At 65.4% G+C, this 57671-nt stretch carries 51 protein-coding genes and 1 tRNA gene (1 of these 52 running past the window's edge); 22 read left to right on the top strand and 30 right to left on the bottom strand.

The features are described 5' to 3' along the window. Positions 1 to 956: the 5' portion of a sigma-54 dependent transcriptional regulator gene (locus U1E69_RS03805; RefSeq protein ID WP_322242984.1), read on the bottom strand. It extends 388 nt beyond the left edge of the window; 956 of the gene's 1344 nt are visible here — the first part of the coding sequence; its start codon is at positions 954 to 956; the stop codon falls past the left edge of the window. Then, positions 953 to 2743 carry a sensor histidine kinase gene (locus U1E69_RS03800; protein ID WP_322242982.1) on the bottom strand — a complete coding sequence of 597 codons (1791 nt, stop codon included), beginning with the start codon at positions 2741 to 2743 and terminating at the stop codon, positions 953 to 955. The genes U1E69_RS03805 and U1E69_RS03800 overlap by 4 nt, the downstream gene beginning before the upstream one ends. Before the next feature lie 206 nt (positions 2744 to 2949). On the opposite strand from U1E69_RS03800, the gene U1E69_RS03795 reads away from it, so the two are divergent. Continuing rightward, positions 2950 to 3948 carry a LacI family DNA-binding transcriptional regulator gene (locus U1E69_RS03795; protein ID WP_322242981.1) on the top strand — a complete coding sequence of 333 codons (999 nt, stop codon included), beginning with the start codon at positions 2950 to 2952 and terminating at the stop codon, positions 3946 to 3948. On the opposite strand, the gene U1E69_RS03790 is transcribed toward U1E69_RS03795, so the two are convergent. The 3 genes from U1E69_RS03790 to U1E69_RS03780 are packed head-to-tail and all read right to left on the bottom strand — an operon-like array spanning position 3945 to position 7099. Next, on the bottom strand, positions 3945 to 5078 hold the full coding sequence (locus U1E69_RS03790) for a Gfo/Idh/MocA family oxidoreductase (protein ID WP_322242980.1): 1134 nt from the start codon (positions 5076 to 5078) through the stop codon (positions 3945 to 3947). The two genes, U1E69_RS03795 and U1E69_RS03790, sit on opposite strands and share 4 nt — an antisense overlap. A 7-nt stretch (positions 5079 to 5085) precedes the next feature. Next, on the bottom strand, positions 5086 to 5976 hold the full coding sequence (locus tag U1E69_RS03785; protein ID WP_322242979.1) for a TIM barrel protein: 891 nt from the start codon (positions 5974 to 5976) through the stop codon (positions 5086 to 5088). Between the two features lie 7 nt (positions 5977 to 5983). After that, a complete protein-coding gene (locus U1E69_RS03780; RefSeq protein WP_322242978.1) occupies positions 5984 to 7099 on the bottom strand; it encodes a Gfo/Idh/MocA family oxidoreductase in 1116 nt (371 codons plus the stop codon). A 109-nt stretch (positions 7100 to 7208) separates the two neighbouring features. On the opposite strand from U1E69_RS03780, the gene iolD reads away from it, so the two are divergent. The 7 genes from iolD to U1E69_RS03745 all read left to right on the top strand — a co-directional run bounded on the left by iolD (position 7209) and on the right by U1E69_RS03745 (position 15157). After that, the gene (gene iolD, locus U1E69_RS03775; RefSeq protein WP_322242977.1) at positions 7209 to 9092 is read left to right on the top strand and encodes a 3D-(3,5/4)-trihydroxycyclohexane-1,2-dione acylhydrolase (decyclizing); all 1884 of its coding nucleotides are present in this window, start codon (positions 7209 to 7211) and stop codon (positions 9090 to 9092) included. Next, complete coding sequence (iolC, locus tag U1E69_RS03770; RefSeq protein ID WP_322242976.1) at positions 9092 to 10069, top strand: 5-dehydro-2-deoxygluconokinase; 978 nt, start codon at positions 9092 to 9094, stop codon at positions 10067 to 10069. Before iolD ends, iolC begins: the two co-directional genes overlap by 1 nt. Before the next feature lie 10 nt (positions 10070 to 10079). Beyond that, positions 10080 to 10919 (top strand): 5-deoxy-glucuronate isomerase, encoded by an 840-nt coding sequence (locus U1E69_RS03765; RefSeq protein WP_322242975.1) that lies wholly within the window; start codon positions 10080 to 10082, stop codon positions 10917 to 10919. Continuing rightward, complete coding sequence (locus U1E69_RS03760) at positions 10916 to 11761, top strand: class II fructose-bisphosphate aldolase (protein ID WP_322242974.1); 846 nt, start codon at positions 10916 to 10918, stop codon at positions 11759 to 11761. The genes U1E69_RS03765 and U1E69_RS03760 overlap by 4 nt, the downstream gene beginning before the upstream one ends. Before the next feature lie 125 nt (positions 11762 to 11886). Then, entirely contained in the window at positions 11887 to 12858 is a 972-nt protein-coding gene (locus U1E69_RS03755; protein ID WP_322242973.1) for an aldo/keto reductase, read from the top strand. A gap of 51 nt (positions 12859 to 12909) precedes the next feature. After that, the gene (locus U1E69_RS03750) at positions 12910 to 13737 is read left to right on the top strand and encodes an SDR family NAD(P)-dependent oxidoreductase (RefSeq protein ID WP_322242972.1); all 828 of its coding nucleotides are present in this window, start codon (positions 12910 to 12912) and stop codon (positions 13735 to 13737) included. A 304-nt stretch (positions 13738 to 14041) separates the two neighbouring features. Next, positions 14042 to 15157 (top strand): PHB depolymerase family esterase, encoded by a 1116-nt coding sequence (locus tag U1E69_RS03745; protein WP_322242970.1) that lies wholly within the window; start codon positions 14042 to 14044, stop codon positions 15155 to 15157. A gap of 497 nt (positions 15158 to 15654) precedes the next feature. Here U1E69_RS03745 and U1E69_RS03740 read toward each other — a convergent pair whose 3' ends face one another. From U1E69_RS03740 to U1E69_RS03695, 10 genes are all read right to left on the bottom strand, one after another. Next, on the bottom strand, positions 15655 to 16023 hold the full coding sequence (locus U1E69_RS03740) for a hypothetical protein (protein ID WP_322242967.1): 369 nt from the start codon (positions 16021 to 16023) through the stop codon (positions 15655 to 15657). Positions 16024 to 16028: 5 nt separating this feature from the next. Next, positions 16029 to 16415: a response regulator gene (locus U1E69_RS03735; protein ID WP_322242966.1), complete on the bottom strand. Its 387-nt coding sequence runs from the start codon at positions 16413 to 16415 to the stop codon at positions 16029 to 16031. 47 nt (positions 16416 to 16462) lie between these two features. Then, complete coding sequence (locus U1E69_RS03730) at positions 16463 to 17287, bottom strand: protein-glutamate O-methyltransferase CheR (protein WP_322242965.1); 825 nt, start codon at positions 17285 to 17287, stop codon at positions 16463 to 16465. A gap of 41 nt (positions 17288 to 17328) precedes the next feature. Next, positions 17329 to 17805 carry a chemotaxis protein CheW gene (locus tag U1E69_RS03725; RefSeq protein ID WP_322242963.1) on the bottom strand — a complete coding sequence of 159 codons (477 nt, stop codon included), beginning with the start codon at positions 17803 to 17805 and terminating at the stop codon, positions 17329 to 17331. 1 nt (position 17806) lies between these two features. After that, complete coding sequence (locus U1E69_RS03720; RefSeq protein WP_322242962.1) at positions 17807 to 19954, bottom strand: chemotaxis protein CheA; 2148 nt, start codon at positions 19952 to 19954, stop codon at positions 17807 to 17809. Between the two features lie 7 nt (positions 19955 to 19961). Then, a complete protein-coding gene (locus U1E69_RS03715; protein ID WP_322242960.1) occupies positions 19962 to 20327 on the bottom strand; it encodes a response regulator in 366 nt (121 codons plus the stop codon). Beyond that, entirely contained in the window at positions 20321 to 20680 is a 360-nt protein-coding gene (locus U1E69_RS03710) for a hypothetical protein (RefSeq protein WP_322242958.1), read from the bottom strand. The genes U1E69_RS03715 and U1E69_RS03710 overlap by 7 nt, the downstream gene beginning before the upstream one ends. Further along, positions 20664 to 21200 (bottom strand): chemotaxis protein CheD, encoded by a 537-nt coding sequence (locus U1E69_RS03705; RefSeq protein ID WP_322242956.1) that lies wholly within the window; start codon positions 21198 to 21200, stop codon positions 20664 to 20666. The genes U1E69_RS03710 and U1E69_RS03705 overlap by 17 nt, the downstream gene beginning before the upstream one ends. 85 nt (positions 21201 to 21285) lie before the next feature. Next, positions 21286 to 23865, bottom strand: coding sequence for a methyl-accepting chemotaxis protein (locus U1E69_RS03700; protein WP_322242955.1), 2580 nt, complete (start codon positions 23863 to 23865; stop codon positions 21286 to 21288). A gap of 40 nt (positions 23866 to 23905) precedes the next feature. Then, positions 23906 to 24394: a hypothetical protein gene (locus U1E69_RS03695; protein WP_322242954.1), complete on the bottom strand. Its 489-nt coding sequence runs from the start codon at positions 24392 to 24394 to the stop codon at positions 23906 to 23908. A gap of 440 nt (positions 24395 to 24834) precedes the next feature. On the opposite strand from U1E69_RS03695, the gene U1E69_RS03690 reads away from it, so the two are divergent. Together U1E69_RS03690 and U1E69_RS03685 are read left to right on the top strand one after the other, a co-directional pair. Next, positions 24835 to 26673 carry a glycosyltransferase gene (locus U1E69_RS03690; protein ID WP_322242953.1) on the top strand — a complete coding sequence of 613 codons (1839 nt, stop codon included), beginning with the start codon at positions 24835 to 24837 and terminating at the stop codon, positions 26671 to 26673. Then, positions 26660 to 27052 (top strand): hypothetical protein, encoded by a 393-nt coding sequence (locus U1E69_RS03685; protein WP_322242952.1) that lies wholly within the window; start codon positions 26660 to 26662, stop codon positions 27050 to 27052. The genes U1E69_RS03690 and U1E69_RS03685 overlap by 14 nt, the downstream gene beginning before the upstream one ends. On the opposite strand, the gene U1E69_RS03680 is transcribed toward U1E69_RS03685, so the two are convergent. Both U1E69_RS03680 and U1E69_RS03675 read right to left on the bottom strand, forming a co-directional pair. Next, a complete protein-coding gene (locus U1E69_RS03680) occupies positions 27049 to 27474 on the bottom strand; it encodes an ATP-binding protein (RefSeq protein WP_322242951.1) in 426 nt (141 codons plus the stop codon). The two genes, U1E69_RS03685 and U1E69_RS03680, sit on opposite strands and share 4 nt — an antisense overlap. Positions 27475 to 27487: 13 nt before the next feature. Next, complete coding sequence (locus U1E69_RS03675; RefSeq protein ID WP_322242950.1) at positions 27488 to 27823, bottom strand: STAS domain-containing protein; 336 nt, start codon at positions 27821 to 27823, stop codon at positions 27488 to 27490. A 389-nt stretch (positions 27824 to 28212) separates the two neighbouring features. On the opposite strand from U1E69_RS03675, the gene U1E69_RS03670 reads away from it, so the two are divergent. Next, entirely contained in the window at positions 28213 to 31674 is a 3462-nt protein-coding gene (locus tag U1E69_RS03670) for a class I SAM-dependent DNA methyltransferase (protein ID WP_322242949.1), read from the top strand. A 155-nt stretch (positions 31675 to 31829) separates the two neighbouring features. On the opposite strand, the gene U1E69_RS03665 is transcribed toward U1E69_RS03670, so the two are convergent. The 10 genes from U1E69_RS03665 to U1E69_RS03620 form a co-directional block, all read right to left on the bottom strand. Continuing rightward, positions 31830 to 31919 (bottom strand) — tRNA-Ser (locus tag U1E69_RS03665). An 80-nt stretch (positions 31920 to 31999) separates the two neighbouring features. Further along, complete coding sequence (locus tag U1E69_RS03660) at positions 32000 to 32713, bottom strand: alanyl-tRNA editing protein (protein WP_322242948.1); 714 nt, start codon at positions 32711 to 32713, stop codon at positions 32000 to 32002. Then, on the bottom strand, positions 32710 to 35145 hold the full coding sequence (locus U1E69_RS03655; RefSeq protein WP_322242947.1) for a DUF3772 domain-containing protein: 2436 nt from the start codon (positions 35143 to 35145) through the stop codon (positions 32710 to 32712). The genes U1E69_RS03660 and U1E69_RS03655 overlap by 4 nt, the downstream gene beginning before the upstream one ends. Continuing rightward, positions 35142 to 36176, bottom strand: a complete 1035-nt coding sequence (locus U1E69_RS03650) for a cysteine synthase A (protein WP_322242946.1) — start codon at positions 36174 to 36176, stop codon at positions 35142 to 35144. The genes U1E69_RS03655 and U1E69_RS03650 overlap by 4 nt, the downstream gene beginning before the upstream one ends. Before the next feature lie 166 nt (positions 36177 to 36342). Further along, positions 36343 to 37359, bottom strand: coding sequence for a GlxA family transcriptional regulator (locus tag U1E69_RS03645; protein WP_322242945.1), 1017 nt, complete (start codon positions 37357 to 37359; stop codon positions 36343 to 36345). Between the two features lie 247 nt (positions 37360 to 37606). Further along, positions 37607 to 38689: an ABC transporter ATP-binding protein gene (locus U1E69_RS03640; RefSeq protein ID WP_322242943.1), complete on the bottom strand. Its 1083-nt coding sequence runs from the start codon at positions 38687 to 38689 to the stop codon at positions 37607 to 37609. A gap of 4 nt (positions 38690 to 38693) precedes the next feature. Further along, entirely contained in the window at positions 38694 to 39512 is an 819-nt protein-coding gene (locus U1E69_RS03635) for an ABC transporter permease (protein ID WP_322242941.1), read from the bottom strand. A 36-nt stretch (positions 39513 to 39548) separates the two neighbouring features. After that, a complete protein-coding gene (locus U1E69_RS03630; protein WP_322242940.1) occupies positions 39549 to 40394 on the bottom strand; it encodes an ABC transporter permease in 846 nt (281 codons plus the stop codon). Positions 40395 to 40461: 67 nt separating this feature from the next. Next, positions 40462 to 41586 carry a spermidine/putrescine ABC transporter substrate-binding protein gene (locus tag U1E69_RS03625; protein WP_322242939.1) on the bottom strand — a complete coding sequence of 375 codons (1125 nt, stop codon included), beginning with the start codon at positions 41584 to 41586 and terminating at the stop codon, positions 40462 to 40464. Between the two features lie 127 nt (positions 41587 to 41713). Beyond that, positions 41714 to 42607, bottom strand: a complete 894-nt coding sequence (locus U1E69_RS03620; RefSeq protein ID WP_322242937.1) for a LysR substrate-binding domain-containing protein — start codon at positions 42605 to 42607, stop codon at positions 41714 to 41716. A gap of 95 nt (positions 42608 to 42702) precedes the next feature. On the opposite strand from U1E69_RS03620, the gene U1E69_RS03615 reads away from it, so the two are divergent. Then, entirely contained in the window at positions 42703 to 43479 is a 777-nt protein-coding gene (locus tag U1E69_RS03615) for a creatininase (protein WP_322242936.1), read from the top strand. 112 nt (positions 43480 to 43591) lie between these two features. On the opposite strand, the gene U1E69_RS03610 is transcribed toward U1E69_RS03615, so the two are convergent. Both U1E69_RS03610 and U1E69_RS03605 read right to left on the bottom strand, forming a co-directional pair. Next, on the bottom strand, positions 43592 to 44806 hold the full coding sequence (locus U1E69_RS03610) for a M24 family metallopeptidase (RefSeq protein WP_322242934.1): 1215 nt from the start codon (positions 44804 to 44806) through the stop codon (positions 43592 to 43594). 124 nt (positions 44807 to 44930) lie between these two features. Continuing rightward, a complete protein-coding gene (locus tag U1E69_RS03605; protein ID WP_322242933.1) occupies positions 44931 to 45827 on the bottom strand; it encodes a LysR family transcriptional regulator in 897 nt (298 codons plus the stop codon). Between the two features lie 119 nt (positions 45828 to 45946). Between U1E69_RS03605 and U1E69_RS03600 the strand changes: the two genes are divergently transcribed. From U1E69_RS03600 to U1E69_RS03555, 10 genes are all read left to right on the top strand, one after another. Continuing rightward, the gene (locus U1E69_RS03600) at positions 45947 to 46354 is read left to right on the top strand and encodes a DoxX family protein (protein ID WP_322242931.1); all 408 of its coding nucleotides are present in this window, start codon (positions 45947 to 45949) and stop codon (positions 46352 to 46354) included. 55 nt (positions 46355 to 46409) lie between these two features. Beyond that, complete coding sequence (gene ygiD / locus U1E69_RS03595) at positions 46410 to 47237, top strand: 4,5-DOPA dioxygenase extradiol (RefSeq protein ID WP_322242929.1); 828 nt, start codon at positions 46410 to 46412, stop codon at positions 47235 to 47237. 1 nt (position 47238) lies between these two features. Continuing rightward, positions 47239 to 48204, top strand: a complete 966-nt coding sequence (locus U1E69_RS03590) for a glutathione S-transferase family protein (protein ID WP_322242928.1) — start codon at positions 47239 to 47241, stop codon at positions 48202 to 48204. Beyond that, entirely contained in the window at positions 48201 to 48755 is a 555-nt protein-coding gene (locus tag U1E69_RS03585; RefSeq protein WP_322242926.1) for a hypothetical protein, read from the top strand. The genes U1E69_RS03590 and U1E69_RS03585 overlap by 4 nt, the downstream gene beginning before the upstream one ends. Positions 48756 to 48981: 226 nt before the next feature. After that, positions 48982 to 50232 (top strand): sugar ABC transporter substrate-binding protein, encoded by a 1251-nt coding sequence (locus U1E69_RS03580; RefSeq protein WP_322242925.1) that lies wholly within the window; start codon positions 48982 to 48984, stop codon positions 50230 to 50232. 51 nt (positions 50233 to 50283) lie between these two features. Continuing rightward, positions 50284 to 51153: a sugar ABC transporter permease gene (locus U1E69_RS03575; protein ID WP_322242924.1), complete on the top strand. Its 870-nt coding sequence runs from the start codon at positions 50284 to 50286 to the stop codon at positions 51151 to 51153. Beyond that, positions 51150 to 52019 (top strand): carbohydrate ABC transporter permease, encoded by an 870-nt coding sequence (locus tag U1E69_RS03570; protein WP_322242922.1) that lies wholly within the window; start codon positions 51150 to 51152, stop codon positions 52017 to 52019. The genes U1E69_RS03575 and U1E69_RS03570 overlap by 4 nt, the downstream gene beginning before the upstream one ends. Then, entirely contained in the window at positions 52016 to 53023 is a 1008-nt protein-coding gene (locus U1E69_RS03565; protein ID WP_322242921.1) for a LacI family DNA-binding transcriptional regulator, read from the top strand. Before U1E69_RS03570 ends, U1E69_RS03565 begins: the two co-directional genes overlap by 4 nt. A gap of 10 nt (positions 53024 to 53033) precedes the next feature. After that, on the top strand, positions 53034 to 54920 hold the full coding sequence (locus U1E69_RS03560) for a glycoside hydrolase family 127 protein (protein WP_322242920.1): 1887 nt from the start codon (positions 53034 to 53036) through the stop codon (positions 54918 to 54920). A 3-nt stretch (positions 54921 to 54923) separates the two neighbouring features. Further along, a complete protein-coding gene (locus tag U1E69_RS03555) occupies positions 54924 to 55925 on the top strand; it encodes an ABC transporter ATP-binding protein (protein ID WP_322242919.1) in 1002 nt (333 codons plus the stop codon). 26 nt (positions 55926 to 55951) lie between these two features. On the opposite strand, the gene U1E69_RS03550 is transcribed toward U1E69_RS03555, so the two are convergent. Beyond that, positions 55952 to 57671: ABC transporter permease (locus U1E69_RS03550; protein ID WP_322242918.1), on the bottom strand; the 1720-nt coding region annotated here is incomplete at its 5' end.

Genomic DNA, 57671 nt, shown 5'->3' with positions numbered 1-57671 from the left:
CGCCGGTCCGACAGCGGGGCCACGCGCAGGGTCGCGACGGCAAGGCGGTACAAGAGATCTTCGCGGAACGTGCCCGCGGCAACCGCCGCCGCAAGGTCAGCCTTGGAGGTCGCCAGGAAGCGGACGTCCAGCGGGATGGGGTCGTTCGAGCCTAGCCGCGTGATCACCCGGTCCTGCAACACCCGCAGCAGACGGGCCTGCAAATCAAGCGGCATCGAACCGATCTCGTCCAGAAGGATCGTGCCACCGCGCGCGTGTTCGAACCGGCCGAAGCGGGCACGAAGCGCGCCCGGAAAGGCGCCGGCCTCGTGGCCGAAGAGTTCGGATTCGATCAGTTGGGCGGGTAATGCGGCGCAGTTGATCGCGATCAGCGGACGGCCCGCGCGGGGCGACAGGTCATGCATGGCCTGGGCCACGACCTCTTTGCCCACGCCCGTCGGCCCGGTGATCAGGGCATCGGCCTCGGCTGGGCCAAGGCTGCGGATGAAGCGGCGCAGGTCAATGACGGCGGGGCTGCGGCCGGGAAGCCGCGCCTCCAGATCGTCACGCTGGCCCGCGACGGCGCGCAGGCGGCGGTTCTCGATCACCAGCGCGCGGCGGTCCAGGGCGCGGCGCAAGGTGGCGGCAAGGCGCTGAGTCGAGAAGGGCTTTTCGATGAAGTCATAGGCCCCGCGCCGCATCGCCTCGACAGCAAGGCTGACCTCGGCATGGCCGGTGATCAGGATGACGGGCAGGTCGCGGTCCGACAGGGTCAGGCGTTCCAGAAGCGTCATCCCGTCCATGCCGGGCATCCGGATGTCCGAGATCACCGCGCCGGTGAAACCGGGGCCGATCAGGGGCAGGGCAGCCTCGGCGCTGGGGAAGGACTGGACGGTGAAATCGGCCAGCTCCAGCGCCTGTTCGGTCGACCGGCGCATCGCCTCGTCATCGTCGATAAGAAGGACCGTCTGTTTCATTCGGCGGCCAAGGCCCTGTGGCTGGCGCGGCGCAGGACCAGGGTGAAGACCGCGCCGCCTTCGGGGTGATTGGCGACGCGCAGATCGCCCTCGAAGTCCTTCATGATGTTGTAGCTGATCGACAGACCCAGACCCAGGCCAGAGCCGACCTGTTTCGTCGTGAAGAACGGGTCGAAAATCCGGTCGGCGATGGCCGGGGCGACGCCCGGCCCGTGGTCGCGGATGGCCAGGGTCACTTCGTCCCCGTCGGCCCGGCCCGTCACCTGAATCCGGCGGTCCGCAAGGCCCTCCACCGCGTCGGCGGCGTTCGAGAGCACGTTGACGATCACCTGCTGCAGACGCACCGGGCCGCCCTGAACGAAGGGAAGATCGGCGGGCAGGTCCAGCACCAGCTCGGCCCCCGCAGCAGTCAGGCGGGTCCGGGCTATGGCAAGCGCGTCCTGAAGCACTGCGGCAAGGTCCACGGTCTTCAGCGGTTCGTTCGGCTTCCGCGCCACGTTGCGCAGATGGCGGGCGATGGCGGCCATGCGGTCAATAAGGCCAAGGATCAGGCCGATGTTTTCGCGCGCACGGGGAAGGTCGCCCCGTTCGATGAGAAGGCCCGCGCTGTCTGCATAGTTCCGGGCGGCGGCGAGGGGCTGGTTGATCTCGTGGCTAAGGGCCGCCGACATCCGCCCCAGGGCCGCCAGCTTGCCCGCCTGCACCAGGTCGGCCTGCATCCGGTGCAGGTCGTCATTCGCACGGGTCAGGTCGGCGGTCCGCTCGGCCACCTGGCGTTCAAGGTCGGCCTGCGCCGCGGCCTGAATCGCCAGCCGTTCAGCCAGCCGCGCGCGGCGCTGCACCAGAGTCCAGGCCAGCAGAAGACCCACCAGCAGCAGAAGGGCAAAGGCGAGGACCGCCAGCCGCGCCTGCGCCCGGATCGGGGCGGTGTCCAACAGGACCCGGACCGTCCAGCCCGCCCGCGGCATCGGCGTGGCGGCCAGGATGTATTCGTGCGGCAGCCCAGCCCCATCAGCCAACCGCATCAGCGCCACGCCGCCACTGGTCGTCTCGGCGACCTGCAACGCGCCCAGGTCGGCATCGGCATAGCGCCGCGTCGCTGCCAGACGCTCCACCCGGTCGGGGGTCAGCGGCAGGAAGCCCCGGTACAGCCAGCCGGGGTCGGTGGACATGAAGACGACGCCCTCGGGGTCGGTCACCAGGATGCGGTAGTCGCGGGCGCGCCAGCCGGCCTCGATCTCGTCGACGCCGATCTTCAGCGCAAGGACGCCCTGCACCCGCCCGGACCCGTCGCGCACCGGCGAGGCGAAGTAGTAGCCGCGCACGCCCGAGGTGGTGCCAAGCGCGAAGTACCGGCCCGAGCCGCCGTCGCGGGCGGCGGTGAAATAGGGGCGATACGAGAAGTTCTGGCCGATAAAGCTGTCCGCCCGCGCGTGGTTCGAGGCGGCGAGGGTGTCCCCGGCCAGGTCGATCATATAAAGGTCCGAGGCTTCGATCAGCGCGTTCGTCTCGGCCAGCCAGCGGTTCATCGCCTGGATGCGCGGCGGGTCGTTGGGACTGGCAAGCAGCGCACGGACATCGTCGTCCTGCGCCAGAAGTGCGGGCAGCGCCTCGAACCGGCGAAGGTGGCTGTCCAGCGCATTCACGGTCTGCCGCAAGGTCGTCTCGGCGCGGACCTGTCCGTCGCCCAGGGCAGTGCGGCTGGCCATCCGCTCGACACCCAGGACCAGCAGGACCGCGCCCGCGGCAAGAAGCCAGAAAACGGTTTTCAGCCTGGCCTCCTTCATCGTCGCGTGCTCCCCCAGCCCCGGTCCCGCCTTACCATGCCGAGGCGGGCGTGTGGGAGCCGAAATTCGCACCGGTCAGGCCTGCCGGCAGATGCATCGTTGCCCGCGTCGCGCTTGAAACCGCTTGCAAAGCCGGGCGATGCGGTCTTGGCTTTGGTCAAGGCCCGGGCTTTATCCTGCGCGGGCAAGGCTATGCAGGCAGGGCGATGGGCGTGACGTTGAAAGAGGTGGCAGAGCGGGCCGGGGTTTCCCGGTCGGCGGTGTCACGTACCTTTACCGATGGGGCGTCGGTCTCGGCCAAGACCCGGACCAAGGTGGAAAAGGCGGCAAGCGAGCTGGGCTATGCGCCGAATGCGCTTGCCTCCAGCCTGACGACGGGGCGCACCAAGCTGATCGGGCTTGTGGCCAACAACTTCCACAACCCGCTGATCCTGGAGGTGTTCGACCTTTTCACCCGCGGCCTGCAGGACCGGGGGCTGCGGCCGCTTCTGGTCAACCTGAGCGACGCGACCGACCCTGCGGCCTCGGTCCGGATGTTGCGGCAGTATTCGGTGGACGGGGTGATCGTTGCATCCTCGACCCTGCCCTCCAGCTTTGCGCTGGCGTTCAAGGCGGCGGGCTTGCCGGTCGTGCATGCCTTCGGGCGCTATGCCACGGCGCCGGACGTTCCGGTGGTGGGGATCGACAACGTGGCCTGCGGGCGAATGGCGGCGGATGCGCTGGTCCAACGCGGCTACCGGCGCGTGGGGTTTCTGGGGGGGCCGCGGACGGCCACCTCGACCCAGGACCGCGTGGCGGGGTTTCTAGGCGCGCTGGCCGTCCATCCCGAGGTCAGCGTGACGGCAAGCTATGCCGCCGACTATACGTTCGACGCCGGGCGGGCCGAGATGCAGCGGCTGTTGGCCGACACCCCGGCCGAGGCCTATTTCTGTGGCGACGACCTTCTTGCCGTCGGGGCGCTAAGCGCCATTCAGGATGCGGGGCTGTCGGTCCCCGCCGACATCGGCCTTATCGGGCTGAACGACATGGAAATGGCGCGCTGGCAGGTGATCGGGCTGACGACCATCCGCCAGCCCGTCGCCCAGATCATCGACGCGGCCATCGAGCTGGTGGTTTCCACCATCGAGGACCCCGAGCGCCAGCCCGAGACCCGCCTGTTCCCCTGCCGTGTGGTCGAGCGGCAGACCCTGCGCGCCCTGCCCTAGCGGAACATCGGCGGGCGGGCGTCCATCCAGGCGCCACCGGCCTTGGCCGAGGCGACGGCGGTGTGGACCGCCGCCATCGACCGAAGTCCGCTGGGGGCCGTCGGCAACCCGTCGCGATGCTCGCCGCGGATGGCATCGGCCAGGTCGCAGTAGATGTTGGCCACGGCCAGCGGGAAGCCTTCGGGGTGGGCGATGGCGACGCGGCTTAACCGCGTGGCGTCGTCGTAAAGCCCGCCCTCGCCCTTTTCAATGATCTGGGTGCGCCCGCCGACCGGGGTGTAGATCAGCTGGTTGGGCTGTTCCGAGGCCCAGCGGAAGCCGCCGGTTTCACCGAAGACCTGAATGTCGAACCCATGCTGCCGCCCGATGGCGACGGACGAGGTCCAGAGGCGGCCCACGGTGCCCTTCGACATCCGGAAGTTGACCATCGCGTCGTCTTCCAACTGGCGGGAGGCGATGGTCGAGGCGAAGTCGGCGCTCAGCTTTTCCACCTCGTCGTCGCAGATGAAGCTGGCCATGTGGAGGGCATGGATGCCGCAGTCGGCGAACTGGCCGGACACACCCGCCATTGCCGGGTCATAGCGCCAGCGGACGCGGGGGTTGTCGGCGTCCGTCGCATCGCCGTGGTGGCCGTGGCTGAAGTTGGTGACGACAAGGCGGACCTTGCCGATGTCGCCGTTCCTCACCATCGCTCGGGCCTGGCGGACCATCGGATAGGCCGAATAGCAGTAGTTCACCGCGCAGATCTTTCCGGTCCTGGCGGCGATGCGGACGATCTCTTCGCCCTCTTCCACGGTCACGGTCATGGGCTTTTCGCACAGGACGTTGAAGCCAGCCTCAAGGAAAGCCTTGGTGATCTGGAAATGGGTGGAGTTCGGGGTGGCCACGGTCACCAGGTCGCAGCGGTCGGGGCGGTTCTTCTCGCCCGCCAGCATCTCTTCCCAGTCGCCATAGGCGCGGTCGGCGGCGACGCCGAGGCGCTGCGCATAGTCGCGGCCCACGTCGGCCCGGTGATCCAGCGCGCCTGCCACAAGGTTGAAGTGTCCGTCTGCCAAAGCGCCCAGACGGTGGGCCGGGCCGATCTGGCTGCCTTCGCCCCCGCCGATCATGCCCCAGTTCAGTTTTGCCATGATACCCTCAGAAGCCGATGGATTGCAGATAGGCGCGGTTCTTGCGCGCGTCGTCGATGGGATGTACGTCCAGCGTCGGGTCGCAGTCCTGCTCGACGGTGCACCAGCCTTGGAAGCCTGCGTCAAGCAGGATCTGGCGGACAGCCGGAAAGTCGACGTCTCCGGTCCCAAGGTTGCAGAAGATGCCCTGGCCGCAAGCGTCGTAGAAGCCGGTGGATTTGGCGATCACGTCAGCTTTGACTTTCGGGTCGATGTCCTTGAAATGCATGTATGAAATCCGACCGATGTGGCGGCGCATGAAAGCCACCGGGTCGAAGCCCGCATAGGAATGGTGGCCGGTGTCGAAGCAGATCTTCAGGATCTTTTCATCGACCTCGTCCAAGAGACGCTCCAGCTCTGGCTCAAAGTCGATGAAGCCTGCGGCATGGGCGTGGATGCCGACGGTCAGGCCATACTCTTCGGCCCCCAGCTTCGCCACGGTGGCGATGCGGTCGCGGAAGGCGGTCCATTCGGCGCGGTCCATCTGTTCGGCCGCGTCGGCCCGGCCCGCAGTCGGCGCGCGGCGGGGCGAGATGCTGTCGATCAGCACCAGATGCTGCGCCCCGTGCGCGGTCAGCGCCTTGCAGGTGCGGATTGAGGCATCCCAGACCTCGTCCCATTTCGCCGGGTCGTGGAAGGGGCGGAAGACCACGCCGCCGATCAGCTCCAGCCCGTTTTCGGCCAGGGCCGCGCCCAGGATCGCGGGGTCTTCGGGCATGAAGCCGATGGGGCCAAGCTCGATCCCCTTGTAGCCCGCCGCTGCGCAGTCAGAGAGGACCGACTGCCAGGTCGGGTTGCGCGGGTCGCCCGCGAATTCCACGCCCCAGGAGCAGGGCGCATTGCCGATACGGATGGTCATGAGGTCCTCACGTCTGGGGGACGGCGTGCCAGCGGCCGTCGTCCGATGCCTGGAAGGCGGTGTCGATGATCTGACTGACGGAAAGGCCGTCGCGGAATGTGGGCCAGACCGGTTGGCCGGTGGCGATGGCGGTCAGGAAGTCCTTCGCCTCGATGATGATCTGATCCTGGTAGCCGGTGCCGTGGCCCGGACCCTGGCAGAAGGCCAGATAGTCGGGATGCTGCGGCCCGGTCAGGATGCGGGTGAAGCCGCGCGTCGCCTCTGGCCCCTCGGCGCGATAAAGGTGGACGGCGTTCTGGTCTTCCTGGTCAAAGCGGATGGACCCCTTTGTGCCATGAATTTCATAGGCATAGCCCATCTTCCGGCCCGTGGCGACGCGGCTGATGAAGAGATGCCCCATGACCCCACTGGCAAATCGCAACATCAGTTGCGCCTGGTCGTCATTTGTCACCGCCACCGGGCCGTTCGGGCCGGGGCGGGTGGCATGGACCGTCTCGATCCGGGCGGAAAGCTCGGCCACCGGGCCCATCAGTGCCAGCATGCAGTTGACCGGATGCGGGGCAAGGTCGCCCATGCAGCCATTGGCCCGCCCTTCGGTGCGCCAGGTCGCAGGCATCGCGGGGTCGGCCAGGAAATCCTCGGTATGTTCGCCGCGGAACCAGGTGATCTGGCCGATGGCACCCTCGGCCAGAAGCTGTCGCACGAACTGGGTGGCCGGCGTGCGCACATAGTTGAAGCCGATCATGTTCGGCAGACCCGACGCCTCGGCCGCCGCGACCATCGCCCGGGCGTCCTGCAACGAAGCCCCCAGCGGCTTTTCGCAGAAGACCGGCTTTCCGGCCGCAAAGGCCGCTTCGGCAATCGCGCGGTGGGTGGACTGGGGCGAGGCGATGACCACTGCCTGCACCTTCGGATCGGCCACCAGATCGCGCCAGTCGGCTGTCCCCCGGGCAAAGCCGTAGGCCTTGCGGTAGCGTTCCGCACTGTCAGGATTGGTGGCCGCAATGACCTCCAATCGGGGCCGCAGGGGCGTGTCGAAGACGGCGCCGACAGCCGACAGGGCCACGGCATGCGCCTTGCCCATGTAGCCACCCCCGACCAGCCCGATCCCGATGTCCGTCACGCTGCACCCTCCCCCGTTCACCAGTATTGCAACCGGTTGCAAAAGTTGTATCCTCACTGCAATAGCCGCGCAAGTCCCGTTTGGATACCTGCGGAGGAGGAGACACAGGATGACGCACTCTGGTAGCGGGCTGGGCGAGACGATCCGGCTGACCGTGGCACAGGCGATCGTACGCTGGTTGATGGCGCAATACACCCTGATCGACGGGGTTGAGACGCGGATCTGCGGCGGCGGCTTCGGCATCTTTGGCCACGGCAACGTGCCCTGCCTGGGTGAGGCGCTGTATCCCGTCCACCAAGAGCTGCCGCTTTACCGGGGCCAGAACGAACAAAGCATGGGCTTTGCCGCGGCGGCCTATGCCAAATACCACCTGCGCCGCCGCTTCATGTTCTGCACCGCCAGCGCCGGGCCGGGGACGGCAAACCTTTTGACGGCTGCCGCGCTGGCCCACGCCAACCGGCTGCCGATGCTGCTGCTGTGTGGTGACACCTTCCTGACCCGCCTGCCCGATCCGGTGCTGCAACAGCTGGAGCATTTCGGCAATCCGACCCTTGGGGTGAACGACGCCTTCAAGGCCGTCAGCCGCTTCTGGGACCGGATCACCCACCCAGCGCAGATCCTGCAATCGCTGCCCGCGGCATTGGCGACCCTGCTGGACCCCGCCGACTGCGGACCGGCCTTCCTGGGCCTGCCGCAGGATGTGCAAGGCTGGGCCTACGACTATCCGGTGGCGTTCTTCGCCAAACGCATCCACCGCATCCGCCGCCAGTCGCCTGACGTGCTGGAGATCGCCGAGGCCGCCGCCCTGTTGCGCGCTGCCCAGCGCCCGGTGATCGTTGCGGGCGGAGGTGTCCAATACTCTGGCGCGGTCGCCGAACTGACCGCCTTTGCCGAGGCGCATGGGATTCCCGTCGTGGAAACCATCGCCGGGCGGGCGAACCTCTTGGCCGACCATCCGCTGAACATCGGCCCCCTTGGTATCACCGGATCGGACAGCGCCAACACCATCGCGGGGGCGGCGGATGTCGTGCTGGCCGTCGGCACGCGGCTACAGGATTTCACCACCGGGTCCTGGACGGTGTTTGCCCCTGACGCGCGGCTGATCGGGCTGAACGCCGGGCGGCATGACGCGGCCAAGCACCTGTCGCTGCCCGTGGTCGGCGACGCAAAGCTGGGGCTGCTGGCGCTCGGGGCAGAGCTGGCGGGCCATAGCGCCCCGTCCGACTGGGTCAGCCGCGCGCAAGGGGAGCGGAAGGCCTGGGACGCTTATGTCGCCGGGAACGTCGCGCATGGGAACCGTCCGAACTCTTATGCCCAGGCCATCGGCGTGGTGAATGCGCTGTGCCACCCCCGCGACCGGGTTGTGACGGCGGCGGGGGGCCTGCCCGCCGAAGTCACGGCCAACTGGCGCACCCTTGGGATCGGCACGGTGGACGTGGAGTTCGGGTTTTCCTGCATGGGGTATGAGATCGCCGGGGGCTGGGGCGCCCGGATCGCTCAGTCCGAGGGCGAGGCGGACCGCGATACCATCGTGTTCGTCGGCGACGGCAGCTATCTTCTGATGAACTCCGACATCTATTCTTCTGTTCTGACAGGGAAAAAGCTGATCGTCCTTGTGCTGGACAACGGGGGTTTTGCGGTGATCAACAAGCTGCAGAACAACACCGGGCAGGCCAGTTTCAACAACCTGATCGCCGATTGCCCCACGGTGGCCGATCCCTTCGCCGTGGATTTCGAGGCCCATGCCCGCGCGATGGGCGCGAATGCCGAGACGGTCGCCAACCCTGCCGCACTGGCCGAGGCGTTCCAGCGCGCCAAGGCGGCGACGAAGACCAGCGTCATCGTCATGCAGGTCGACCCCTATGAGGGCTGGACCACGCAAGGTCACGCCTGGTGGGAGATCGGCACCGCCGAGGTCTCGGCCAGCGACACCGTCCGCGCCAAGCATGCCGAGGTGGAAGTGGGCCGCTCTGGTCAAAGGCGGGGCGTCTGATGGCCGATCTTGCGCGCCTGCAGGGGCGGACCTTTCTGGTGATCGGGCGGGCGGGCATGGACCTTTACGCCGATCCCCCCGGCACGCGGATCGAGGAGGCCACCCGCTTCACCACCGCGCTTGGCGGGTCGTCGGCCAACATCGCCGTCGCGCTGACCCGACAGGACTGCCGCGCGGCGCTGCTGACCTGTGTCTCCGACGACGCCGTGGGGCGCTTCTGCCTGGCGCAGCTGGACGCCTACGGCATCGACCGCACCCATGTCCGCGCCGTTGCGGGCGAGCCGCGCAATTCGCTGGCCGTGGTCGAGACGCGGGTTCAGGACTGCCAATCCGTCATCTACCGCAACAACGCCGCCGACTTTGCCATGACGGTCCAGGATGTCGAAGCGGTGGAGTACTCGGCCTTCTCGGCGCTGATCACCACTGGCACGGTGTTGGCGGCGGAACCCTCGCGCAGTGCGGCGTTCCGCGCCTTCGACCTGGCCCGCGCCGCCGGGCTGCCGCTGATCTTTGACGTCGATTACCGCCCCTATTCCTGGCCCTCTGCCGCCGTCGCGTCCGAGGTTTACTCGCGGGCTGGTGCAGTGTGTGACATCATCGTCGGCAATGATGTCGAGTTCGGCTTCATGGCGGGCAGGTCCGACCTTGGCCTCGACAAGGCGCGCAGCCTGATCGCGGACGGCGCGCAGATCGTCGTCTACAAGATGGGCGAAAAGGGCGCGGTCACGATCACCCGCGAAGCCGAGTTCTCCACCGGCATCTACCCTACGCAGGCGCTGAAACCCACTGGCGCGGGCGACAGTTTTCTGGGAAGCTTCATCGCGGGCTTGGGCCAGGGTCTGCCGGTCCGGGATGCGGTCCTGCGCGGCTCGGCCGCCGCGGCGATGGTCGTGGCCCGCGTCGGCTGCGCCCCGGCCATGCCGACCCATGCCGAGCTTGACGCCTTCCTTGGCCAACACCCCGGCCCGACCGCATAAAGGGACCCCCATGCACATCGCCCCCCATGACAACCGGAACCAGCCCATCGTCGACATGGAGCACCCGCTGGTGCCTTACGTCTACTTCAACATCGTCCACCTCAAGGCGGGCGCGACCTTCGACTATCGCACCCCCGGCTACGAGACCTGCGTCGTCCCCGCCACCGGCACGGTGACGGTGGAAACCGCGGGTGAGACCTTTGCGGGCATTGGCAACCGGGGGGTTGACGTCTGGGACGGCGAGCCTGAGGGCGTCTATGTCCCGCAGGACACCGGCGCGCGGATCACCGCGCTGACCGATACCGAGGTCTTCATCGCAGGCGCAAAGTTCGCCGAAACGCTGAAGCCCTTTGCCGTGCGCGCGGACCAGATCGACAAGGTGCAATACGGCTCTGACGACACCAAGACCCATCGGAAGATCAAGCATATCCTGGGGGCGGCCTATCACGACCGGGTCGGGCGCCTGCTGGTCAGCGAGCTTTACACCGTCGGCGCGGGGGGCTGGTCGGGCTTTCCCAGCCACAAGCACGACACCGACCGCCTGCCCGACGAAACCCGGCACGACGAATGCTACAACTTCCGCTTCCGGCCCGATTATGGGTCCGGCCTGCAGATGCTGCAGCGGGTCGATAACGAGCCGGGGGATGCCTATCACATCATGAACCGCTCTACCGTGCTGATCGACAAGGGTTATCATCCCTGCTGCGTGCTGCCGGGGTACGAGATGTATTACTTCACCATCCTGGGCGGCCAAAGCCAGCGCAGCCTGAAGCAGTATTTCCAGCCGACGCACGCAGCGCAGCTGCACACGATCCCGGGGATCATGGACATGGTGGCCAAGTTCAAATGACGCTTGCGACCCTGGCCGAGGTCCTGCACCCGGCGCTGCGGGACGGCTATGCGGTCCCCGGCCTTGTCTGCCTGGGATGGGAGGACATGCGCGCCTATGTCGCCGCCGCCGAGGCGGAACGCGCGCCGATCATCCTGCAGGCCGGGCCGGGCTGCCGCGCGCACACACCGCTGCCGATCCTGGGCAAGATGTTCCGCCATCTGGCCGAAGCGGCCAGCGTGCCCGTGGTGGCGCATCTGGACCACGGCACCTCGCTGGACGACTGCCGCGCGGCGCTGGACGCGGGGTTTACCTCGCTGATGTTCGACGGCTCGCGTCTGCCCTTGCAGGAAAACATCGACCTGACCGCTGCGGTCGCCGAGCTGGCCCATGCCGCGGGTGTCAGCTGCGAGGGCGAGATCGGCTTTGTCGGTTATGCCGGGGGGGCGGCCTCGGCCGGGACCGATCCGGCCGAGGCGGCGCGCTTTGCCCGGGAAACCGGGGTGGATGCGATGGCCGTGTCGGTCGGCAACCTGCATCTGCAAGAGACACCCGGTGGCGGGCTGGACCTGCCCCGCCTGCGCGCGATCGAAGCGCTGACCGATGTGGCGCTGGTGATCCACGGCGGGTCTGGCGTGCCCGCGGCCGACCGCGCGCGCTTGGCCGCGACCAGCCGCGTTGCCAAGTTCAACATCGGCACCGAGCTGCGGATGGCCTTCGGCGCGGCCCTGCACGAGGCGGTCCTGCGCGATCCCGCGCGCTTTGACCGGATCGCGATCCTGCAGGAAACCGAGGCCCCGGTGACTCTGGCCTGCCGCGCGGCGATCCGCAGCCTCGGGGCCTCGGGACGGGTCGGCGGCTGACCTGCCCGGCCCCGTGCTTCGGCGCGGTCGGTGGACGGGGCGATGCCGGTGACACGACGTTTGACGCTTGCATCTGGCAAGGCGCAGGCGTTGCATGGGGGGCAAACAGCACAGAGGGTCAGGCGATGCAACGCAAGCAAGTCGGTCGGTCGGGCCTCTGGGTCAGCGAGATCTGCATCGGCTGCATGACCTTCGGCGAACCCCAGCGGGGCGGTCACCCCTGGACCCTGCCGCCCGATGAATCACGCCCGCTGATCGCGCAGGCGGTCGAGGCGGGCGTCGATTTCTTCGACACGGCCAATGTCTACTCCGACGGCTCGTCCGAAGAGATCCTGGGCGAGACGCTCTGGTCCCTTGTCCCGCGCGACCGGATCGTCCTTGCGACAAAGGTCTTTGGCGACGTCGATCCTTATCATCAGGGCCTGTCCCGGCGGGCGATCATGCGGCAGATCGACCTGTCCCTTGGGCGCCTGAAGACCGACTATGTCGACCTTTACCAGATCCATCGCTTCGACCCAACCACCCCGATCGAAGAGACGATGCAGGCGCTGGATGACCTGATCCGGCTGGGAAAGGTCCGCTATATCGGCGCGTCCACCATGTCCGCCTGGCAGTTCGCCAAGATGCAAGCTGCGGCACGAACCAACGGCTGGACGCCCTTCATCAGCATGCAGAACCAGATCAGCCTGATCTACCGGGAAGAAGACCGCGAGATGATCCCGCTTTGCCTGGATCAGGGCGTGGGATTGATCCCCTGGTCGCCCATCGGTCGCGGTCGGCTGGCGCGGCCCGCGGGCGTTGCCACGGCGCGGACCCAGACGGATGCCTATGGTCAGATGCTTTTCGCCCGGTCCGAGGCCGCAGACGCTGCGGTGATCGGCGTGGTGCAGGACGTCGCCAAGGAGGTCGGGCGCCCGATGGCCCAGGTTGCCCTGGCCTGGGTCCGGCAGAAAGCGGGCGTCGTGGCCCCCATCGTCGGATATTCGCGGCCCGAGCAGTTTGCCGACATCCTGGCAGGGCTGGACCTGGTGCTGACCGAAGACCAGATTGCCCGGCTGGAGGCGCCCTACGTCCCGCGCCTTCCTGTCAGCCAGTAGACGATACCGCTCCGCTTTGCAGAAAGCCCACTCTGTCAGAAAGGCAGTCCCATGACCCATCCCGCCATCGCCAAAGGCCGTACCGCCGTGATCACCGGGGCCGCATCGGGCATCGGTCTTGCCGCGGCCAGGGCGCTTGCCGCCCAAGGCATGACCCTTGCCCTGATCGACCTGCCCGGCCCCGCGCTTGAGAACGCCGCGGCGGCCCTGCCCGGCTCACGGGCCTTTCCCGCCGATGTCGCAAACCCGCAGGCCGTTGCCGCCGCCGCTGCGACCATCGCGGCCGAGATGCCTCCTTTGACCTTTCTCTTCAACAACGCCGGTCTTGGCATTCCGTCGACGGCGCTTGGCGACCGCGCGGCCTGGGACCGCACGCTTGCCGTCAACTTCGGCGGCATCCTGACAGTGGCGCAGGCCCTTGTTCCGGCGATGCTGGCGCATGGGCTGCCATCGGTCGTGATCAACACGGGGTCCAAGCAGGGCATCACCCTGCCGCCCGGCAATCCGGCCTACAACGTCTCGAAAGCGGCGGTGAAGGCCTATACCGAGCTTCTGGCCCATGAATTGCGCAACGTGCCGGGGTCGCAGGTGTCTGCCCATCTGATGATCCCCGGCTGGGTGCACACCGGGATGACCGCGGCCTCTGGTGCGCCAAAGCCTGCGGGGGCCTGGATGCCGGACGAGGCCGTTGGCTTCATGCTGGACAGCCTTGCCCGCGGGGACTTCTACATCCTGTGCCCGGACAACGACGTCAGCCGTCCGCTGGATGAACGCCGCATCGCCTGGGCCGCAGGGGATGTCATCGAGAACCGCCCTGCCCTGTCGCGCTGGCATCCGGACTGGGCAGAGGCCTTCAAGCGCAGCATCGACACGGTCTGAGGGCTGCGTTTGCGGTTCAGGCCGACTGCCCTTGTCTTCAGGCCGCGCGCTGGTGCCAACGGCCGGTTTTCCAGGGACAAGCAGGACCGAGCCCCCCGGTCAGCCCGGACCCGCTGCTGATCGGCTCTGGACGCTTCGCGCGAAAAGCGAAGCATTTTCCGATCAGATCGGGCACCGAATCGGGATTGGCAGGTTACCTTTCGGCGACAGGCAAAGGTTGTCCCCCAGCGGGCTGCCGAATTCCGGGACTCGCGCAAGCGTTCCAATCACTGACGGCCTGGGCCGTCCAGGAAAGGCAGACAGGATGAACGACGATTTCATGGCGGCGATGCGCCGGACACTTGGTGCCGTGCGCGACGGCAATCCGGCCAAGGCGACGCGGATTATCCAGGCGGCCCTTTCCAATACAGTCCCGCCCGAAGCGCAGGCAAATGCCAGGAAGCCAGACCACCCAGGCGGACCGGCACGGCCCCCGTGGCGCCCCCCGTCGCGCCCCCCGTCGCGCCCCCTGTCGCAAGTCCTTGCAGACCTTGCCGCACGGAGGCAGGCGGGCGGAGCAAATCTGCGCGGCGCCCACGCCCCGGATCTGCCCGAAGGTGCGGTCTTCGAGCGTCGTCGGCATGACGGCCCGCATGGCGCACGAGATTATCTTGTCTTCCGCCCATCCGGCCGGACCGGACCTGCCCGCGGCGTCGTGATGATGCTGCACGGCTGCACCCAGACGCCAGAAGACTTCGCGGCCGGAACCGGGATGAACCGGCATGCCGAAGACCACGGATTGATCGTCGTCTACCCCGAGCAGAGCCGCACCGACAACCTGCAGCTTTGCTGGAACTGGTTCCGTCCGGGCGACCAGCGCCGTGACGGCGGAGAGACCGCACTTCTGGCAGGTCTTGGCGCTGCGGTCATGGCCGAGCATGGCCTGGAAAGTGCGGGCCTCTGTGTCGCCGGTCTGTCGGCGGGAGGTGCGATGGCAGCCCTGCTGGCCAACACCCACCCCGACCTGGTGACCGCCACCGCCGTCCACTCGGGTCTTGCTGCAGGCTCGGCGCAGGACGTGGTCTCGGCTTTTGCGGCGATGCGTGGCGATGCGGCTGGTCGGGCCGAAGCGCTAAAGGTGCCGTCGATCATCTTCCACGGCTCGGCCGATGCGACGGTTGCTCCGGTGAATGCCGGACGTCTGGCGGGACCGCTCACTGCAGCGGTCGAACGGACCGGGAGGGGCCCCTCGCGCCGCTTCGACGTGCTCTCCGGCCTGAATGCGTCCGGCCACCGGGTCGAGGTCTGGCGGATCGACGGGGCCGGCCATGCCTGGTCTGGCGGCAAGGTCGAGGGCAGCTATACCGACCCGGCGGGGCCCGACGCATCGGCAGAGCTGCTGCGGTTCTTCCTGGCCATTCTGGACCAAAAGCCGGGTTGAGGCGCGGCGGGACCGCGGACGAAGACCCGGAAGCGGCGGCGTTGGGCAACCAAGTGGCGGATGCCCATCCCATCGCACAGCGCAACACAAGTTGCGCTGTGCCCGCCCGCTACCTGCCTTGACGCTTAATGATCCCCTATGCAGCCACGCGTGCAGCCAAACGCCATGCGATGACCGACAGGAGGTATGTCCCTGCGCACGGCCCACCAGATCGCCCGCCCCGCCCCAACGACGCTGCAACGGTGGAAACAGAGGACCGAGGCACAAGACAGGGTCTACCGGCAAGGCACCCGGATCTGCCCGGAAAATCCGGGCCAACCGGGGAAAGGTCTATGGAAACGGGAAGAGAGCGATGCCGGAGGCTCGGCACAAAAGAGTGCGGCTGGTGCTGACGATGGGCGCAAAATCGCTCTGGTGCACCGCTCCGCCATGGCAGGTCACCGCAAGCGTGTTGGGACGGCCTGATCGACGCAGGCCAGGCTTACCGGACACTTCGCCTAGAAGAGATCGACATCACCCACGCCGTCTGTCGTGGCTCCTGTTCTGCAAGAGTGCCCTGCCAAGGCCTCGGCCAAAGAGCGCAAGCCGATCGAATGAATGTGCGTAGAAACAGGCAGGATGATCCCCGGATCAACCGAACGGGAAAGGGAATCGATGAACGTCGCCAGTTCATTTGCCGTCTGCGCCAGATGATCCAGCCCCTGGAGTGGCACCAGAAGCCGCTCTCCGCCGGATACGCCTTCAGAAATCACTGCGCCAACCTCGTCTTCGATTTTAATGGCCGCAGAGGCAAGGACCAGCAATTCCGCTGACAGGTTTTCAAGCAGGCTTTGAAGTGCGACTTGATCTGGAAGGCCTGGAATCATCATGTTTACAGTTGCCCGACGACGGCTTGAATGCAGGCCTTCAGTTGCAAGGTGCTGAAGGGCTTCTGGATATAATTGTTCATCCCGCGCGCCTTGCCCGCGTCCAGAATCTCTGGGGTCATTCTGCCGCTCACCAGAATGAACCCGATCCGGGAAGTCATTCGATTTTCCCTAAGCGACTTGAGAAGTGCCAGTCCGTCCATGCCAGGCATATTGTAATCGGAAATGACCAGATGGACCGGTTTCGCAACAAGGGATTGAAGAGCCTCGCCGCCATCCTTGCGAAAGTCGATCTTCTTGATTCCCATTTCTTCCAGCGACATGATAATCAAGCCCCGGCTTGTCGCCATGTCGTCCACGACCATGACTGATAGGCTTTCCTTCAGAGACATTTTTCCTCCTACACTTCCATTCGGCGCTTGTGCAAAGTTGGGTTTTCTTATGGTTCGCGACGGTAGATCGTGTTGCCGACAGCGGTAAAACTTGACCGAAGGGACTGCGACATCCGCTCGGAATGGCCGATGAACAGGTGTCCGCCGGGGTGCAAGGCGCCACAGAAGCCGGTCCAGATCTGCTCTTGCGTTTCAGCATCCATGTAGATCGCGACATTCCGGCAGAAAATGACATCGAAGAGCCCGCGGAACGGCCAGTCGCCGATCAGGTTCAACTGGCGATAGGTCACAAGGGATCGGACAGTTGGTTTTGGCGTATACTGTTCAGTCGTCTGAACGTGGTCGAAAAACCTGTCCAGAAACGGCTTTGGTATTTCGCGAATGCTGTTGGCGCCATAGGTCGCAGCCGTTGCGCGCGCCAGAGCGTCCCGGTCGATGTCGGTCGCAAGAATCTTCAGATCATGGTTCCCCACATCGGGAAAGGCATTCAGAAGACACATCGCCAGACTGTAGGGTTCTTCGCCCGTTGAACAGCCAGCTGACCAGATCCTGATCCGCTCACCACTCCTTGCCCGTTGGATGAGACCCGGAAGGACCTCTGTCTCCAGAAAATCGAAATGATAGCTTTCGCGGTAGAAATGGGTGGTGTTCGTGGTCAGGGCCGAAACCAGGCGGTCTCGCTCCTCGATCGCCGCCGGACCCAGCGCCTGGTCGATATAGGCCGCGAAGCTGTCCAGACCAAGGTCAATGACCCTTGCGGCAAGGCGCGCATAGACCATCCGGTCATTCTCCTTGGTCAGAAGAATGCCGGTTGACCGGTGCAGAAACGCAGAGATCCTGTCGAAATCGGCGGTCGTATACGCCAATTTCATGTCGTGACGCCGGTCACGCGTGACGAGACTTGACAGAGTGGTCATGCGCGATCTTCCCGAAATCCGACACGCGGCAGGACGGCGCTTATTTCGACCAGCCGCAGCATCCGCTGGTCAATGGCGATGACTCCTTCGAAGAAGGCGCATGTCAGGTCCGAGGACACAGAGGGGGTCGGCTGAATAAGCGAGCGATCAACGCCCAGGATATCCGATACGGCATCGACCAGAAAACCGACGGTCTGGTTTTCGATCACACAGATGACGATGACATGGCGGGCGTCGGGCTTGGTGGGCTTCAGCCCCATCCGCGCCGCAAAGTCGACGATCGGGACAACCGCACCGCGCAGGTTGATCACGCCCAGAATATAGGGCGGCGCGTGGGGCAGGACCGTAGCCGCCGTCCAGCCGCGGATTTCGCGCACCGACATGATATCGACACAGAAGTCCTGGCCATCCACTCGAAAGCTGACCAGTTCGCGTTTTTCAGCCTCGAATGCTCCCGCTGCCGCAGATGACATGTTAAACCTCCTCGGTAACTTGGGTTGTCGCAGCGGCGGGCTGTCTTAGTCTGCGCTGTGCGATTTCGTCAGGGTCGATGATGAGGGCAATCTTGCCGTCGCCCAGGATCGTGGCCGCGGCCACGCCCGGCACATGGCCATAGTTCGCTTCCAGGCCCTTGATCACGACTTGCCGCTGGTCATGAATCCGGTCAACGGCCAGCGCCCAGCGTTCGTTCTCGGCGGACTCCACAAGCAAAAGGACCATTTTCGAATAATCGTTCGCCCCCGTTCGATGACCGAAGGCTTCCGCAAGATCTATGATCGGCACGAAGGTCTGCCGCACGGCCACCACCACCCCGGTCGCGGCGAAGCGATGGATGTCCGCCGACGATGGCCGCAAGGTCTCGATGATTGCGGTGATCGGGACGACCATTGTCTGGCCGGCCACATCGACGACCATTCCGTCAAGAACCGCCAGCGTAAGCGGCAAGCTGATCGACAGCGTGGTGCCCTTCCCGGGCACGGACGAGATGGTCACCCGCCCCCCAAGCCCCTGGACTGCCGACCGCACCACGTCCATGCCGACGCCCCGGCCCGACAGATCCGTGACCTTGTCCGCTGTGGAGAAGCCCGGCAGGAACAGAAGATTGTCGATCGCGCCATCGTCGAGGACCGCATCCTCGGGAATCAGCCCCTTGTTGATGGCAATCTGTTTCACCCGGGGACGGTTGATTCCCGCCCCATCGTCCGAGACTTCGATCAGCACACGACCCGAGCGGTGCGCCGCAGACAGGCGCACGCGGCCGGTTTCCGACTTTCCTGCCGCAAGACGCGCCTCGCGCGCTTCCTGGCCGTGGTCCACCGCATTGCGGATGATGTGCGTCAAAGGATCGACAAGGCGTTCGATCACGGTCTTGTCCACCTCGACCGCGTCACCTTCGGTTTCAAACGAGACAGATTTTCCTGCAATATCAGAGGCCTCGCGCACGATGCGCGCCATCCGCTGGAAGAGCTGCTTCACCGGCTGCGCACGAATAGCCATGACGTTTTCCTGCAACTCGCGCGCAAGATTGCGGAATTCGTCAAGGCCGACGCCGACGTCGCTTTGACCGCCAAGACCGGCGTCCTGGGCGCATTGCGCCAGCACCGCCTGGTTGATCACCAGCTCTCCCACGATATTGATCAGCCGGTCCACCAGTTCGAGGTCGACCCTGACCGAGCCCTTCTGACTGCCGCCTTGCGCGGACGTGGCCTTGCGCGACTGGACCATGCGGTCGTCCGCGGGCGGGCTGGCCGGGGCGGCATCGGTTGGCCGAACGGCTGGCACGACGGTTGGAACAGCGACTGGGGCCGGTGCCGACGGCTCGGCAGGCGGGACGATGTCGTTCTGGACGACCGTGATCTCCAGCGAGCAAAGACCGTCAACAAATTCAAAGACCTCCTGGACTGCGTGCAGCGGCTCTGTCGACGCAAGGGTGATGTCCCAGGTCAGATAGGGTTCCGACCAGTCCATGTCCTCAAGCCCGGGAAGGGTCGACGCATCGGCTTGAGCCGACACGTCCCCCAGCGCCTCAAGCGCACGGAACAAGAGATTGGGGTCGTTTCCGACCGCGTAGAACTGCCGATTGGGGGCAAAGCTGATCCGGTAGGTGTTGGCGGCACTGGTTTCGAAATCGAAATCAAGGGCGATGGGAAGGGGCAGGAAGCCAAGTTCGCCCTCCCCCGTTTCCGGCGCGGGTGGGGCGGCAGCAGGCTGCGGTTTCGCCGCGGCGGGCGAGGCAAGCTGCTCCAGCCGATGAATAAGGTCCGGTCCGGCCCCGCTTTTCGGCTCGACCGAGTCGCGCGCCGAGGCGATCAGGTCCGCCAGATAGTCGGCTGACCGCAGAAAGACCCGAACGATTTCCGCAGTCGGCCCAAGTCGCCCCGAGCGAACCTCGTCGAGGACCGTTTCGAACTGATGGGCAAACCGGACCAGCGTTTCAAGACCGAAGGCAGCGGCGCCACCCTTGATGGAATGGACGGCCCGGAACACCGCATTGACGACCTCGGCATCGGCGGTGTCGTCCTCGGCCGCCGAGGCCAGTTCGGCCAGCCCGTCGTCCAGCGTTTCAAGCAGCTCTTCGCATTCCTGAAAGAAGGTTTGGCGAATGTCGATCGAATTGCTCATCATTGCCTCAATGCGCAGTGATGCGCCGAATGGCGGACACGAGTTTCAGATCGTCGAAGGGCTTGACGATCCAGCCCGTCGCGCCGCTTTTTCTGGCCCGTTCCTTCAGGTCCGGGGCACTTTCCGTCGTCAGAACCAGGATCGGCAAGGCCGAGAAGGTAGAGCCCGCGCGAACCGCTTCGATCACGCCGAAACCATCAAGCCGAGGCATGTTGATATCGGTTATGATCACATGCGGCCGAATGGTTGGCATCTTTTCCAACCCATCCACACCGTCGACCGCAAGATGCACCTCGAAGCCGGCGTTGCTTAATGTTTCGCGCAGCATTTCGCGAATGGTCCGGGAATCATCAATTGCAAGTACTGTCAGCATTCCGCCACCTCGACCAATTGCGGGAACTCTCCAAGGACGCCCAAGCGTACCAAATCACTGTGCATTGCGCTTGAAACGGTCAGCGCCAATGTCTCGCCCACCGCCTTCCAATCGCGCGAGGTCGCAAGCAGGACCTGAGCGGCCAGCGCGCCGGAAAAGACGACGGCGGTTCCGTCGACCAGGACGGGAACGCCCCGAAGCTCGACCAGGTCGGCATGAAGATCACGCGCGGCCGCAAAATCCAGGCGATCGGGAAGCCTGATGATTGCGCGCTGGGGTTCAGGGCAGATTGAGCCGTCGCTGGAGGCAGGCGTCTCAACCGCGCGGTCTGCCGCGCTAGAAGAAGGTGACATCGGTTTCGCTCCTTGATGATGCGCGCGCGGGCGGCACGGTCTTCAGTTCATCCTGCTGGACGATCAGTTGCTGGGCGTATCCGGTTGTTGGCGTGAAACGAATTCGTCGGGCGTTTGTCCCGCCCAGGCTTTGGGCAATGCAGGGGATGCCTTCGTTGGCCAGGAAGTCGACGGCGAACTTGCCATTTGCCTCGCCGATCCGGCCGAAGCCGTCGCTCATTGAGGCCCCGCCGAAAAGCTTGGCCGCCAGGCGGTTCTTGCTGGCGCCCATCTTCAGCAAACCGTTGATCAGTAGCTCCATCGCGTAAAGGCCGTAGCGGATGGATTGAGTGTCCCCCGATCCATTGCCGGGCAGAAGGAAGTGATTCATCCCTCCCACCCGGGCGATCGGGTCGCTGATGCAGGTCGACACGCAGGAACCAAGGATCGTGGTGAGAATGGTATTCTCACGATCCGAGACTGCATAATCACCCTGCACGACGTGGATGTAGGTCACCGCGTCACGTGCATAGATATCCATCTTGCCTATCACGATAGGGTCCAATCTCGCGTTGCAGCATCTTGATTAGGAAAGGGGGGGGCGAGGCGCCCCCGCCTTGCCTGGCTCAGAAATCCTCCCAGCCGGCGACGTCGGGCTTTACGGCCAAGGCGACGTTGCTGCGGCTGAAGGCAAGCTTCGCAGCCGGGCGGTCTTGTGCACGCGAAGGGCCACCAGAACCAGACCGGAACGCGAGGACTGGCTCCTGGGTCGCGGGTGCGGCAACCTTGAAGTGTGAGACCGTGCCAACCAGCGCGACGGCGTCTTTCGTCAACCCCTCGCTTGCGGCGGTGGCCTCTTCCAGCCGAGCCGCATTCTGCTGGGTGGACTGGTCAAGCTGCGTCACAGCGCTGTTGATCTCGACAAGGTTTGCCGATTGCTGGCGAGACGCGACCGCGATGTCCGATACAAGTTCGGCGATCTCCGAGACGGAGTCCGCGATCTGTTTCAACGCGTCGCCGGTTTTGTCGACCAGGGCCACGCCGCGCCGCACCTGTCCGGCGCTGTTGGCGATCAGGTCGTTGATCTCCCGTGCCGCATCCGAAGATCTTTGGGCCAGCGCCCGCACTTCCGAGGCGACCACCGCAAAGCCACGACCTGCATCCCCGGCCCGAGCGGCCTCGACACCGGCATTCAGCGCCAGCAGGTTGGTCTGGAACGCGATGTCATCGATGACCTTGATGATCGAGGTGATCCGTTCCGAGGAGCTGGAGATCTGATCCATCGCCGAAACCGTTTCGATAACGACCTTGCTGCTGCTTTCGGCGTTGGCCTTGGCGTTTGACACGGCCTGATCCGCCCGTTCCGCCCCGTCCGCGGTTGCCTTGACCGAATTGGTCAAGAGGTCCAGCGCAGCGGCGGTCTGCTCCAGCGTCGCGGCCGTGTTTTCGGTCCGCCTGGAAAGACCATCAGCAGTCGAGCTGATGTCACGCGCCTCGTTGCTGATGTTTTCCGCGTTCTTCAGGATGGCGTGCATCGCATTGGACATGTTCTGCACGGTGTTGTTGAAGTCCTGCCGCAGGTCTTCGTAGGCCCCGGCGAACGGCTCTTCGATCCGGGCGGTCAGGTCGCCGCCGTTCAGTTTGCGAAGGCCATGCCGCAAGGCTTCCACAACGGCCGACTGCTCTTTTTCAGATTCCGTGCGCTGGCGGCGGGCCTCTGCGATTTCCGCCTCGGACTTCGTGACATCCTTGCCCAGAAGCAGATGGCGGATCGGCCGGCCTTCATGGTCTTTCACGCAGCCCAGGCTTCCGTCAATCATGGCCACCTCGCTGGACCCGCGCGCAATGCCCAGCATACCGATGTAGGTTTCGTTTTCCCGGACAAGCTTCAGAATGGCCTCGGCCCCCGGGGTCTGGGCGGTGCCTGCGGTCAGAAGCTCCGACAACGACTTGCGCTTCATGGCTTCGATCGACTGGCCCATCATGGCAAGGAATGGTGCATTCGCGGACAGAAGAGAGCCGTCCAGAGCGAACTCGGCCTTGATCTGGCTGGACTCGATTGCGTTGATGACGGCGGCGTTCAGCCAGCTTTGCGTCACATCGGCCCATTCCATGACGTAGCCCACGTCCTTGCCCTGGGCATTGCGAATGGCAGAGGCGGACAGCGACACCCGTGCCTCGCCCAGCTTGATGACCGTGCTGAAGCCACCGCTTCCCGCCGACTGCATCTCCCGCGCCGCGCGACTGTGTTGCGAGGGGGAATGGAAGCGCGCCACCGACAGTCCCACCAGTTTGTCCGGATCGAACTCGGGCACGCGCTGTTTCAGGGCTTCGGCATGGGTGCGGAAAAGCTCGACCATCTTGGAGTTGAAGTGGGTCACGACCATGTCCAGGTCCACCAGCAGCATTGCGGCGGAAGACCCCATGAAAGCCGCGCTCTTGACCGTATTTTCAAGCTCGCTGACCTGCGCATGGATCAGCGTCTCGCGAAGGCCCCCCAGCGATGTGGCGATAGATCCAAGTTCATCCTTGCGCGACTGCATCGGCACTTCGACCGAATAGTCGCGGCGACCGAAGGTATGGATGACCGACTGCAGGCGCTTCAGCGGGCTGGTGATCGTGCGGTTGAGAAAGAACATGCTCGCCAGGACCGCAAGGATGAAGACGACCGTTGCAACGCCGACGGCCTTCAGTCGGCCGTCGACCAGTTGCGCGACGAGCGGCTCTTTGGACCAGCGTGTGGCAACGGCGCCTACAAGTTCGCCGGATTCACCGAACGTTGACGGGGACGCGACTGTGTAGCCATCCGCGCTGTAGGCGTCCTGGCCCGTCGCCAGAGCGCGACGCGCAAGATCGACCAGCGCGCTGTCTGGCGCGACGGATGCGGCCGGGTTCGGCAGGGGCGTACCATCAAGGCCGACTGCGATGGCGTCTTGCGCGGTTCCGCTGGAATGCTGCATCAGGCCATCGAAAAGTTCATAGACCTTGTCGGCACGACCAAACCGTATGCTGGCCGCAACTTCGGAAGAAAGGGCCTTGGTCTCGGACGCCGCGCGGTCGCGCACGATGCCGGCCAGCGTTGCTTCGGTCGACCTCCAGTTCATGACAGTCAGCGCAACGGCAACGATGGCCGTAACCAGAACTGCGATGACTGTCTGCTTCACGAAGATCGAGTTCAGGCGTGAAAGACGATGAGTAGGTTGCATGGTGTTTTCCCGTGGAGGTGCTGCTGGCGCTGGGTGCAGATCAGAAGGATTCGGCGTTCACACCGATGGTCGCAGCACCGATGCTGAGACCGGTTGCCGGGTCGGTGATCGTGAAAGACACCTGTGCCTGGTAGGTTTGGGTGGATTCGTCGAACTCGACTTCCGAGACGTGGAAAGCGTCCGGCCCGACGCCATAGGTCAGCTGGTACTTTTCTTCATCGCCCTGCCAGTAGTCCGAGGTCACATCGCTGACCGCGACGTTCAGGCCTTTTGCGTCCATCAGGATCACCTCGGTGATCTTGCCGGCGGAGGAGAAGACATAGTCGCGCAGGACGGCCGAGGTGGCGTTCTCGGCCACGCCCTTGATGAGAGCACTGCCCTTGCCGACTTCTGCCTTCCACTGACCATCAAGCGTCTGGATGTCGTTCGGCGTCAGCGCCATGCTTGCCGCATTGGCCCCGATGATCGCGGCGGTGATCATCGGGTCGGCAAGCTTGCTGCGGACTTCCGTGTCGACGAAGGCCTTCATGTTATCTTCAAGCGAACCCGCTGCCGCCACGCCCGGCGAAAGGGACACAATCAGTGCAAGGCTTAGTGCTTTCATCGTTGCCTCCAAAGCAGCGGAAACGGACAGGTTGAAGCTGCACTGTCGCCAACGAATCTTAAGAATCTCATTCTCCGCGCGCCAAAAGTTCGGTGGCCCCCACAAGGGCGACGTCAGCGGCGATGTGTTTTTTTGTTTGTTTTCAAGCGCTGGCTACGCCCTGAGCCAGGCAGTCGTGCAAATTTGACCGAAATGCGGGATATCATGCGGGGTCCAGCCCCGGTCTGCCTGAAGGATCAAACCGCCTTGTCTGTCAGGGGCTGCGCCACGTGTTGCCCTCGACAGCCTCCACAGAACCATGAAATACTGGCAGTATGACAGCCTTCGAAAACGCTTCCGGTGATGGCCCTGCTACCCAGGCATCCGTGACGCGTTTCGAGCGGCAGGTTCCCTGGCAGATCAGCCGACATTCCGAGTTTCACCACGCGCTCTGGCAGTTCCTTGCGACCTGCAGCCTGATCTTCGGTGCCTGGTATCTCTGGTGGCGCTGGACGGAGTCGCTGAATTTCTCGGCAGTGTGGTTCTCGCTGCCGCTGGTCCTGGCCGAGACGCTGGCCTACATCGGGCTGATCCTTTTCACGATCAACATCTGGACCGACCGGTCGCCCCGGCCCGGTGCGCTACCGCTCTCGCTGCGTGACATCACGGGCGACCCGCTGGCGCCCGAGCGGCCGATCGTGATCGACGTGTTCTTCGCCACCTACAACGAAGACCCCGAGATCGTCCGCAAGGGCCTGCAGGCGGCGAAGCGGCTGGACTATCCCCATCCCATCGAGGTCAGGGTCCATGTGCTGGATGACGGCCGCCGCCCGCCAATGGGTGATGTCGCGCGCGAGGAGGGGGTGAACTACATCACCCGCACGGACAATGTCGGCTACAAGGCCGGGAACCTGCGCAATGCGATGAACCATACCTCGGGCGACCTGATCGTGATCTGCGACGCCGACACGATCCCGCTGCCGCACCTTCTGACCGAGACGCTGGGCTACTTCCGCGATCCGCGCATGGCCTGGGTGCAGACCCCGCAATGGTTCTGGGATGTGCCACCGGGCGTGCCGCTGCCGGTCATGCTGGCGCGCAGGTTTGGCGGCGTCGGACGCCGGATCGGCGGGGCCGTCGAGGCGCTGATCGGCCCCGTGCGCCTGGGCGAGGACCCTTTCGGCAACGATCCCCAGCTTTTCTACGACTTCATCCTGCGCCGCCGGAACTGGGCGAACGCAGCCTTCTGCTGCGGGGCCGGGTCGGTTCACCGGCGCGAGGCCGTGATGGAAGTCGCGATCCGGACCTGGGCCACCGATGTCGACGTGTCGTTCCAACGCCAGATGGAGGAGATCCGTCAGCTGACCGGGGAAGCCAGGGTCGACACCCGGCTGGCCGCAGTCACCCGGGTCAGCGCCGCGCAGGAGGTCGATTTCACCCCCTTCATGCTGCATGTTTCCGAAGACATCTACACCTCGATCCGGCTGCACAAGGACCGCGAGCGGGGCTGGAAATCGGTCCAGCATCCGGTGGTGGTGTCGCGCATGGTGTCGCCGAACGACCTGCTCAGCTGGACGACCCAGCGCTTCAAGTATGCCGGGGGGACGCTGGACATCCTGCGCACCGACAATCCGCTCTTTGCGAAAGGCATGACCCTGCCGCAACGCATCATGTACGGGGTGACGTTCTATTCGTACCTCTCGCCGCTGTGGAACGTGGTCTTCCTGCTGTGGCCGGTGATCTTCCTCTTCACCGGGATCGTGCCGGTCGCCACCTATTCCATCGACTTCCTTCTTCACATCGTTCCCTTCCTGCTCTTGAACGAGCTGGCGCAACTGGCCGGCCTCTGGGGGGCCAAGACCATGTCGGGGCGGCGCTGGTATCTGGCGATGTTCCCGCTGAACATCCAGGCGCTCTGGGCGGTGGCACGCAAGCGCAAGATCTCGTTCCCCGTCACTCCGAAGCAGCGCAGCGAGGGGCGGTTCCTGTCGCTGGTCAAATGGCAACTTCTGATGGTGGGCCTGACGATTGCCGGGCTGGTCTGGGCCTGGACGCTGCATCTGGGCGGCGGGGGCGACTACTCCATCGGCGGGCTGGTGGCCAACACGCTTTGGGGTGTAAACAACGTCCTGTCGCTGATGCCCATCATCCTGGCCGCCGTGTGGAAGCCAGACCCGGAGTTCGACCTGCCCATCATGGAACGGTTCCAGCATGAAGTTCAGTGAAGCCCTGATCGGCGCGCGGAGCCAGATTGCCTGGATTGCGGCCTTGGCTTTGTCGACGGCGGCGATCGTCCATCTGGAGCGGCTGGACATCGGGGCCGAGGACGCGGCCGAAAAGGCCAAGGCTGCGGCCACAGACGCCCGCCTGGCCATCGAGGCGACAGGGGCCCTTGCAGAAGCCGAGGCGCGACTGGCGGCCTCTCCCACCGATGCCGAGGCGGCGGCTTCGCTTCTTGTGGCCCTGTCGGCCGCAATGCAGGCCGGCGTGCTGGACATCGACGCTGCGCGCAGCCGGGCCGACGAACTTTGGGACATCGCGGGCAAGGCGGACCCGGCCTGGCGACCAGGCATCGTCATCGCCGCCCTCAGCTTTGCCCGTTAGGGGCGGTGGCGCACCAGACGCAGGCGCACCTGATCGCCGACTGTTCGGAAGCCGACCTCGTCCATTGACACCACCATCAGCGACAAGCCGCGTCCGCTTTCAGGGATGCCTTGCCGGTCGGACGGGTCGAAATCCAGGCGCTCCGGCCCCGCGCCTTCGAACAGGCCGGGGTCAGGCTGCGTTTCGTCCCCGATCTCGACGACGACATCGCGTTCGGTGATCTCGACGAAAAGATCGATGGGCTTTCCGGTTGCAGAAGAGCCGAAAACGACAGCATTTGTCAGGGCTTCCACAACAGCCAGTTCGACGCAGGCCAGGCCATCCTCGTCCAGGCAGCCGCTCAGGGTATCGCGAAGGGCGTCGGCGGCGGGTCCGATCGCCTCCAGGTCACGATTGACAGCCCGGAAGCGCGTTTCCGCCATTCAATCACTCACTTCATGCGGCCAGGCGCTGGATCGCCTCATCGACCGTTGCCGTGATCGGAAATACCCGATCCATCTTCGTTATCGAAAACAACCGTGCCACAGGATAGCTTGCAGAGGCTACAGAAATCGTCCCCAGCGGACCCAGTTTCTTGACCGCAGTGATCAGCGCACTCATCGCGGCGCTGTCCATGAATTCAACCATTTCAAGGTCCAGCACAATCGACTGCTGACCATCCGCGATGAGATCGACCAGAACCTCGCGCAGCGCCGCTGCCTTGCTGGCATCCAGCCGGGGGGCCTCGATCCGTAGGACCGCATGGTCGCCGTTGGTCTCATCTAGGTGCATCGGTCGGTCGTCCCTGACATGACAATCGTTAATCGCAGAGGTCAAGCGTGCTTAACCCTGCGTTAGTCATTCACCGCAGAACATGGCGAAAGCGTGTTTGGTCCCGGACAATTTAAGTGAAAATCGGGGGAATAGTTACGACACACGGGTGTCGGATGAGCGCACTACAACCGCAAGGCACGGCGCGCAGATGCCGCCTCCTGCAGTGGGGGTGGCGAAAGGGGGGACGGTTCATCCGCAGGACCGGCAGCGCACCAACCCTGGCAGAAAGCCTCGCCGCACCTGCCTTGCGTCGCCCCGGAATTACCCCGATCCGAAAAACCCCCTAGCCTTCGGCCGCGTTTCCGGCCTTACTTCGCCAGTGGGACAGGAGCGGCAAACCATTGGACGTGGAAGACTTTATTGCGCCGTGGAAGGCGTCCGGGGGAAGCGAAAGCGCCAACTTTCATTCCTTCGCCCATGATCTGACCGACCTTCTGGGCGTGCCCCGGCCCGATCCGGCCACGGGCGACCTCAAGCGCGACTCCTACCGGTTCGAGCATCCGGTGACCTTCCGTCACACCGGCAGCAAATCCCACGGCCGGATCGACCTTTACCGCGCCGGGCATTTCGTGATGGAAGCCAAACAGGGCACCGAGGGCGCGCAGCCCGACCTGACCCAACCTGACCTCTTGCCCGACCTTCCGGCCAAAGTAAGCAAGGGTCATGGCGTGCGGGGCACCCGGCGCTGGGACGACACCATGCTGCGCGCCCGGACCCAAGCCGACGAATACGCCCGCGCCGTGTCCCGCGACGACGGCTGGCCGCCCTTTCTGCTGATCGTGGACGTCGGCCACGTCATCGAAGTCTATGCCGACTTCTCGGGCCAGGGCCAAGGCTACACCCAGTTCCCCGATGGCAACCGTTACCGCATCCGCATGGACGACCTTCGCGACGACAAGGTCCGCGACCGCCTGCGCCAGATCTGGACCGAACCACATTCCCTCAACCCCGCGAAGGTCAGCGCCCAGGTCACCCGCGAAGTCGCCGACCGGCTGGCTGCCCTTGGCCGGTCCTTCGAAGGCCAGGGCCACAAGCCCGAAGATGTGGCCCGCTTCCTGATGCGCTGCCTTTTCACCATGTTCGCCGAGGATGTGGCGCTGATCCCCGCCAAAAGCTTCTCGGACCTTCTGCACAAGCTGCGCGGCCACCCCGAACGCGCGGCCCCGGCGCTGAAATCGCTGTGGGAGACGATGAACGCGGGCGGCTTTTCGACTGTCCTGCTGACCGACCTCCTGCGCTTCAACGGCGGGCTTTTCCGCGAGGCCGACGCCCTGCCCCTGAACGAAATCCAGCTTTCCCTGCTGATCGAGGCCGCTTCCCGCGACTGGCGCGAAGTGGAACCGGCGATCTTCGGCACGCTTCTGGAACGCGCCCTGTCCGCCCGCGACCGCCACAAGCTTGGCGCGCATTACACCCCCCGCGCCTATGTGGAACGGCTGGTCAACCCGACGCTCATCGAACCCTTGCGCGCCGAATGGGGCGGGGTCTCCCGAACGGCAGGAGAGTTGGCCGCGGCGGGCAACCTCAAGGACGCCTGCGACACCGTCCGCGCCTTTCATCGCAAGCTTTGCGACATCCGCGTGCTGGACCCGGCCTGCGGATCGGGCAACTTCCTGTATGTCGCGCTTGAACTGATGAAGCGGCTGGAGGGCGAGGTGACCGCGCTTCTTCACGATCTCGGCGACGATCAGGCCGCCCTGTCGCTGGCCGGCTATACGGTGGACCCGCACCAGTTTCTGGGGATCGAGCTGAACCCCTGGGCCGCCGCCGTGGCCGAGCTGGTCCTGTGGATCGGCTACCTGCAATGGCACTTCCGCACCCACGGCAAGGCCAGCCCCGCCGAGCCCGTGCTGCGCGACTTCAAGAACATCGAGAACCGCGACGCCCTGCTGGACTGGGCCAGCCGAACCCCCCGGCTGGACGATCAGGGCCGCCCGGTGACCCGCTGGGATGGTCAGACGACGGTCCTTCACCCGGTCACGGGCGAGCAGGTCCCCGATCCCCAGGCGCGGGTGCAGGTCTACGACTATGCCAGCCCCCGCCCCGCCACCTGGCCCGAGGCAGAGTTCATCGTCGGCAACCCGCCCTTCATCGGCGCCAGCCGGTTGCGCGACGCCTTGGGCGACGGCTATGCCGAGGCGCTCTGGGCCGCCTACCCCCGGATGCCGCAAAGTGCCGATTTCGTCATGTTCTGGTGGGAAAAGGCCGCCCTTGCCGCGCGCGGCTGGAAACCTGCGAGTGACAAGACCAAGGCGAAAGGCACGCGGCGCTTTGGCTTCATCACCACGAACTCTCTGCGCCAGACCTTCAACCGAAGGGTGCTGGAGCCGCACCTGAACGACGACAAAGCCCCCCTGTCGCTGGTCTTTGCCATTCCCGACCATCCTTGGGTGGACGCAGGCGACGGCGCGGCCGTGCGGATCGCGATGACCGTGGCCGAGGCCGGGCGGGCTTCGGGTCGGCTGATGTCGATCACCGAGGAACGGAAAGGAGAGACCGAGGCCGAGGGGCGGCCCGTGACCTTCTCGATCGAGAAGGGCAAGGTTTTCGCCGATCTGCGCATCGGGGCGGATGTGGCGGGGGCCGTGCCGTTGAAGGCGAATCTTGATATTGCTGGAATGGGCGTGAAGCTTCATGGGTCCGGCTTCATCCTTTCCAAGACAGAAGCCGCTGCCTTTGTAGCGGATAACAAAGACCTCGGAATGAAGCATATTCGCCCGTTCGTTAACGGAAGGGACTTGGTTCAGTCGCCCAGAATGAGTTACGTTATTGACCTTTTTGGCCTAACCGCGGAGCAAGCCCGTCTGGCGCTACCTCAAGCATATCAGAGGGTGTTGGACACGGTTAAGCCAGAGCGTGATTTGAATCAGCGTGAATCTAGACGGCTTAAGTGGTGGCTCTTTGGGGAAACGATAAGCACCTTTCGACCGGCGTTTGAAGGCCTAAGCCGTTACATTGCCACGACGCGAACTGCAAAGCACCGAACCTTCCAGTTTGTTGACACTTCGGTTCTGCATGAAAGCAAAGTGGTGGCATTCGCCATTGACGACGCAGCGGAACTTTCCGTGCTATCGTCTCGCACTCACCAATGTTGGGCGCTAGCCGCCGGTGCAATGTTAGGCGTGGGCAACGATCCAACTTATAATCATTCAGATTGCTTCTACCCCTTCCCCTTTCCCACCCCCACCGAGGCTCAGAAAACCCGCCTGCGCTCTCTGGGCGAACAGCTGGACGCCCACCGCAAGGCGCAGCAGGCGGCGCATCCGAAGCTGACGCTGACGGCGATGTACAACGTGCTGGAAAAGCTGCGGGCCGGGCAGCGGATCGAGGGGAAGGACAAGGAGATCTACGATCAGGGCCTGATCGGCATCCTGCGCGACCTGCATGACCAGATCGACGCAAGCGTCGCCGAGGCCTATGGCTGGCCCGCCACCCTTTCCGATGACGAAATCCTGCACCGGCTGGTGGACCTGAACCGGACCCGCGCGGCCGAAGAAGCGCGCGGGCTGGTCCGCTGGCTGCGCCCCGACTACCAGAACCCCCAGGGCCGCGCCGTCGCCGCCAGGGCCGACCAGGGCGCGCTGGACATCGGTCCGACCGACACCTCTGCCAAGACGCCCTGGCCCAAGGCCCGCCCCGATCAGAACAACGCCGTCCTGGCCCGCCTGCGTGACCTTGGCGACGCCACCCCCGCCGAAATCGCCCGCACCTTCGCCGGCACCCGCCCCGCGACGGTGGAAGCCCACCTGGCAAACCTGGTCCGCTACGGACTGGCCCACGCCCTGGACCAGGGCCGCTTTGCGTCCTGACCTGTCAAGCCGGGCTCCCGGGACATGGCTGACCCTTGCCCGCCAAGGCAAAGCGCCTTGCCCATTTCCGGGGGCTTGCGAAAGTCTGCGCGGGATTTCGGGGCGGCGGCGAAGCCGGGTTCCGCTTACAATCCAATAGCCTGACTGGAAGAATATGGCGGACAGTGAGGGATTCGAACCCTCGAGACGGTTCCCCGCCTACACACTTTCCAGGCGTGCGCCTTCGACCACTCGGCCAACTGTCCGTCGCAGGGCTGATACTCCGGCTTTGCGGGGCTGTTCAAGGGGATATCTGGCCTGCGCGCCAAAAAGCGAAACGGTGTGGTCAGGCAAGCGTGATCGTCACCCGGCGGTTCTGGCGGCCCTTGTTCTCGATGCGGCCGATCTCGACCCGGCCGATCTCGGAGGTGCGACGAACATGGGTGCCGCCACAGGGTTGCAGGTCCACCAGAGTGTCGCCATCGGTGATCCGCACCAGCCGCACCCTGCCCTGCCCCGTCGGTGGACGGACGGACATGGTCTTCACCAGGCCCGGATTGGCCAGAAGGTCGTCGTCGGTGATCCAGTCGTCGCTGACCGTCAGATCGCGGGCGATGAGGCTGTTCAGCGCCTCGTCCAGCGCGGCCACGTCACCGGGCGGTTCCGGCATGTCGAAGTCCAGCCGCCCACGGTCCGCCCCGATCTGGCCGCCCGTCACCGGTAGCGGGATCACCACGGACAGAAGGTGCAGCGCAGTGTGGATGCGCATGTGGCGGTGGCGGCGGGTCCAGTCGATCAGCTGGCGGGCCGCAGCACCGACGGGTGGCATGGCGACCGGTTCGGCCGGAACCAGAGCGATCCCGCCCTCGACCTTCAGCGCCGTGGCGATCGGAACCAGCGCGCCGCCCCAGTCCAGAACACCGCTGTCACCCGGCTGACCCCCGCCCGTGGCATAGAAGATCGACCGGTCGATCACGATGCCGCCTTCGGGCGTATGGCCGATCACCCGGCAATCGGCAGCGGTCTGGTAGGCATCGTCTCGGAAGAGCAGCTCGGTCACCGTTCGGCCCCTTTCACTTCGGCCGCAGGCGTCTGCGGCGTGGATTTCCCGGCCCTGGACGCAGGCCGCTCATGCTCGACCAGTTCGGCCAGCGCCAGCACTGCATCGGCGGCCTTCATCGGGTCAGCCGGCGCCGGGGGGGCCGGAGGCGGGACGATATGGATGTCCTCTTCGGCCAGCCGCTGCAGAAGCCGGTGGTTGATGTCGCTGCGCACCTGCACGCCGAAGTTCACGTCGCGCAGGATCACCCGGATCTCGAAGGTCAGCTGGGTGGCGGTATAACCGGTGAAGGCGATGACGGGCGGCGGGTTCAGGATGGCAAGGGGCTGCTCTTCGGCGATTTCGCGCAAAAGCTTTTCGACCTTCCGGGTATCCGACCCCAAAGCCACCGCCACCGGCACGATGATCCGGCCCGACAGGTTGAACCGTGTCCAGTTGGTGACGCGTCCGGTGATCAGGTCGGCGTTCGGGACGATGACGTCGTTGCGGTCGAAGGTCTCGATCCGCGTCGACCGGACGCTGATCGACCGGACCTTGCCCTGCACGGTGCCGACCTCGATCCAGTCGCCCTCGCTGACCGGGCGTTCGACAAGCAGGATGATCCCCGAGATGAAGTTCGACACGATGTTCTGCAGGCCGAAACCGATACCGACCGACAGGGCACCGGCGACGATGGCAAGGCCGGAGAGGTCCAGCCCGGCCGCGTTGATCGCGATCAGGGCGGCCAGGAAGACACCGACATACCCCACGCCCGCGACCAGCGCGGTCTGCCCACCAGGCTCCATCCGGGTCTTCGGCAGGATCGTGGTGCGCAGCGCGCCCTGGAAAAGACGCGTCAGCATGTAGCCGATCACGAAGACCGCCGCGAAGATCATGAAATTCGATGGCGAAATCGTCGTGCCGCCGATCTGGAAGCCTTCGGTGAAGCGGTTCCAGATCTCGGTCAGGTCCGAGAAGCGCGCGCCCCAGATCAGCGCCAGCACGGGCAGCGCGGCGATGGCCAGGAAGAAGCCCGCCAGGACCGGCACCAGCGCGTCCTGAGCGGTTTCCTCGGACCTTGTGATCAGCACCCAGGCGTCACCGATCAGGCGTTGCAGGATGAAGAGGAAGGCAACCAGCGCGAAGGACATCATCGCGGGATAGATCACCGCCTCGGCCGCCTGGACATAGCCGAAGCCCGCCAGCACCGGGCCCAGGATGCCCAGCACCGTCAGGGCGCGCGCCAGAAGCTGGATCAGCCGCAAGGAATAGCTGGAGGATCTGTCCTCTGTCTCGCGCGTCTTGCGCAGCGTCCGGCCCAGGCGCAACAGCACAAGGCCGCCCGTCACCAGGATCGGAAAGGACATGACCGAGGTCGTGGCGTCCGAATAGGCCTGCGCATCCATAGCCGCGCCGCGCAGCATGTCGGCGGCGATCACCAGGCCCATCATGACCGACAGAAAGCGCCCCTCGGCCCGGCGTTCCGGCGGCAAGGGCAGCACGGCGCCCTCGCCCTGGATGCGGGGGAAGGCCCGCGCGCCAAGCCAGGCGGCGGCGAACACGACGAAGCCCGCGACGGGCAGTGTCCCGGCGATCCGGGACCCGACCTCGCCCAGCATGCCGCTGGCCGCCAGGGCCCAGGACAGCAGGACCACTCCGCCTGTCGGCAGGACGATCCCCCCCATCGAGGCGAGAAGCGCCCAGAAATGCCGGCCCCGGACCGAAGCGCCTTCCTGCAGCCGCTCGGCAAAGCGCTCGATCCAGCGGCGGACATAGAACACCAGGGCCAAAGCCACGATGACCAGGATGACGATCAGCGGCAGGTTGTCGAACAGCTCTTCCCGCGCCCTAGGGTCATCCCAGGATTCGATGGTCTCGTCCCAGATCCGCTGCACCGTGTCGGCAAAACCGATGGCCGCCTCGGGCCAGTTTCCGGGGTTCAGGGGCGAGGGCCAAAGCTGCAGCAGCTGGTCGGCCTGGCGTTCGCGCAAGGTGCGGTCGATCTCGTCGATCAACCCGTCGGCGCGGCGATAGGCCTCTTCGGCGGCAATGCCGGGGGCCTGCAGCTTGACCAGCTGGCTGGCCAGTTCCTGTCGGCGGACCGAAATTTCGTCCGCCTCGGTCGCCCCGTCCGCGGGCGCGGGACCCAGCGCGTCGATCTGCTGGCGCACTGTGGCGATCCGCGCCGAGTTGGCGCTTTGCGCGTTCAGAAGGGCCGCGCGCCACTTGGCCAGCTGGGCACGGATTTCCTCCATCCGATCGGACGAGGTGTAGCGGTTGCCGATCTCGGCCTCGGCCCGTTCGGCCATCCGCTCCCACAGGGCATAGTCAAGTTCGGCCCCGTCCGTCGCCGGTTCCTCGGCCGCAACCGGCGTCCCCGTCTGGTCCTGGGCCAGCCCCGGCGCCGCTGCCAGTGCAAGGACCAGGCCCAGCCAGAGAAGAAGCCGCGTCATGCGTCCTCGTAGACCGGCGGGATCGGACGGGCGGGACGGTCCAGCCAATCGGGGACCGGCAGGCCCTTTTCGCGCAGGAAGGTCGGGTTGTAGATCTTGGACTGATAGCGGCTGCCATAGTCGCACAGGATGGTGACGATGGTCTTGCCCGGCCCCATGTCGCGGGCCATCCGCATTGCGCCCGCGATGTTGATGCCGGTCGAGCCGCCCATGCAAAGCCCCTCGTCGGTCAGAAGATCGAAGATGATCGGCAGCGCCTCGTTGTCCGGGATACGGTAGCTGAAATCCGGGGTGAAGCCTTCCAGGTTCGCGGTGATCCGCCCCTGCCCGATGCCTTCGGTGATGGAATTGCCGGGGCTTTCCAGCTTGCCGGTAGTGTAGAAGGAATGCAGCGCCGCGCCCTCGGGGTCGGCCAGACCGATCTTCACGCCCTTGGACTGCAAGGCCTCGGCCACACCGGCCAGGGTGCCGCCCGAGCCCACGGCACAGATGAAGCCATCGACCTTGCCGCCGGTCTGGTCCCAGATTTCCGGGCCGGTGGTTTCGATATGGGCCTGACGGTTCGCCACATTGTCGAACTGGTTGGCCCAGATCGCGCCATTGGGTTCGGTCTTCGCCAGCGCCTCGGCCAGACGGCCCGAATAGCGGACATAGTTGTTCGGGTTGCGGTAGGGGGCGGCCGGGACCTGCACCAGCTCGGCCCCCGCCAGCCGCAGCATGTCCTTCTTTTCCTGGCTTTGCGTTTCCGGGATCACGATCACGGTGCGGAACCCCATCGAGGCCCCCACCAGCGCAAGGCCGATCCCGGTATTGCCTGCCGTCCCCTCGACGATGGTCCCGCCGGGCTTCAGAAGACCCTTGGCCACCGCATCCTTGATGATGTAAAGCGCCGCCCGGTCCTTGACCGACTGGCCGGGGTTCATGAACTCGGCCTTGCCGAGGATGGTGCAGCCGGTCATCTCCGAAGCCTTCTTCAGCTTCAGAAGCGGCGTGTTCCCGATCGTGTCGGCCAGATCCTGATGAATGCGCATGGGCAGGTCCTTCCTTGGTCCCTGCAGGTGTATTGGGGTCGGGGGCCAAACTCAAGCCGCGGTCGTGCCAGCGGGCGGCAAACCTGCCTGCCATCCGCACCGGACCGGGCGTCACACACGGGTATTCAGCACCCGAATGGAGCGGGTTTCGTGCCCGCCCTCTTCACTATCTCAGGCTGGACGGGCTGACCTTGAAGCGGGTCTTGTAGGCCTTCGAGAAGCTGGACCGTGAGTTGAACCCCGTCGCGATGGCGACTTCCAGGATCGAAAGGGTCGTCTCGCTAAGCAGGTTGCGGGCTTCTTGCAGGCGCAAACCAAGGTAATAGCCCTTGGGTGTCTCCTGCATCACCGCCTTGAAGATGCGTTCAAGGTGGCGGGGGGTCCGACCGAAGACCTCGGCAAGCTCTTCCTGACCAAGCGGAGTGGCGATGTTCTCTTTCATCGCGGCGATCACCTTGGCAATCCCGGGGTGTCGGGTCAGCATCGCCTTCGGGTAGATCGCCTTCTGCACGACATCCGCCTCGCGGTGGCGGCCGTGCAGGCACATCTCGGCGACCGCGTCGGCAAGCTTCTTGCCGTGATCTTCCGCGATAAGCGCCAGCATCATGTCGATACCCGCCTCGCCCCCCGCGCAGGAGAAGTGCTTCTTGCCGATGACGTACAGCTGCTGCAGCGGCTCGACATCGAAAAGCTCGCGGAAGGCGGGGCCGTTTTCCCAATGCACGGCGGGCGTATCCTCGCCCAGAAGACCCGCGCGCGCCAGAGTATAGGCCCCGGTGCAGATCGCACCGATCCCGCCCCCCTGCCGGACATGCGCGCGCAGCCAGCTCAGGACGCTGCGGTCGGCTGCCTGCGCATCGGTGCCCGAACAGACGATGACCGTGGTTTCGCGCCGAAGGGGTATCAGACCGTGATCGACCTCGATGCGCACCCCGGCCGAGCTTTCCACGGGTGCGCCATCCATGCTGAACAGACTCCAGCCATAAAGCGGCTGCTGGGTCAGCTGATTGGCGATGCGCAGGGGTTCGATGGCCGATGAAAAGGCCAGCAGCGTGAAGTGCGGCAGAGCCAGGAAAGCAAACTCGCGCGTTGTGACCGGGCCGGTCACCGGAACATAGGCCACGCCGCGCGGGATGATGGCGCGGGCGTCGTGAAAGCGGCGTCCCTCGACGTAAAGCGTCATGGCGCGTCCCTTCTGGTAAGCTGGCGGTCAGTCATGGGTCAGGGTCCGGCGCCGACGTGGGGACAGTCGTGCAAGACCCCATGCAAAGGCCCGTGACAGGGCGCCTTGGCCCAGCGGCACCTGGTTCAGTTGTTGGGGCGACAGGCCACCGCCCTGAAGGAGGACAATGCTCATGCGGCAACGCTCCGTGGCAAGATCGACGGCGCCCGGGCCAAGACGGGCGGCGGGAAACGGACAGGCCCAGGGGTCAGGCTTCGGCGACAAGATGGCCATCCTGCGGGTTCCACCAGGCGTAAAGACCCTGGCCGATGTCGGTGGGAAGATCGGCGATCTCGTCATGACCCTTCTGGACGCGGATTTCCTGGCCCTGAGCGGTTTCAAGGTACAGCGTGGCCGTCGCCCCGACAAATTCCTCGCCGATGACCCGGACCGGGACGACGTTGACCGCGTTTGCGGGTTTCTCGACGCTGAGATGGGTCTTGGTGTCCAGCACCGTGAGGGTCGCCGCCTCGCCCAGCCCGGCTGCGTCCCCCGAAAGGGCGAACTGCCCGGCCGGAGTATCCAGCACCTTGCCCTGCCCGCCCGCCCGGACCTTGCCGCTGAAAAGGTTCGACGACCCCAGGAAGTCGGCCACAAAGCGGGTGCGCGGGGTGCGGTAGATCTCTTGCGGCGTGCCGATCTGCTCGATCACGCCCCGGCTCATGATCACCACGCGGTCGGCCATCGAAAAGGCCTCGGACTGGCTGTGGGTGACATAGACGAAGGTGATCCCCGTCTCGCGCTGGAGGTTCTTCAGCACCGACTGCATCCGCACCTTCAGCGCCGCATCCAGCGCGGACAGCGGTTCGTCGAGCAGCAGGATTTCCGGCTCCACCACCAGCGACCGCGCCAGGGCCACACGCTGCCGCTGGCCGCCGGACAGCTGGCTGATGTTGCGCTCGGCGAACTCGGTGATCTGCATCCGGTCCAGCCACTGTTCGGCACGGCGGCGGCGTTCCGCCTTGCCCACGCCGCGCATCTTCAGCGCGAACTCCACGTTTTCCCGCACGTTCAGGAACGGGAACAACGCGAGGCTCTGCCAGACCATCGGCGTATCGCGGCTCCAGGTCGGCAGGTCGTTGATCGGCTTGCCGGAAAGCTTGATCACCCCTTCCGAAGGGGCTTCCAGCCCCGCCAGCATCCGCAACGTCGTGGTCTTCCCGCAGCCCGACGAGCCCATGATCGCCAGGAACTCGCCCTTCCTGATCTCGAAGTCCAGCTTCTTGACGGCGACGAAGGTGCCGAAACTTTTGACCACGCCCTCGAAGGACACCAGTGTATCGCGGCTCATGGGGTTACTCCTTGGCGGGCTTGGCGCCGCGGCCGGACAGCAGAAGCTGCGCCAGGATCACAAGCGTCATGGAAAGGATGAAGACGAAGGTGCCGATCGCGTTGATCCGCGGGCTGACCTGGCCTTGCAGAAAGCCCAGAACCTTGACCGGCAGGGTTTCATTCAGGCCCGAGACGAACCAGGCCACGGCGAACTCGTCGAAGCTGACGGCCATCGTGATGAAGAGCGCCCCGAAGATCGCGGGCGCGCAGAACGGCACGATGACATGCCGCATCGCCATCCATTCCGAGGCACCCAGGTTCCAGGCCGCAGGCTCCAGCGCCGGGTCCATCTGGGACAGGCGCAACCGGATGATCGCCATCGCGAAGGGCGCGCAGACGACGACGTGAGAGATGATGACCGACAGCGCGTTGCCCGACAGGTTGATGCGGGACAGGTAGGCCAGCATCGCCAGACCCAGGATGATCACTGGGATCGTCGGCGGCAAGAGCGCCAGCGCCAGGTACACCTGCTTGCCCGCGAACTTGTAACGGTAGTCGGTATAGGCCGCCCCGAACCCCAGCGCGGTCGAGACGATGCCGACGATTACGCCGACAAAGAGCGTGTTCCCGGCGCCTTCCCAGACCAGCGGGTCCGTGGCCACAGCGCGGTACCAATCCAGCGAGAACTCTCCCAGCGGGATCGACGGGAAGCGGTCCGAGTTGAAGCTGAAGACGAAGCTGGCCGCAATGGGGGCGAAGACGAAGGCATAGGCCAGGATCACGTAGACGACCAGCGCCCAGTCGACGGCCCGGTTGCGGTTCAGGTCGGCAGAGCCGCTCATTTCGACTTCCCCCCAATCACTTGGACTTCCCCCCAATCACTTGGACTTCCCCTTGTAGGCAAACTTGACGGCGGCGAAGGCGACGACCATCAGCGTGCCGATCATCGTCAGCGCGATCACGGCGGCGCGGGGCCATTGCTGGCCGGACTTGGTGGTGTCGGTGATCAGGATCGACAGCGTCGTCGGCTCCCCCCCGCCCAGGTAGACCGGGCTGACGAAATCGCCGAAGGCCAGGATGAAACAGAACAGCGCCGCGATGACCAACCCGGTGCGGGCCGAGGGGATGATCACCTCGAACACCGTCCGCAGCCGTCCGCAGCGCATGTTGTGTGCGGCCTCGATCAGCGTGCGGTCAATGAAGACCAGGCTGAACAGCTGCAACAGGACCACCAGCGGGAAGGCCAGCGTCAGGTATCCGATCATGGTGGCCCCGACGGTGTTCAGCATCTGGTAGGGGCCTAGGCCGATCCAGCCCAGGATGACGTTGATGATCCCGTTGTCCGACAGGAATATCTGCCAGGAATAGATGCGAACCAGGTAGCTGGTGAAGAACGGGATCACCATCAGGAACACCGCCCAGCGCCGCGCGGTGTCCGACATCTTGAACGCGATGGCGTAAGAGGCCGGGAAGGCGAGGATGCTGGTCAGCACCGCAGCCGCGGCGGCCAGTGCCAGAGTGTTCCCGTAGGCCTGCCAGAACACCGCGCGGCCATACATCGTGGTCCAGTTCACCGTGTCGAAATCCGGCGACATCACGAAGTTCTTCACCGTCCAGAAGGACAGCGCGACCAGGAACAAAAGCGGGAAGACGAAGAACAGGACCTGCCAGACCAGAAGCGGCAACGAGAAGGTCAGACCGTAAAGGGTGATCGGGCGTCGCATCGGCGGGCGCTCTCCTGCAAAGGACTGCGGGCCGGGGGATCGCCCCCCCGGCCCGCATCGTCAAGGCTCAGGCGCCTTTGTATTCCGACCAGAAGTCGTTCCAGGTCTCCAGGTCCTGCTGGACCGGCCACTGGCGGTACTTGATCCGGCCTGCGCGGATCATGTCCATCGCGTTACCGGCATCCTTGGTCATGCCCTGGCGCTTGGCCTCGTCGGGGTTCTCGGCCTGCAGGACCTCCCAGCCCTTGGCGTTCGGCACGATCGCCGGATAGGCCGCCATCTGCGCCGACTTCGCCTGACCCTTGGCCGAGGTGATGTACTGGATCCACTTCTTCGCAAGATCCGCCTTCTGCGACCCCTTGCCGATCGAGAAGCACTCCGACCACTGCAGTCCGCCCTGCTCCGGGATGACCGACTTCACCTTGGCGCCGGACTTCTCCAGAACACCGGTGATCCAGTCGCCGATGCCGCAGAAGGCCAGCATCTGTCCGTCGTTCAAGGACGAGAAGGTCCCGCCATAGTCGAAGAAGCCACCGATCTGCGGCCGCAGCGACATGGTCTTTTCCTTCACGGCCTCCCAGGCCGCTTCGTCGATGTCATAGGGGTTGGCGTTGCCGTTCAGCAGGCTCAGTTGCCCCAGGTTCGGCAGGTGCCAGTCGAAATGCCCGACCTTGCCGGTCAGCTTCGGGTCCCAGAAGACGTTGTAGTTGGCGGCCTCGGCCTCGGTCAGCGCGTCGGTGTTGTAGGCGACACCCAGGAAGCCGAAACGCGTCACCAGCGAGAACAGCTTGCCGTCCTGCCAGTTGCCGGGAAACTGCTGGAACTCGGGGAAATATTCGTCCAGCGCATAGTCGGCGGGGTCCAGCTCCTCGACATATCCGGCGGCGTTCAGCGCCTGGACGTATTCGGCGTCCGACAGGATCACGTCGAAGGTGCCGGGGGGCGACTGCGAGATCAGCCCCAGCATGTTGTCGCCGCCGGTATAGTATTTCGGGATGAACTTGACGTTGTTCTCGGCCTCGAACTCGGCAACCATATCGGGCTCGGCATGACCGTACCAGGCCAGCATGGTCAGCTCGGTCGCCTGCGCGAAGGCGCGGCGCGAGAGCATGGGGGTGGCCAGCGCGGCGGCCCCGGAAGCAAGCAGCGAACGGCGCGTCAGGCCTGTCGCAAGCGGATTGATCCTGGTCATCTTCGCATTCCCTGTTGTCGTTGTGATGGCTTTATTCTTGCCATGACGTTAGGGGAATGTATCAGGCAGACAAAATCGGTTCTTGAAATCCATTGATAAGCGCCCGTTATCCCTGCCTGCGTCTTGATCAGTTTGGTAACGGCGTGATCCCCGATCCGACGCTTTCCAGGCTGGCGACAAGGTCACTCACCAGTTGCAGGCCCGCAGGCGACAGGCGCGGGTGCTTGTAGAACAACCCGACGCGCAGGGGTTCCAGGCTTGGCAGCCCATCCGCCACGGACAGCTCGCGCATTCCCGGCAGCATGGTCGCCCGCGTCAGCGCCGTGATGCAGAAGCTGTTCAGCACCGCGTTCTGCAGGCCCGAGATCCCGGGCCCGGTATAGACGATCCGCCAGCGCCGCCCCGCCGCATCCAGCGCATCGACCATGCGCGAGCGGTAGTCGCAGCCTTCCAGATGCGCGCCCAGGGGGATCGGCCGGTCCGGACGCAGGGCCAGGTCCTCGGCGGCGGCCCAGATCGGCTGTTCGATCCAGGACCGCGACAGGTAAGGCATCCGCGCAGAGGGCATGGTGGCCACGATGATGTCCAGATCGTCCGAGCGCAGGTGCTGATGCAACTCGCGGCTAAGGTCGCAATGGATTTCAAGGTCCACGTCGGGGTGATGCTGCAGAAAGGTCGTCAGCGTGCCTTGCAGGAAGGCCACGGCGTAGTCGGTCGGCAAGCCGATGCGCAGCACCCCGTTCATGTCCGAGCGGTGGAAGTAACGCACCGCCTCGTCGTTCACCCGCACCATCTCGCGCGCATAGGACAACAGCGCCTCGCCCGCCGGGGTCGGGTGGATCGCCCTGCCCTCCTGCATCAGCAAGGGCGTTCGGACCAGCTCTTCCAGCCGCCGGATTTGCAGGGAAATCGCAGGCTGGCTGCGCCCCAGCACCGCCCCGGCCTTGGAATGCCCGCCCAGTTCCACCACCGCGATGAAGGTGCGCAGCAGGTCGGTCGGCAGATTGGTCAGCAGCGCCATTGCATTTGCCTCGTCAATGGAACCATTGAGACAATATATTTTCCTTATGCGGCCCCGGCAACGTAATTTTGGCCATCCCTTACAGGTATCGCCTCATGAAACATTCCACCGCCTTCGCCTCGCACCTGACCTGGCCCGACTACGCCGCCGCCGTGCAGGGCGGGCAGACGCCGATCCTGATCCCCATCGGCTCGATGGAGCAGCACGGCCACCACATGCCGCTGCATGTCGACGTCCTCTTGCCCACCGAATTCGCCCGCCGCGTGGCGCTGGAGATCGGCGCGCTGGTCGCCCCCCCCTTCACCTATGGCTACAAGTCGCACCAGAAGTCGGGCGGCGGGAACCATCTGCCGGGCACCACCAGCCTTGACGGCGCCACGCTGGTCGCGGCGCTGAAGGACGTGGTCAAGGAATTCGCCCGCCACGGCGTGCGCAAGATCTGCCTCGTCAACGGCCATTTCGAAAACTCGTGGTTCATCGTGGAAGGCATCGACCTTGCGCTTCGTGAACTGCGCTGGGACGGGATCACCGACCTCAAGGTCGTGGTCCTGTCCTACTGGGACTTCGTCCACAAGGAGGCCATCGCCAAGCTTTACCCCGGCGGCTTTCCCGGCTGGGACGTGGAACACGGCGGGGTCCTGGAAACCTCGCTGATGCTGGCGCTGCACCCCGAACACGTCCACCTTGACCGCGCCGTGGACCACGCCCCCGCCACCTTCCCGCCCTATGACGTCTATCCGGTCAAGCCGGAATGGACGCCCTGTTCCGGCACGCTCTCCTCGCCCAAGGAGGCCTCGGTCGAGAAGGGCCATATCCTGCTGGAGGTCTGCACAACGGGCATCATCGGTGCCCTGCGGGCCGAGTTCGGCTGACCTTGTCTTCTTCCTGGTGACCTTGGGGGGCTTCGGCCCCCCGTTTCTTTTGTCCTGCGGGCCGCACAGGCAAAAGGGGCCGGTCGCTTCGCCCCCTTCAGTCTTTGAGGGATCAGTTCCGGATGATGTTGTGCTCGGGTCCGAACGGAAAGCCGGTGATGTTCTCGGCCCCGGTTTCGGTCACGATCAGGATGTCGTGCTCGCGGTAGCCACCTGCCCCAGGGACACCTGCGGGCAGCATCACCATCGGCTCCATCGAGACCACCATGCCGGGCTTCAACTCTGTCGCGATATCCTCGCGCAGCTCCACCCCGGCCTCGCGGCCATAGTAGTGCGACAACACGCCGAAGGAATGGCCGTAACCGAAGGACCGGTACTTCAAGAGGTCCCACTGGCGGTACATCTCGTTCAGCTCCAGCGCGATCTCGTTGCACTTCGCACCGGGCTTGATCAGCTCCAGCCCGCGACGGTGGACGGCGACGTTCTTTTCCCAGATGTCCAGACTGGCGTCATCGACATGGTCGCAAAAGAGCGTGCGTTCCAGCGCGGTGTAGTAGCCGAAGATCATCGGGAAAGTGTTCAGCGACAGGATATCCCCGGACTGGACCTTCCGGTTCGTCACCGGGTTGTGCGCCCCGTCGGTGTTGATGCCGGACTGGAACCAGGTCCAGGTGTCCATCAGTTCGACGAAGGGAAAGGACGCCGCGATCTCGCGGATCATCGCGTTGGTGCCCGCGATTGCGACCTCGTGCTCGGGCACGCCCGCCTTGACCGCCCCCGCCACGGCCCAGCCGCCCACATCGCAGATGCGCGCGCCGGTGCGGATCAGCGCGTGTTCTTCCGCCGACTTGATCGACCGCATCCACATCGAGGCTTGCGCGATGTCCACGAACTCCACCCCCGGCAGCGCCGCTTCCAGCGCCTTGCGGTAGTCCAGGTTCACATGGTCGAACTCGATCCCCAGCCGACGCACCCCCGGCGTCAGCTGCCGCACCGCGCGGTAGAAGTTGTCGCGCCGCCAGTCGGTGTAGGTGACGTTGCTGCCGAAACTGCGCCGCCAGGGTTGGCCGCCGTCGATCCCGGCGGAAATGGTGGTCGCGGCCTTTGGGGTGACCACCATGCCGTACTTGCGGCCGAAAGCGCAGTACAGCCAGCCCGAGTAATAGTTGATGCAGTGGTAGCTGGTGAACAGCGCCGCATCGACATCATTGGCCGCCATCCAGCCCCGCACGTCATCCTGACGGCGCTTCATCTCGGCGTCGGAGAAGGGGGAATAGTCCTTGTCCCCGTTGTGCCACTCCATCACATGCAGCATGTCATCAAGCATGACTTCCCCCTTGTCGGCAGTTCGACAGCGTTGTGGGAAGTTTACCGCGCGGCCCGGTGGGCCAGAAATTTGTTCTGGAAATCCGTCCATTTGCGCCGTGTCACCCATTCCCGGCACGGCAGGATCACAGGATATCGGCGGCCCTGATGTCTTCGGCAGCAAAGTCGATCAGCGCCCGCACCTTGCGCGGCAGGACGCGGCCCTCCAGGTAGACCGCGCTAAGGGGGCCGTCCTCACCCGGCTGGTCGGGCAAGAGCCGGACCACCTGCCCCGCCGCCAGCGCCCCCCCCAGCACGAAGCGCGGCGCATAGGCGATGCCCAGCCCCTTGGCGGCCAGGTCGACCGCTGCCCGGGCCGAGTTCACCTGGAACCGGCCCTGAACCGTCACCGCCTCTGCCGCGCTTTCGGGTCCCAGAACCCAGCGCCGCGGCGTGCGGCGGTTGGTGTCGATGATACAGTCATGCAGGGCAAGGTCGGCCGGTACCTGCGGCGTTCCCCGGCGCGCCAGATAGTCCGGGCTGGCGACCAGCACGGACCGGAAACTGCCCAGCTTCCGCGCCTTCAGCGACTGTGTCTCGGTCCGGCCCAACCGGAACGCCACGTCGATCCCCTCGGCGGCCAGGTCCACATGCCGGTCGTTCAGCCGCAGATCGAAGGACAGCGCCGGATGGGCCCGCCCGAACCGCTCCAGCATCCCCGCCACCCAGATTTCGCCAAAGGTGACCGAGGCCGAGACCCGGATCACCCCGGCGAACCCCCGACTGCCTTCGGACACATCGCCAATCAGCGCATCCAGATCGTCCAAGAGCGCCGGGGCGCGGGCCAGAAGGTCCTCGCCCGCCGGGGTCAGCCCGACCTTCCGCGTCGTCCGCTGCAACAGGCGCACGCCCAGCCGCGCCTCCAACTCGGCCACGTATTTCGAGGTCAGCCGGTTCGACACCCCCAACTGCCCCGCCGCCACCGTGAAAGACCCGGTCTGCGCGGTGGCCACGAAGGCCTTGAGTTCGTCGATCAGGTCCATTCAGAACATCCTGTGGATAGTCATTCCACAACGTCTCCATTTCATGCCAAGGCGTCAAGCCTTACCTACGGGCCATCGAAACCCGCCGCGACAGTGCGGCCCCGAAAGGAACCCCTGCCATGTCGTCCAATACCGACTACGCCGCTCTGATCCTTCGCGTTTCCAGTGGCGCGCTCTTCGTCGCCCACGGCCTCATGAAGGTCTTCGTCTTCACCATTCCCGGCACTGTCGGCTACTTCGAAAGCCTCGGCCTGCCCGGCGTCCTGGCCTACCTGACCATCGCCGCCGAAGTCGCCGGAGGCCTTGCGCTGATCCTGGGGGTCGCAACCCGCGCCGTGGCGCTGGCGCTGATCCCGGTCCTCCTCGGCGCAACCTGGGTCCACTCGGGCAACGGCTGGGTCTTCTCCAGCGAGGGCGGCGGCTGGGAATTCCCGCTGTTCTGGGCCGTCATCCAGGGCGTCATCGCGCTTCTGGGCAGCGGCGCCTATGCGGTGAAGCCCTCGGCGCATAAGCTGGCGACGGCCTGACCCGTTCCGGGCCGCCCCCGCCTCCGGGCGGCCCCCTTTTCCACAGGAGATACCCATGAGCGCGATCACCGACCTTCATGCCCTGCGCGACCGGCTGGCCCCTTCGGCCCGGATGCCGGTGGTGTTCCTGGGCCACGGCAGCCCGATGAACGCGCTGGAGGACACGCCCTACAGCCGCTCCTGGACCGCTTTGGGCCAAAGCCTGCCGGAACCGGCGGCGATCCTTGTCGTCTCGGCCCACTGGATGACCCGGGGGACCACGCTGGTCGATGTCTCGAACCTGCCGAAGACGATCCACGATTTCTATGGCTTTCCCGACGCGCTTTACGCGATGGACTACCCCGCCCCCGGCAACCCGACCCTCGCGCGCGAGGTGGTCAGCCTACTGGCCAGCCACCACGCCGCCGAGGATGATACCTGGGGCCTCGACCACGGGGCCTGGACCGTGCTGCGCTTCCTGTATCCACAGGCCAGGGTGCCGGTGTTCCAGGTCTCCATCGACATGGGCCGCGGGCTGGAGCATCAGCTTGAGGTCGGCCGCACGCTGTCGCAGCTTCGCGACCGGGGCGTGCTGATCCTGGGGTCGGGCAACGTCGTCCACAACCTGCGCGCCATGCGCTTCGGCGGTGCCCCGCAGGACTTCGCGGTCGAATTCGACCGGATGTTCGCCGACCGGCTGGAAGCGCGCGATCTGAAACCGCTCGCCGACCGCGAGGGGCTTGGCTCCCTTCTGCGGATGGCGCATCCGACTGTGGACCACTACATGCCCGCGCTGACCATCGCCGGGGCGTCGGACGCCAGGGACCAGCTTACCTTCATGACCGACGCGATCGACCTTGGGTCGGTCTCGATGCGGTCCTTCGTCTTTCATCAGGGGACTTGAGATGCTTGTCGACGGGAAATGGACGGAAGATTGGCAGCCGGTGCAGAAGGCCGACGAGAAGGGCCGCTTCGTGCGCCAGACCTCCAGCTTCCGCAACTGGATCACCCCGGACGGCAGCCCCGGCCCCACCGGCGAAGGCGGCTTCAAGGCCGAGGCCGGGCGCTACCGGCTTTACGTCGCGCTGATCTGCCCCTGGGCCTCGCGCACCCTGATCGGACGCAGCCTGAAGGGGCTTGCCGACCTGATCCCGGTCACCGTGCTGAACCCGGTCCTGACAACGCAAGGCTGGCAGTTCGGCGGCCATCCCGGGGCCGACCAGGACCCCCTCTTCGCCGCCAGCTACATGCACCAGATCTATACCCGCGCCGATGACCACTTCACCGGCCGCGCCACCGTCCCGGTCCTGTGGGACATGGCCCGCAATGTGATGGTCTCGAACGAAAGCGCCGACATCCTGCGGATGTTCGACACCGCGTTCGAGCATCTGGCCCCGTCCGACCTGCGCCTCTACCCCGCCGATCTGGCCGCCGACATCGACGCCCTCAACCCCCGCATCTATGATGCCTTGAACAACGGCGTCTACAAGGCCGGTTTCGCCAGCACCCAGGCCGCCTATGACGAGGCCGTCGCCGGCGTCTTCGCCATGCTGGACGAGCTGGAATCCCGCCTGACCGGGGATTTCCTCTTCGGTGACCGGCTGACCGAAACGGACATCCGCACTTTCGTCACCCTGATCCGCTTCGACCCCGCCTACCACGGGCTTTTCAAGACCAACCGCCGCCAGATCGCCGACTACCCCCGCCTGCAGACCTATATGGAGCGGATTCTGCGCCTGCCAGGGGTCGCCGCGACCGTCGACCTCGACCACATCAAGGCCGGCTACTACTCGATCAAGGCGCTGAACCCCACGGGCATCGTGCCCGCCGGGCCGGACCATGTGGCGGCTCTCCTGCAGGCCGCCGCATGACCCGGGTCGTCCTTCTGCACGGCGTCGGCAGCAGTGGTGCCGGCATGCGCCCCCTCGCCGAGGCGCTTGGCCTCAAGGCTGACGTCCCCGACGGCCCGCAGCCCTTCGACATGGGGCCGGGGCGGCAATGGTTCTCGGTCAAGGGCATCACCGAGGACAACCGCCCCGCCCGCATCGCCGCCGCCCTGCCCGGCTTCCGCGCGATGATGAAGGCGCTGGGAGACCCCGCCCAGACCGTGCTGATCGGCTTCTCGCAAGGTGCCATCATGGCGCTGCACGCCGTGGCTGACGGGATGCCCGCCCGTGCGGTCTTCGCGCTCTCCGGTCGCCTTGCCGGGCCGGTGCCCAACCGCACGGACTGGCCCGACATCACGCTTCTGCACGGAACCGCCGACCCCGTCCTCCCCGCCGCCCTGGCCCAGGCCACGGCGGGCTGGCTGACGACCGCCGGGGCCGCGCCCACGCTTCGGCTGTTCGACGGGCTTGGGCACAGCGTGGATGATCGCGGCCTCAGCCATCTGCGCGACGCATTGGGTGCACTTGCGGCCTAGGACGCTGGCCGCGCCGCCTGCCATCAAGTGCATTGACGCAGCGCGCCTGACTGTGGTTCCATTCCCTTAGGAAAACGTTTTCCGACTCACCCGCCACCGCACCCCGCCCTGCAAGGCTCAGCCTCGGGCGGGGTCCGCGTCGATGTCGGAAAAGCTTTTCCGAACCCCGGGGAGAGGAGCCCCGCCAGGTCACCGTGCCGCAACGGCACCCAAGGGAGGATGGACGATGATCAGACCCAGAACCCGGTTTACCGGGCCTCTGACTGCTGGCCTCTTCGCGGTTCTGGCCGCGATGCCAGTTCATGCCGAAGATCTGACGATGTGGGTCCGCGAAAGCGCGGCCGACCCCGGCAAGCTTATGGTGGACCTGTGGAATTCCACCAGCGAGAACAAGATCACCCTGACCGCCATTCCCGACAACCAGATGGTGACCAAGCTTGCCACCTCGGCCCAGTCCGGCGACTCGCCCGATCTGGTGTCCTTCGACCTGATCTACATGCCCGATTTCATGAAGGCGGGCCTCTTGACCGACCTGACCGACCAGCTGACCGCCGATCCGAACTACGCGACCCACGTCCAAGCCTACAAGGACATCGCGACCTATGAGGACAAGATCTATGGCGTGGGCTTCACGCCCGACGTCTCGGTCCTGGCCTGGAACAAGGACCTCTACAAGGCGGCTGGCCTTGATCCCGAAAAGGGGCCCACGACCATCGCCGAAGTCGTCGACCACGCCCGCAAGATCCGCGCCTTGGGCGGGGATACCTACGGCTTCTGGTTCTCCGGCTCGTGCCCCGGCTGCAACATCTTCGTCACCTCGCCGATGATGGTCGCCGCCGGGTCCAAGATGCTGCCCCGCAACGGCGAGGACGAGGCGCTGACCGGCGACGGCGTCAAGATGGTGCTGGAGGCCTACAAGACCATGTGGGACGAAGGGATGATCCCCGAGAACGCGGAAATCGATACCGGGGCGAACTTCGTGTCCGCCTTTGCCTCGGGCAAGATCGGCATCGCGGGGACCGGCGGCTTCCTCATCAGCCTGATGAAGCGCGAAAACCCCGACTTCAACTACGGCCTGACGCTTCTGCCAGGTGCTGAACCGGGGCAAGTTTCGGCCTTCGTCGGCGGCGACGTCGTGGCGATCCCGGCCAATGGCAAGAACGAGGCCGCGGCACGAGAATTCGTGACCTGGGTCCTGTCGGACGAAGCGCAGCTTCAGGGCCTCGCCAAGAACTCGATCCTGACCACCCGGACCGACCTTGCCGACAACGAGTTCACCAAGGGCAACGAAAAGGTGCTGACCACCGCCCAGGCTTTGTCGGTCGGCTATGTGCCGTGGGTCTTCCACTTCGCCGACATGGTGAACTCGGATTCCTCGCCCTGGATCACGATGGTGCAGACCGCGATCTTCGACGGTGACGTCGACGGCGCCATCGAGACCGCACGGGCCGAAATGCTGGCCATCGCCGCCAAATAGCCCTCAAGGGGGCCGGTCCGCCCGGCCCCCGCCAACCCCGGGAACGCCAAGATGTCCACCCGCAGGAACGCCCTTGTCGGCCTTGCCTGGCTGGCCCCCACGCTGGCCTTCGTCGGCGTCTTCGTCCTCTGGCCGATGGTGCACCTTGTCTGGCTGTCCTTCACCTCGACCTCGCTTCTGGGCGGGGGGGAGTGGGTCGGGCTGGAAAACTACAGCACTGCCTTTGGCGATCCGAAATTCTGGGCGGCCTTCAAGTTCACGCTTCTCTACACCGCCGTCATCACGCCAATCCTCATGGGCCTCGGCTTCGCGCTGGCGCTTCTCGTGTCCCCCAACACGCCCTTGCGCCGCCTGACGCGCTCGGTCGTCTTCCTGCCCGTGGTGATCGGCCTCGCCTCTTCCTCGCTCCTCTGGTTCTGGCTCTTTGACCAGCAGGTCGGCCTCTTCAACCAGCTCCTCGTCGACCTCGGGGCCATCGACGAACCCGTCGTCTGGTTCCGCCGTGCCGAGACCGGCCTCGCCGCCGTCATCATCTCGGTCACCTGGAAGGTCGTGGGCTTCGGCATGATCCTCATCATGGCCGGCATTCAGTCGATCAGCGCCGACCTGTTCGAGGCCGCCCGCATCGACGGCGCGTCCCGCACATTGCAGGTCCGCCGCATCATCCTGCCCCTGGCCGCCCGGTCGCTGATGATGGCCACGGTGATCTCGATCATCGGCTCCATGCTCGCCTTCGACCAGTTCTACCTGATGACCGGCGGGGGCCCACGCGGCAAAACCTTCACTTCGGTCTACTGGATCTACCAGTCCGGTTTCGTCCGCTTTGACCTTGGCTATTCGGCCGCCCTCTCGGTGATCCTGATGGTCGTCATCATGGCGATGACCGTCCTCCAGTTGCGCCTGCAACGGGGGCGGCGATGAGCACGGCATCCCTTGCCCTTCCCCCAAAACCCCTCGCCCGCCGGGCCAAGGGCTGGCTGATGGCCGCGATCTGCATCGCCGTCATCACCCTGATGCTGATGCCGCTGGTCATGTCCTTCCTTGCGTCCTTCCGACCCTTGGCCGAGACCTCGGCGGTGCCGCCGACTTACCTGCCCTCGTCCCTCAGCACCGAGAACTACCAGAAGGTCGCGAACTACCAGCAGGGCATCTGGACCTATGTCCGCAACTCGACCCTCGTCGCGGGGATGACCATCGTCCTCTGCCTCGCCCTGTCGGTCCCCGCCGGCTTTGCCCTGGCTCGCTTCCCGGTCCCGGGGAAAGAGATCTGGTTCGTCCTGATCCTGGCGTCGATGATGGTGCCCTATCAGGCGCTTCTGGTGCCGATCTACCTGATGTTCGCCAAGCTTGGCCTGACCGGGAACCACTTCGGCCTCGCGATCCTGCACACGATCCTGCAGCTGCCGTTTTCCGTCTACCTGATGCGCAACAGCTTCGAGGCCGTCCCGAAGGAACTCGAGGAAGCCGCCCGCGTCGACGGCGCCTCGACCGCCTTCCAGCTGCGCAGGGTCTTCATCCCGCTGGCGCTGCCGGGGATGGTCACCGTGGCGCTGTTCGCCTTCATCACCTCGTGGAACGAGTTCATCGGCGCGCTGATCCTGATGAACACCGAAAGCGCCTTCACCGTGCCGATCATGCTGACCGGCGTCGTCTCGGGCGATTTCGGGTCGGTGGACTGGGGCGCCCTGCAGGCCTCGGTCGTCGTCTCGATGCTGCCCTGCCTCCTCGTCTACCTCGCCTTGCAGCGCTACTACGTCTCCGGACTATTGGCGGGGGCCGTGAAATGAGTGCAGACGACAAGCCGCGCGGCAGCGCCACGATCCACGATGTCGCCCGCGAGGCTGGCGTCTCCATCGGCACGGTGTCTAAGGCGCTGAACGGAACTGGCTCCCTGTCGGACGACACCCGCAAGCGCGTGATGGAGACCGTCCGCGCCCTGCACTTCCGCCCCAACACTCTGGCCCGCAGCCTGCACACCGGGCTGTCGGGGTCGGTGGGCGTGATCTCGAACGACAGCTTCGGCCGCTTTACCATGCCGATAATGGAGGGGTTGGAGGGTGTCCTGTCCGGGTCCGGCATCGGGGTCTTCATGGTCAACGCCACCGACGACGCCGAGCGTGAACGGGCGCATCTTGACCAGTTGCTCGCCAAGCAGATCGACGGCCTGATCGTCACCGCCCGCCGTGCCGACCGTCGCCCGTCGGTCGACCTCAGCGGCCTTGGCGTGCCTGTGATCTACGTCTTCAGCCAGGGCGATGCGCCCGGCGCGCTGACCCTGCTGCCCGACGACCAGGGCGGCGCGCGGCTCGCGACCGACCACCTGATCCAGCGCGGCCGCCGCCGCATCGCCCACGTCACCGGCCCCGAGGATTTCGAGGCCGTCCGCCTCCGCGCGGCCGGCTGGCGCGAGGGCGTCACGGCGGCAGGTCTGGAACCCGGCCCCCTCATGCACGGCTCCTGGACCGAGGCCTGGGGTCGCGCTGCCGTGGCGCAACTCCTCAACGGCCCGCGCCCCGACGCCATCGTCTGCGGCAACGACCTCATCGCCCGGGGCTGCGCCGATGCCCTGCGTGAGGCGGGCATCGCCTGCCCCACCGACATCGCCCTGACCGGCTTCGACAACTGGACCGTCATGGCCGAGGCCTGCCGCCCGGCCCTCACCTCGGTCGACATGAACCTGATCCAGCTTGGCGCCCATGCCGGGCATAAGATGACCGAAATGATCAAGGGCGAGGATGCCTCTGGCACCCTGCGCCTGCCCTGCACGCTGGTCGTGCGCGACAGCACCTGAGGAGGACCCCATGCGCCGCTACTCATCCATCCCCTTTGCCGATGTGAAGATCACCGGCGCCTTCTGGTCCGAACGGCTGGAGACGGTCCTGACCACCACGATCCCCAGCCAGCACGCCCAGCTGGCGAAGTACAACGTGCTGGAAAGCCTGAAACTTCCGAAACCCGTCCCGCCCCTGACCTTCAAGCCCCACGCCGACGGCTTCTCCACCCAGATCTTCTGGGACAGCGACGTCGGCAAGTGGATCGAGGCCGCGTCCTACGCCCTCTCCCACCGCCGCGACGCGGGTGTAGAGGCGCAGATCGAGGCGATCATCGACGATCTGGAAAAGGCGCAGGAACCCGACGGCTACGTCAACTGCTGGTATCTGGAGCGTGAGCCGCAGAACCGCTGGACCAACCTGCGCGACAACCATGAACTCTACAACCTTGGCCACATCCTGGAAGGCGCGGTCGCCTACCTGCGTGCCACCGGCAAGGACCGGCTGATGCAGGTGATGGAGCGCGCCTTCGACCATGTCGCCACCGTCTTCGGTCGCGGCCCGGGCCAGAAACGCGGCTACTGTGGCCACCCCGAGGTGGAACTGGCGCTCATCAAGGCCTGGCACGCGACGGGCAAGCGCAAATATCTGGACCTTGCCACCTACTTCGTCGACGAACGCGGCCAGCAGCCGCACTACTTCGACCAGGAACGCGATGCGCGGGGCGAGCCTGCCGGGAAATACGGCCAGGGCACCTACGAATACAGCCAGTCCCATCTGCCCGTGCGCCAGCAGACCAAGGTCGTCGGCCACGCCGTCCGCGCGATGTATCTTTACACCGCGATGGCCGACCTTGCCGCCGAACATGACGATACCGAACTGAAACAGGTCTGTGAGACCTTGTGGAAAGACGTCACCTCGACCCGGATGTATGTCACCGGTGGCTTCGGCCCCTCGGCCCGGAACGAGGGCTTCACCCAGGACTACGACCTGCCGAACGACACCGCCTATGCCGAGACCTGTGCGTCCTGCGCGATGATCTTCTGGGCGGCGCGGATGCTGAACCTGGACCTTGACGGCCAGTATGCCGACCTTCTGGAACTCGCGCTTTACAACAATGCTCTGGCGGGCCTGTCGCGGGAGGGGGACACATATTTCTACGACAACAAGCTGGACAGCGACGGCAGCCACCGCCGCTGGGACTGGCACCCCTGCCCCTGCTGCACGATGAACGTCGCCCGTCTTGTCGCGTCCATCGGTGGCTACGTCTACGGCGTGGGCGACAACGAAGTGGCTGTCCACCTCTATGGCGGATCCGAGACCGAAGTGACCCTCGGCGACGGCAAGGTCCGCATCGCGGAAAGCTCATCCTACCCCTGGACCGGAGCCATCCGCATCGCGGTGACCCCCGACGCCCCACGAGACTTCGCCGTCTCGCTCCGCATCCCCGCCTGGTGCACGGCCCCGAAGGTCCGCGTCGCCGGGGCGGACGTCCCGGTCAAGGCCGATCGCGGCTACCTGCGGCTGACCCGCACCTGGAAACCCGGCGACGTGGTGGAACTCGACCTCCCCATGCCCGGCGAACGCCTCTGGCCGCACCCCGAGATCAAGGCCGACGTCGGTCGCGTGGCGCTGCGTCGTGGCCCGCTGGTCTACTGCTTCGAGGCGCAGGATCAGAAGTCCCCCCTCCACCGCCTGCGCCTGCCGCGCGGCAATGCGGTGACGGACGAATTCCGCTCCGACCTCCTCGGCGGGATCAGTGTCCTTCGGGCCGAAGGCCAGGCCATCACCGACCAGGACCCTGCGCTTTACCGCACCCACCCGCCCGCCGAGGGGCCGTCCCCCCTCATGGCCGTGCCCTATTACATCTGGTGCAACCGGGGTCCGAACCCGATGCAGGTCTGGATGCGGGAGTAGCCGATGCCCGACGAGCAACTGCGCCTGACCAGCTTGCGGAAAAGCTTCGGCGGGTTCGAGGCGATCAAGGGAGTCGACCTGACCGTCGAGAAGGGCGAATTCTGCGCCCTTCTCGGCCCCTCGGGCTGCGGCAAGTCCACGCTTCTGCGCCTGATCGCCGGACTGGAGGAACCCTCCAGCGGACGGATCGAGATTGCCGGGCGCGACGTGACGATGGAGGAACCCTCGGCCCGCCAGATCGCGATGGTCTTCCAGTCTTACGCGCTTTACCCGCACATGACAGTGGCCGAGAACATCGCCTTCTCGCTGGAGGCCGCCGGGGTCGCCAAACCCACCCGCCTCGCCCGCGCGGCCGAGGTGGCAAAGCAGCTGCAGCTTGACGCCCTCATGACCCGCCGCCCGGCCGAACTCTCTGGCGGCCAGCGCCAGCGCGTCGCCATCGGCCGGGCGCTGGTGCGCAACCCGCAGGTGTTTCTTTTCGACGAACCCCTCTCGAATCTGGACGCCCTTTTGCGCGTCCAGATGCGGCTGGAACTGTCGACCCTCCACCGCGAGCTTGGTGCCACGATGGTCTATGTCACCCATGACCAGGTCGAGGCGATGACGATGGCCGACAAGATCGTCGTGATGAACGGCGGCGAGGTGCAGCAGATCGGCGGCCCGATGGACCTGTACGAAACACCCGCCAACCGCTTCGTGGCGGGCTTCATCGGCAATCCGGCGATCAACTTTCTGCCCGGAGCCGCTCTTGGCCTGTCAGCCCACGAAGTCGGCTTGCGGCCCGAGCATATCCGGCTGGTCCCCGATCACGGCGCGGCGCTGGCGGGGACCATCCGGCTGGTCGAGCGGCTTGGCAACCAGACGCTGGTGCATGTGGCAACTCCGACAGGACTGGTCTGCGTGCAGGGCCCTGGTCGGCTGTCCGCCACGGTCGGCGACAGCGTCGGGCTGGCCTGCGACGCGGATCAAGCGCTTGTCTTCGACGCCAATGGCCGCCGCCATTAGCCTGCCGGCGCTGTTGAGACCTGCCTTCAGTCGACCAAAGCGCCTCGGTTGCGCGCCCATTTGATCAAGAGATGGTCGGCAAGGATTCCCATGAAGGCCACGGCAAAGCCAAGGACCAGCCCCTTGCCCACGTCGGTCGAGGACAGCGCACGCTGCATCTCTTGCCCCAGGTCCTGCGTGCCGATGAAGGCCGCGATGATCACCATGAACAGCGCGAACATGATCGACTGGTTCGCGCCCACGACGAGGGTGGGGATAGCCAGCGGCACCTTGACGTGCCGCAGAAGCTGGCCGGGGCTTGCCCCCGACATCTGCGCCGACTCCACGATCTCGGGCGGGATGCTGCGCAGGCCCTCGATCGTGTAGCGAATGATGGGCACGGTCGCGAAAACCGTGACCGCGGCCACGACGGCAACGTCGTTCACCCCGAACAGCATGACGACCGGGATCAGGTAGATGAAGCTGGGGAAGGTCTGGGCCGTATCGCAGACCAATAGGAACCGCTGTGCGCGGGTCTCGTTCGCGGCCCCGATCAGGCCCAGGGGCACGCCGATGATCAGCGCCAGGGCGACCGAGACGAAGACGGTGTAGGCCGTGATCATTGCCCGGTCCCACCAGCCCGACAGAGCGATGGGCAGCGAAAGGGCCAGGCAGACCAGCGCCGAGCGCCAGCCCCCGATCCGCCAGCCGATCCCGGCCAGCGCCACCAGCACGGCCGAGGTCGGCAGCCACAGGAAAGCGTCGCGCAAGGGGATCAGGACCCAGGTGATCAGGAACCATCGCAGCCAGTCGGTCACAGGGTCGATCAGGTCGATGAAGCCGCCGACCACCGCGTCGATCGGCCCGGCCATGCTGAGCGCCTGCTTGCGTTCGACCTCGGCGAAGTAGGGGTGCGCCCAGGCGGCGAGGAAACCCAGGGCAACAAGGCCCAGCCAGATCGCCAGCAGACGGTGGCGCTGGAGCCAGGTTGCGCCCTCGACATGTTCGGGTTGCTTCATCGCCCAGGCCTTCGACGTCCGGTCCAGAACGATGGCCAGAAGGACGATGGTGATGCCGATCTCGACCGAGAGCCCGATCTTCAGTGCCTGCAAAAGCTGCAGCAGCTTCTGTCCCAGCCCCGGCATCCCGATGAAGCTGGCCAGAACGACCATCGCCAGGCTTTGCATGATGACCTGGTTGACGCCGATCAGGATCTGGGTCCGCGCGGCGGGCAGGCGGACGCGGGTCATCAGCTGCCAGCGGGTCGTCCCGCTCATCTTGCCGCTTTCGATGATCTCAGGCGACACCGCGCGCAGACCCAGAAGCGACATGCGGATCATCGGCGGGACCGAGAAGATGATGGTGACGATGGCGCCAGCCTTGGGGCCCACTCCGATGAAGACCACCACCGGGATCATGTAGGCAAAATGCGGCAGGGACTGCGCGATGTTCAGGATCGGGTTCAGGATGCGTTCGGCCAGGCGGTAGCGCCAGGCCAGGACGCCCATCAGCAGGCCGAAGACCACCGAGAACGGCACCGCGACGACGATGACCGACAGGGTCTCCATCGCCCATTTCCACTGGCCCATGACGGCGATCCAGACGAAAGTGCCGCCCGCCAGCACGGCCAGCCGCCAGCCGCCCAGCGCATAGCCCGCCATCCCGGCGGTGGCGGCGATCACCACCCAGGGGATCGGGCCAAGATGCGGCCAGCGCGATTTGCCGTAAAGCAGGTTCGCCGTAACATCCAGGCAGAACTCCACCACG

This window comes from Tabrizicola sp., from assembly GCF_034366665.1.
In the GTDB taxonomy this organism is placed as follows: Bacteria; Pseudomonadota; Alphaproteobacteria; order Rhodobacterales; family Rhodobacteraceae; genus Tabrizicola.
The sequence above is the reverse complement of the archived record's forward strand: the minus strand, read 5'-3'. Positions and strand labels throughout refer to the sequence as shown.

Coding starts and splice junctions, on each gene's coding strand:
- U1E69_RS03560 (WP_322242920.1), top strand. CDS start 53,034: ATGCGCCGCTACTCATCCATCCCCTTTGCCGATGTGAAGATCACCGGC.
- U1E69_RS03620 (WP_322242937.1), bottom strand. CDS start 42,607: ATGGCGCTGCTGACCAATCTGCCGACCGACCTGCTGCGCACCTTCATC.
- U1E69_RS03645 (WP_322242945.1), bottom strand. CDS start 37,359: ATGACGCTTTACGTCGAGGGACGCCGCTTTCACGACGCCCGCGCCATC.
- U1E69_RS03730 (WP_322242965.1), bottom strand. CDS start 17,287: ATGAAATTGGCGTATACGACCGCCGATTTCGACAGGATCTCTGCGTTT.
- U1E69_RS03800 (WP_322242982.1), bottom strand. CDS start 2,743: ATGAAGGAGGCCAGGCTGAAAACCGTTTTCTGGCTTCTTGCCGCGGGC.
- U1E69_RS03640 (WP_322242943.1), bottom strand. CDS start 38,689: ATGAGCCGCGATACACTGGTGTCCTTCGAGGGCGTGGTCAAAAGTTTC.
- U1E69_RS03790 (WP_322242980.1), bottom strand. CDS start 5,078: ATGGCAAAACTGAACTGGGGCATGATCGGCGGGGGCGAAGGCAGCCAG.
- U1E69_RS03600 (WP_322242931.1), top strand. CDS start 45,947: ATGTCGTCCAATACCGACTACGCCGCTCTGATCCTTCGCGTTTCCAGT.
- U1E69_RS03755 (WP_322242973.1), top strand. CDS start 11,887: ATGCAACGCAAGCAAGTCGGTCGGTCGGGCCTCTGGGTCAGCGAGATC.
- U1E69_RS03555 (WP_322242919.1), top strand. CDS start 54,924: ATGCCCGACGAGCAACTGCGCCTGACCAGCTTGCGGAAAAGCTTCGGC.
- U1E69_RS03710 (WP_322242958.1), bottom strand. CDS start 20,680: ATGTCACCTTCTTCTAGCGCGGCAGACCGCGCGGTTGAGACGCCTGCC.
- U1E69_RS03785 (WP_322242979.1), bottom strand. CDS start 5,976: ATGACCATCCGTATCGGCAATGCGCCCTGCTCCTGGGGCGTGGAATTC.
- U1E69_RS03585 (WP_322242926.1), top strand. CDS start 48,201: ATGACCCGGGTCGTCCTTCTGCACGGCGTCGGCAGCAGTGGTGCCGGC.
- U1E69_RS03680 (WP_322242951.1), bottom strand. CDS start 27,474: ATGGCGGAAACGCGCTTCCGGGCTGTCAATCGTGACCTGGAGGCGATC.
- ygiD (WP_322242929.1), top strand. CDS start 46,410: ATGAGCGCGATCACCGACCTTCATGCCCTGCGCGACCGGCTGGCCCCT.
- U1E69_RS03765 (WP_322242975.1), top strand. CDS start 10,080: ATGCACATCGCCCCCCATGACAACCGGAACCAGCCCATCGTCGACATG.
- U1E69_RS03635 (WP_322242941.1), bottom strand. CDS start 39,512: ATGAGCGGCTCTGCCGACCTGAACCGCAACCGGGCCGTCGACTGGGCG.
- iolD (WP_322242977.1), top strand. CDS start 7,209: ATGACGCACTCTGGTAGCGGGCTGGGCGAGACGATCCGGCTGACCGTG.
- U1E69_RS03580 (WP_322242925.1), top strand. CDS start 48,982: ATGATCAGACCCAGAACCCGGTTTACCGGGCCTCTGACTGCTGGCCTC.
- U1E69_RS03720 (WP_322242962.1), bottom strand. CDS start 19,954: ATGAGCAATTCGATCGACATTCGCCAAACCTTCTTTCAGGAATGCGAA.
- U1E69_RS03610 (WP_322242934.1), bottom strand. CDS start 44,806: ATGCTTGATGACATGCTGCATGTGATGGAGTGGCACAACGGGGACAAG.
- U1E69_RS03575 (WP_322242924.1), top strand. CDS start 50,284: ATGTCCACCCGCAGGAACGCCCTTGTCGGCCTTGCCTGGCTGGCCCCC.
- U1E69_RS03630 (WP_322242940.1), bottom strand. CDS start 40,394: ATGCGACGCCCGATCACCCTTTACGGTCTGACCTTCTCGTTGCCGCTT.
- U1E69_RS03760 (WP_322242974.1), top strand. CDS start 10,916: ATGACGCTTGCGACCCTGGCCGAGGTCCTGCACCCGGCGCTGCGGGAC.
- U1E69_RS03745 (WP_322242970.1), top strand. CDS start 14,042: ATGAACGACGATTTCATGGCGGCGATGCGCCGGACACTTGGTGCCGTG.
- U1E69_RS03685 (WP_322242952.1), top strand. CDS start 26,660: ATGAAGTTCAGTGAAGCCCTGATCGGCGCGCGGAGCCAGATTGCCTGG.
- U1E69_RS03625 (WP_322242939.1), bottom strand. CDS start 41,586: ATGACCAGGATCAATCCGCTTGCGACAGGCCTGACGCGCCGTTCGCTG.
- U1E69_RS03705 (WP_322242956.1), bottom strand. CDS start 21,200: ATGGATATCTATGCACGTGACGCGGTGACCTACATCCACGTCGTGCAG.
- U1E69_RS03795 (WP_322242981.1), top strand. CDS start 2,950: ATGGGCGTGACGTTGAAAGAGGTGGCAGAGCGGGCCGGGGTTTCCCGG.
- U1E69_RS03605 (WP_322242933.1), bottom strand. CDS start 45,827: ATGGACCTGATCGACGAACTCAAGGCCTTCGTGGCCACCGCGCAGACC.
- U1E69_RS03750 (WP_322242972.1), top strand. CDS start 12,910: ATGACCCATCCCGCCATCGCCAAAGGCCGTACCGCCGTGATCACCGGG.
- U1E69_RS03570 (WP_322242922.1), top strand. CDS start 51,150: ATGAGCACGGCATCCCTTGCCCTTCCCCCAAAACCCCTCGCCCGCCGG.
- U1E69_RS03700 (WP_322242955.1), bottom strand. CDS start 23,865: ATGCAACCTACTCATCGTCTTTCACGCCTGAACTCGATCTTCGTGAAG.
- U1E69_RS03735 (WP_322242966.1), bottom strand. CDS start 16,415: ATGTCTCTGAAGGAAAGCCTATCAGTCATGGTCGTGGACGACATGGCG.
- U1E69_RS03590 (WP_322242928.1), top strand. CDS start 47,239: ATGCTTGTCGACGGGAAATGGACGGAAGATTGGCAGCCGGTGCAGAAG.
- U1E69_RS03655 (WP_322242947.1), bottom strand. CDS start 35,145: ATGACGCGGCTTCTTCTCTGGCTGGGCCTGGTCCTTGCACTGGCAGCG.
- U1E69_RS03565 (WP_322242921.1), top strand. CDS start 52,016: ATGAGTGCAGACGACAAGCCGCGCGGCAGCGCCACGATCCACGATGTC.
- U1E69_RS03615 (WP_322242936.1), top strand. CDS start 42,703: ATGAAACATTCCACCGCCTTCGCCTCGCACCTGACCTGGCCCGACTAC.
- U1E69_RS03695 (WP_322242954.1), bottom strand. CDS start 24,394: ATGAAGGCCTTCGTCGACACGGAAGTCCGCAGCAAGCTTGCCGACCCG.
- U1E69_RS03715 (WP_322242960.1), bottom strand. CDS start 20,327: ATGCTGACAGTACTTGCAATTGATGATTCCCGGACCATTCGCGAAATG.
- U1E69_RS03650 (WP_322242946.1), bottom strand. CDS start 36,176: ATGCGCATTCATCAGGATCTGGCCGACACGATCGGGAACACGCCGCTT.
- iolC (WP_322242976.1), top strand. CDS start 9,092: ATGGCCGATCTTGCGCGCCTGCAGGGGCGGACCTTTCTGGTGATCGGG.
- U1E69_RS03725 (WP_322242963.1), bottom strand. CDS start 17,805: ATGTCATCTGCGGCAGCGGGAGCATTCGAGGCTGAAAAACGCGAACTG.
- U1E69_RS03675 (WP_322242950.1), bottom strand. CDS start 27,823: ATGCACCTAGATGAGACCAACGGCGACCATGCGGTCCTACGGATCGAG.
- U1E69_RS03740 (WP_322242967.1), bottom strand. CDS start 16,023: ATGATTCCAGGCCTTCCAGATCAAGTCGCACTTCAAAGCCTGCTTGAA.